This is a genomic window from Streptomyces sp. NPDC001663 (assembly GCF_042893105.1).
Lineage (GTDB): Bacteria > Actinomycetota > Actinomycetes > Streptomycetales > Streptomycetaceae > Streptomyces.
On sequence record NZ_JBIAUR010000021.1, the window covers coordinates 1 to 55,718 of the forward strand.

Annotated in this window: 52 protein-coding genes and 6 pseudogenes (1 of these 58 running past the window's edge); 26 read left to right on the top strand and 32 right to left on the bottom strand. The window is 68.4% G+C overall.

Going from position 1 to position 55,718, the window contains the following annotated elements; genetic code table 11:
* The first annotated feature begins 607 nt into the window (after window positions 1–607).
* Both ACFY1L_RS46160 and ACFY1L_RS46165 read left to right on the top strand, forming a co-directional pair.
* Window positions 608–1,114: a hypothetical protein gene (locus ACFY1L_RS46160; RefSeq protein WP_351329862.1), complete on the top strand. Its 507-nt coding sequence runs from the start codon at window positions 608–610 to the stop codon at window positions 1,112–1,114.
* A 957-nt stretch (window positions 1,115–2,071) separates the two neighbouring features.
* On the top strand, window positions 2,072–3,055 hold the full coding sequence (locus tag ACFY1L_RS46165; protein WP_351329863.1) for a replication-relaxation family protein: 984 nt from the start codon (window positions 2,072–2,074) through the stop codon (window positions 3,053–3,055).
* On the opposite strand, the gene ACFY1L_RS46170 is transcribed toward ACFY1L_RS46165, so the two are convergent.
* Window positions 3,005–3,736 (bottom strand): SRPBCC domain-containing protein, encoded by a 732-nt coding sequence (locus ACFY1L_RS46170; RefSeq protein ID WP_351329864.1) that lies wholly within the window; start codon window positions 3,734–3,736, stop codon window positions 3,005–3,007. The two genes, ACFY1L_RS46165 and ACFY1L_RS46170, sit on opposite strands and share 51 nt — an antisense overlap.
* Before the next feature lie 839 nt (window positions 3,737–4,575).
* Here ACFY1L_RS46170 and ACFY1L_RS46175 point away from each other — a divergent pair.
* Complete coding sequence (locus tag ACFY1L_RS46175) at window positions 4,576–7,080, top strand: Helicase associated domain protein (protein ID WP_388839597.1); 2,505 nt, start codon at window positions 4,576–4,578, stop codon at window positions 7,078–7,080.
* A 70-nt stretch (window positions 7,081–7,150) separates the two neighbouring features.
* Here ACFY1L_RS46175 and ACFY1L_RS46180 read toward each other — a convergent pair whose 3' ends face one another.
* Together ACFY1L_RS46180 and ACFY1L_RS46185 are read right to left on the bottom strand one after the other, a co-directional pair.
* Entirely contained in the window at window positions 7,151–8,092 is a 942-nt protein-coding gene (locus tag ACFY1L_RS46180) for a hypothetical protein (RefSeq protein WP_351329866.1), read from the bottom strand.
* 293 nt (window positions 8,093–8,385) lie between these two features.
* Window positions 8,386–10,506, bottom strand: a complete 2,121-nt coding sequence (locus ACFY1L_RS46185) for a hypothetical protein (RefSeq protein WP_351329867.1) — start codon at window positions 10,504–10,506, stop codon at window positions 8,386–8,388.
* 133 nt (window positions 10,507–10,639) lie between these two features.
* On the opposite strand from ACFY1L_RS46185, the gene ACFY1L_RS46190 reads away from it, so the two are divergent.
* The 9 genes and pseudogenes from ACFY1L_RS46190 to ACFY1L_RS46230 all read left to right on the top strand — a co-directional run.
* Complete coding sequence (locus ACFY1L_RS46190; protein WP_351329869.1) at window positions 10,640–11,008, top strand: hypothetical protein; 369 nt, start codon at window positions 10,640–10,642, stop codon at window positions 11,006–11,008.
* A 491-nt stretch (window positions 11,009–11,499) separates the two neighbouring features.
* Window positions 11,500–11,907, top strand: coding sequence for a divalent cation tolerance protein CutA (cutA, locus tag ACFY1L_RS46195; protein ID WP_351329870.1), 408 nt, complete (start codon window positions 11,500–11,502; stop codon window positions 11,905–11,907).
* Window positions 11,904–12,545, top strand: coding sequence for an HAD family hydrolase (locus tag ACFY1L_RS46200; protein ID WP_351329872.1), 642 nt, complete (start codon window positions 11,904–11,906; stop codon window positions 12,543–12,545). Before cutA ends, ACFY1L_RS46200 begins: the two co-directional genes overlap by 4 nt.
* Before the next feature lie 112 nt (window positions 12,546–12,657).
* Entirely contained in the window at window positions 12,658–13,842 is a 1,185-nt protein-coding gene (locus ACFY1L_RS46205; protein ID WP_351329873.1) for a helix-turn-helix transcriptional regulator, read from the top strand.
* Between the two features lie 314 nt (window positions 13,843–14,156).
* Window positions 14,157–14,654 carry a DUF6415 family natural product biosynthesis protein gene (locus ACFY1L_RS46210; protein ID WP_388839603.1) on the top strand — a complete coding sequence of 166 codons (498 nt, stop codon included), beginning with the start codon at window positions 14,157–14,159 and terminating at the stop codon, window positions 14,652–14,654.
* 265 nt (window positions 14,655–14,919) lie between these two features.
* On the top strand, window positions 14,920–15,486 hold the full coding sequence (locus ACFY1L_RS46215) for a hypothetical protein (protein WP_351329875.1): 567 nt from the start codon (window positions 14,920–14,922) through the stop codon (window positions 15,484–15,486).
* Window positions 15,487–16,122: 636 nt separating this feature from the next.
* Window positions 16,123–16,512 carry a hypothetical protein gene (locus ACFY1L_RS46220; RefSeq protein ID WP_351329876.1) on the top strand — a complete coding sequence of 130 codons (390 nt, stop codon included), beginning with the start codon at window positions 16,123–16,125 and terminating at the stop codon, window positions 16,510–16,512.
* Window positions 16,499–17,095 (top strand): annotated as a pseudogene (locus ACFY1L_RS46225) (caspase family protein); the annotation flags it as partial. The gene ACFY1L_RS46220 and the pseudogene ACFY1L_RS46225, both read left to right, overlap by 14 nt.
* 405 nt (window positions 17,096–17,500) lie before the next feature.
* A pseudogene (locus tag ACFY1L_RS46230) lies at window positions 17,501–18,913 on the top strand (Hsp70 family protein); the annotation flags it as partial.
* A 577-nt stretch (window positions 18,914–19,490) separates the two neighbouring features.
* Here ACFY1L_RS46230 and ACFY1L_RS46235 read toward each other — a convergent pair.
* The 4 genes from ACFY1L_RS46235 to ACFY1L_RS46250 form a co-directional block, all read right to left on the bottom strand.
* Window positions 19,491–19,892: a hypothetical protein gene (locus tag ACFY1L_RS46235; RefSeq protein WP_351329877.1), complete on the bottom strand. Its 402-nt coding sequence runs from the start codon at window positions 19,890–19,892 to the stop codon at window positions 19,491–19,493.
* A complete protein-coding gene (locus tag ACFY1L_RS46240; RefSeq protein ID WP_351329878.1) occupies window positions 19,889–20,350 on the bottom strand; it encodes a hypothetical protein in 462 nt (153 codons plus the stop codon). Before ACFY1L_RS46240 ends, ACFY1L_RS46235 begins: the two co-directional genes overlap by 4 nt.
* 87 nt (window positions 20,351–20,437) lie before the next feature.
* The gene (locus tag ACFY1L_RS46245; RefSeq protein WP_351329880.1) at window positions 20,438–21,283 is read right to left on the bottom strand and encodes a helix-turn-helix transcriptional regulator; all 846 of its coding nucleotides are present in this window, start codon (window positions 21,281–21,283) and stop codon (window positions 20,438–20,440) included.
* Entirely contained in the window at window positions 21,280–22,020 is a 741-nt protein-coding gene (locus ACFY1L_RS46250; RefSeq protein ID WP_351329881.1) for a DUF6879 family protein, read from the bottom strand. The genes ACFY1L_RS46245 and ACFY1L_RS46250 overlap by 4 nt, the downstream gene beginning before the upstream one ends.
* Before the next feature lie 381 nt (window positions 22,021–22,401).
* Between ACFY1L_RS46250 and ACFY1L_RS46255 the strand changes: the two genes are divergently transcribed.
* From ACFY1L_RS46255 to ACFY1L_RS46265, 3 genes are all read left to right on the top strand, one after another.
* Window positions 22,402–22,758 (top strand): trypco2 family protein, encoded by a 357-nt coding sequence (locus tag ACFY1L_RS46255; RefSeq protein ID WP_351329883.1) that lies wholly within the window; start codon window positions 22,402–22,404, stop codon window positions 22,756–22,758.
* Entirely contained in the window at window positions 22,755–25,229 is a 2,475-nt protein-coding gene (locus tag ACFY1L_RS46260; protein ID WP_351329884.1) for an NACHT domain-containing protein, read from the top strand. Before ACFY1L_RS46255 ends, ACFY1L_RS46260 begins: the two co-directional genes overlap by 4 nt.
* Window positions 25,230–25,510: 281 nt before the next feature.
* Window positions 25,511–26,362: a class I SAM-dependent methyltransferase gene (locus ACFY1L_RS46265; protein ID WP_351329885.1), complete on the top strand. Its 852-nt coding sequence runs from the start codon at window positions 25,511–25,513 to the stop codon at window positions 26,360–26,362.
* A gap of 177 nt (window positions 26,363–26,539) precedes the next feature.
* Here the strand turns inward: ACFY1L_RS46265 and ACFY1L_RS46270 are convergent, their stop codons facing one another.
* Window positions 26,540–28,975, bottom strand: a complete 2,436-nt coding sequence (locus tag ACFY1L_RS46270; protein WP_388839610.1) for a P-loop NTPase fold protein — start codon at window positions 28,973–28,975, stop codon at window positions 26,540–26,542.
* Between the two features lie 110 nt (window positions 28,976–29,085).
* Complete coding sequence (locus ACFY1L_RS46275) at window positions 29,086–29,409, bottom strand: hypothetical protein (protein WP_351329887.1); 324 nt, start codon at window positions 29,407–29,409, stop codon at window positions 29,086–29,088.
* A gap of 744 nt (window positions 29,410–30,153) precedes the next feature.
* On the opposite strand from ACFY1L_RS46275, the gene ACFY1L_RS46280 reads away from it, so the two are divergent.
* A complete protein-coding gene (locus ACFY1L_RS46280; RefSeq protein ID WP_351329888.1) occupies window positions 30,154–30,387 on the top strand; it encodes a hypothetical protein in 234 nt (77 codons plus the stop codon).
* 195 nt (window positions 30,388–30,582) lie between these two features.
* On the opposite strand, the gene ACFY1L_RS46285 is transcribed toward ACFY1L_RS46280, so the two are convergent.
* The 8 genes and pseudogenes from ACFY1L_RS46285 to ACFY1L_RS46320 form a co-directional block, all read right to left on the bottom strand.
* The gene (locus ACFY1L_RS46285) at window positions 30,583–31,125 is read right to left on the bottom strand and encodes a DUF6882 domain-containing protein (RefSeq protein WP_351329890.1); all 543 of its coding nucleotides are present in this window, start codon (window positions 31,123–31,125) and stop codon (window positions 30,583–30,585) included.
* A gap of 610 nt (window positions 31,126–31,735) precedes the next feature.
* Complete coding sequence (locus ACFY1L_RS46290; RefSeq protein WP_351329892.1) at window positions 31,736–32,491, bottom strand: response regulator transcription factor; 756 nt, start codon at window positions 32,489–32,491, stop codon at window positions 31,736–31,738.
* A gap of 139 nt (window positions 32,492–32,630) precedes the next feature.
* Entirely contained in the window at window positions 32,631–33,068 is a 438-nt protein-coding gene (locus ACFY1L_RS46295) for a hypothetical protein (RefSeq protein WP_351329893.1), read from the bottom strand.
* Between the two features lie 40 nt (window positions 33,069–33,108).
* The gene (locus ACFY1L_RS46300; protein WP_351329894.1) at window positions 33,109–33,447 is read right to left on the bottom strand and encodes a hypothetical protein; all 339 of its coding nucleotides are present in this window, start codon (window positions 33,445–33,447) and stop codon (window positions 33,109–33,111) included.
* 53 nt (window positions 33,448–33,500) lie between these two features.
* Entirely contained in the window at window positions 33,501–33,953 is a 453-nt protein-coding gene (locus tag ACFY1L_RS46305) for an esterase/lipase family protein (RefSeq protein ID WP_388839614.1), read from the bottom strand.
* Between the two features lie 450 nt (window positions 33,954–34,403).
* Window positions 34,404–35,708: a sensor histidine kinase gene (locus ACFY1L_RS46310; protein ID WP_388839617.1), complete on the bottom strand. Its 1,305-nt coding sequence runs from the start codon at window positions 35,706–35,708 to the stop codon at window positions 34,404–34,406.
* A 45-nt stretch (window positions 35,709–35,753) separates the two neighbouring features.
* Window positions 35,754–36,296 (bottom strand): hypothetical protein, encoded by a 543-nt coding sequence (locus ACFY1L_RS46315; RefSeq protein WP_388839620.1) that lies wholly within the window; start codon window positions 36,294–36,296, stop codon window positions 35,754–35,756.
* 568 nt (window positions 36,297–36,864) lie between these two features.
* A pseudogene (locus ACFY1L_RS46320) lies at window positions 36,865–37,248 on the bottom strand (sigma-70 family RNA polymerase sigma factor); the annotation flags it as partial.
* A gap of 1 nt (window position 37,249) precedes the next feature.
* Here ACFY1L_RS46320 and ACFY1L_RS46325 point away from each other — a divergent pair.
* Window positions 37,250–37,399: pseudogene (locus tag ACFY1L_RS46325) on the top strand (IS630 family transposase); the annotation flags it as partial.
* On the opposite strand, the gene ACFY1L_RS46330 reads toward ACFY1L_RS46325, so the two are convergent.
* The 6 genes from ACFY1L_RS46330 to ACFY1L_RS46355 all read right to left on the bottom strand — a co-directional run bounded on the left by ACFY1L_RS46330 (window position 37,327) and on the right by ACFY1L_RS46355 (window position 42,091).
* Window positions 37,327–37,728: a GNAT family N-acetyltransferase gene (locus ACFY1L_RS46330; RefSeq protein WP_388839623.1), complete on the bottom strand. Its 402-nt coding sequence runs from the start codon at window positions 37,726–37,728 to the stop codon at window positions 37,327–37,329. The pseudogene ACFY1L_RS46325 and the gene ACFY1L_RS46330 overlap by 73 nt on opposite strands.
* 416 nt (window positions 37,729–38,144) lie before the next feature.
* Window positions 38,145–38,669, bottom strand: a complete 525-nt coding sequence (locus ACFY1L_RS46335) for a hypothetical protein (protein ID WP_388839626.1) — start codon at window positions 38,667–38,669, stop codon at window positions 38,145–38,147.
* A 275-nt stretch (window positions 38,670–38,944) separates the two neighbouring features.
* Window positions 38,945–39,394 carry a hypothetical protein gene (locus ACFY1L_RS46340; RefSeq protein WP_388839629.1) on the bottom strand — a complete coding sequence of 150 codons (450 nt, stop codon included), beginning with the start codon at window positions 39,392–39,394 and terminating at the stop codon, window positions 38,945–38,947.
* 683 nt (window positions 39,395–40,077) lie between these two features.
* Complete coding sequence (locus tag ACFY1L_RS46345) at window positions 40,078–40,275, bottom strand: hypothetical protein (RefSeq protein ID WP_388839632.1); 198 nt, start codon at window positions 40,273–40,275, stop codon at window positions 40,078–40,080.
* 262 nt (window positions 40,276–40,537) lie between these two features.
* A complete protein-coding gene (locus tag ACFY1L_RS46350) occupies window positions 40,538–40,942 on the bottom strand; it encodes a hypothetical protein (RefSeq protein ID WP_388839635.1) in 405 nt (134 codons plus the stop codon).
* A gap of 597 nt (window positions 40,943–41,539) precedes the next feature.
* Complete coding sequence (locus tag ACFY1L_RS46355) at window positions 41,540–42,091, bottom strand: hypothetical protein (protein ID WP_388839638.1); 552 nt, start codon at window positions 42,089–42,091, stop codon at window positions 41,540–41,542.
* Between the two features lie 346 nt (window positions 42,092–42,437).
* Between ACFY1L_RS46355 and ACFY1L_RS46360 the strand changes: the two genes are divergently transcribed.
* The 3 genes from ACFY1L_RS46360 (at window position 42,438) to ACFY1L_RS46370 (ending at window position 43,806) form a co-directional block, all read left to right on the top strand.
* A complete protein-coding gene (locus ACFY1L_RS46360) occupies window positions 42,438–42,842 on the top strand; it encodes a transposase family protein (protein WP_388839640.1) in 405 nt (134 codons plus the stop codon).
* On the top strand, window positions 42,839–43,231 hold the full coding sequence (locus ACFY1L_RS46365; RefSeq protein ID WP_388839643.1) for a hypothetical protein: 393 nt from the start codon (window positions 42,839–42,841) through the stop codon (window positions 43,229–43,231). Before ACFY1L_RS46360 ends, ACFY1L_RS46365 begins: the two co-directional genes overlap by 4 nt.
* A gap of 80 nt (window positions 43,232–43,311) precedes the next feature.
* Window positions 43,312–43,806, top strand: coding sequence for a hypothetical protein (locus ACFY1L_RS46370; protein WP_388839646.1), 495 nt, complete (start codon window positions 43,312–43,314; stop codon window positions 43,804–43,806).
* A 134-nt stretch (window positions 43,807–43,940) separates the two neighbouring features.
* On the opposite strand, the pseudogene ACFY1L_RS46375 reads toward ACFY1L_RS46370, so the two are convergent.
* Together ACFY1L_RS46375 and ACFY1L_RS46380 are read right to left on the bottom strand one after the other, a co-directional pair.
* Window positions 43,941–44,096 (bottom strand): annotated as a pseudogene (locus tag ACFY1L_RS46375) (transposase); the annotation flags it as partial.
* A 28-nt stretch (window positions 44,097–44,124) separates the two neighbouring features.
* Window positions 44,125–44,706 carry a transposase gene (locus ACFY1L_RS46380; RefSeq protein ID WP_388839649.1) on the bottom strand — a complete coding sequence of 194 codons (582 nt, stop codon included), beginning with the start codon at window positions 44,704–44,706 and terminating at the stop codon, window positions 44,125–44,127.
* A gap of 180 nt (window positions 44,707–44,886) precedes the next feature.
* On the opposite strand from ACFY1L_RS46380, the gene ACFY1L_RS46385 reads away from it, so the two are divergent.
* Window positions 44,887–45,540 carry an HD family hydrolase gene (locus tag ACFY1L_RS46385; RefSeq protein WP_388839652.1) on the top strand — a complete coding sequence of 218 codons (654 nt, stop codon included), beginning with the start codon at window positions 44,887–44,889 and terminating at the stop codon, window positions 45,538–45,540.
* A gap of 60 nt (window positions 45,541–45,600) precedes the next feature.
* Here ACFY1L_RS46385 and istB read toward each other — a convergent pair whose 3' ends face one another.
* The 5 genes and pseudogenes from istB to ACFY1L_RS46410 all read right to left on the bottom strand — a co-directional run bounded on the left by istB (window position 45,601) and on the right by ACFY1L_RS46410 (window position 48,973).
* Window positions 45,601–46,398: an IS21-like element helper ATPase IstB gene (istB, locus tag ACFY1L_RS46390; RefSeq protein WP_388839655.1), complete on the bottom strand. Its 798-nt coding sequence runs from the start codon at window positions 46,396–46,398 to the stop codon at window positions 45,601–45,603.
* Window positions 46,395–46,922, bottom strand: coding sequence for a hypothetical protein (locus ACFY1L_RS46395; RefSeq protein WP_388839658.1), 528 nt, complete (start codon window positions 46,920–46,922; stop codon window positions 46,395–46,397). Before ACFY1L_RS46395 ends, istB begins: the two co-directional genes overlap by 4 nt.
* Entirely contained in the window at window positions 46,901–47,194 is a 294-nt protein-coding gene (locus tag ACFY1L_RS46400; protein WP_388840022.1) for a hypothetical protein, read from the bottom strand. Before ACFY1L_RS46400 ends, ACFY1L_RS46395 begins: the two co-directional genes overlap by 22 nt.
* Window positions 47,195–47,281: 87 nt before the next feature.
* Window positions 47,282–47,560: pseudogene (locus tag ACFY1L_RS46405) on the bottom strand (transposase); the annotation flags it as partial.
* 120 nt (window positions 47,561–47,680) lie between these two features.
* Entirely contained in the window at window positions 47,681–48,973 is a 1,293-nt protein-coding gene (locus tag ACFY1L_RS46410; RefSeq protein WP_388839661.1) for an alpha/beta hydrolase family protein, read from the bottom strand.
* A 358-nt stretch (window positions 48,974–49,331) separates the two neighbouring features.
* Between ACFY1L_RS46410 and ACFY1L_RS46415 the strand changes: the two genes are divergently transcribed.
* From ACFY1L_RS46415 to ACFY1L_RS46435, 5 genes are all read left to right on the top strand, one after another.
* Window positions 49,332–50,246 carry an ATP-binding cassette domain-containing protein gene (locus ACFY1L_RS46415; protein ID WP_388839664.1) on the top strand — a complete coding sequence of 305 codons (915 nt, stop codon included), beginning with the start codon at window positions 49,332–49,334 and terminating at the stop codon, window positions 50,244–50,246.
* Window positions 50,243–51,034, top strand: coding sequence for an ABC transporter permease (locus ACFY1L_RS46420; protein WP_388839667.1), 792 nt, complete (start codon window positions 50,243–50,245; stop codon window positions 51,032–51,034). Before ACFY1L_RS46415 ends, ACFY1L_RS46420 begins: the two co-directional genes overlap by 4 nt.
* Window positions 51,034–52,254, top strand: a complete 1,221-nt coding sequence (locus tag ACFY1L_RS46425) for a sensor histidine kinase (RefSeq protein WP_388839669.1) — start codon at window positions 51,034–51,036, stop codon at window positions 52,252–52,254. The genes ACFY1L_RS46420 and ACFY1L_RS46425 overlap by 1 nt, the downstream gene beginning before the upstream one ends.
* Window positions 52,251–52,913: a response regulator gene (locus tag ACFY1L_RS46430; protein WP_388839672.1), complete on the top strand. Its 663-nt coding sequence runs from the start codon at window positions 52,251–52,253 to the stop codon at window positions 52,911–52,913. The genes ACFY1L_RS46425 and ACFY1L_RS46430 overlap by 4 nt, the downstream gene beginning before the upstream one ends.
* 1,116 nt (window positions 52,914–54,029) lie before the next feature.
* Complete coding sequence (locus ACFY1L_RS46435; protein ID WP_388839675.1) at window positions 54,030–54,452, top strand: hypothetical protein; 423 nt, start codon at window positions 54,030–54,032, stop codon at window positions 54,450–54,452.
* Between the two features lie 98 nt (window positions 54,453–54,550).
* Here the strand turns inward: ACFY1L_RS46435 and ACFY1L_RS46440 are convergent, their stop codons facing one another.
* Together ACFY1L_RS46440 and ACFY1L_RS46445 are read right to left on the bottom strand one after the other, a co-directional pair.
* A complete protein-coding gene (locus ACFY1L_RS46440) occupies window positions 54,551–54,949 on the bottom strand; it encodes a hypothetical protein (RefSeq protein WP_388839678.1) in 399 nt (132 codons plus the stop codon).
* On the bottom strand, window positions 54,882–55,718 hold the 3' portion of the coding sequence (locus ACFY1L_RS46445) for an IS5 family transposase (RefSeq protein ID WP_388839681.1). It continues 24 nt past the right edge of the window; the window shows 837 of its 861 coding nt (coding positions 25–861); its start codon lies beyond the right edge, outside the window — the gene reads right to left on this strand; its stop codon occupies window positions 54,882–54,884. Before ACFY1L_RS46445 ends, ACFY1L_RS46440 begins: the two co-directional genes overlap by 68 nt.

Sequence of the window (55,718 nt, forward strand, 5' to 3'; positions counted from 1 at the left end):
GCGCGCGGTCTGCTCCGCAGACACGACGCGCCGCCGCTACGCGGCGGAGAATTCCGCGCTCCGCGCGGAAAAGGCGGAACTCCGTTCCGCCTCCGGATCACTCCGTGATCCGGCCGTACCGGCCTGCTCCGCAGGCCGGTACGGAATCTGACACACCCTTCGGGCGTGTCAGGGGGCAGCCAGCAGGGCGGTAGTGGTGTGACGGGTCGTCACCCGCCTTTGACTGTTCCCCTGTTCGGGTTGGTATTGCCTGTCGTCCGCCAACGCCCTTGCCTCGACTGAAGTGACGGACTGTCACATCACAGCCGAGGGTGATGTTTTTGGCCAACTTCGATGTGCGTCATTCTTAGACTCTGGATAGATTCTGGGCTGATGCCTTACTGCCGTATCGCCTTTCGTGGCCGACTGTAACGGATATGCTCGATTTCACAGAAGAACAGAAACTCTCTGTCCGCGTACCGTCCGGGGAAGCTGGCTTGTTTTTCGGGTATGGCCTCACGCCCCATTCCGTGACCGAGATCATCGGAATAGAATTAAGTTGCTCGATGAGGCGGCAACCTCATCGGCGGCAAAATCGCATCTCTCCACGGCGAAAAGGAATTCGACAATGGCGCAACTCAAGCCGGTTTCTCTCGACCGTTTCGCAGAAGCTCGCGAGGAGGCATATACGGTTTTGGCTCACCTGATGGCGCGGCTGGCGCCGGGTGAGCACGTGGTGCGACTGGGGGTCACGATGGATGGTCAGGAGCGACCGCTGACGGCCACTCTGCCGCTCACGGTCGAGGGTGAGGGCACTCCGGATGATCTGGTGGGTGCTGAGGAGAAGTACCTCCACAACATGGCGTTCCTGCTGGCTTGTGGGCTGGCGCAGCCTCTGTCGTACGGCGTGATGTATCTGCGTTCGGTGTCGGAGGAGGGCGGTCCGGCGTGCACGGTCCGGGCTTGGCACCTGTGCTACACGGTGCTCAACGAGTGCAGCGCGGCTGAGGCTGCCGAGCTGGTCGGGGATGGTGAACGGGCCGATTTCGTGGATGCGTTCAGCGTCCACTCCCAGCCTGAGGATGAGGACGGCGGCGAGGCGGTATATCCGCCTGTGGCCTACACGGTCCTCTAACGGCCACCATGGCGGGCCGGGATGGCGACCTGGTCCGCTCCTTGCCTCGCTGCCGCCGGGGGCGGGGCAAGGGATGAGCGGGGGTGCCGGTCATGATCCGGCGCCCCCGCTCAAGCGGCGCGGAGCGTCGTGGATACCGAGAGGGGCGACCCGCTGATGCGGGTTGCCCCTCTCGCGCATTGCGCAGCAATGCGAAGGCTGCTTTCGGGGCGCGGAGCGGCCTCGGGGTATTCCGCCGCGTAGCGGCGGCGCGTCGAGTCTGCGGAGCAGACCGCGCGCGGGAATTGGTGCGCGCTGCTGTTTTCTGCTGGCGGGGGATATGTAATCCCGGTAGGTCGGCAAACCTGGTCCGGGTATTCCCCGCCAGCTGGCCTCTCTCCAAGGCTTTTCTAGGGTACGGGATGCAGGACGTCGTGGGGCACCTGTGTGGTCGAAAACATCGGCGCCCGGTGTCGTGTGGGAGGGGTGAGCGGCAGTGCGTTGTGATCGGCCCACTCGGTGCAGGGCGGTCCGGCTGCTCCCTTTCTGTCGGCTTGCAGGGCGCCGGCGTCTGTCCGGCGCTCGAGCGCGGAGGCTCTGCCGACGCGCCCCGGCAACGGACGCGCCCCGATCCCCTGAGGCACGCCCACCGTCCCGCCCGCCCTTCCCTTCTTTCTTCTTGCTTGGGAGTGGTGCGGGGGTGTGCAGAGGGGGATGTCGGGCTGGCGACCACGCCGAAAGTGCCTGGTGAGCTGCTGATATGTCGTCACCTGCCTGTGATGCAGGGACCGTTGTGGGCGGGGATGTCGGTGGTGCATTCGTTAGGGATGTGGGCCTGGTCGGGGGCGGGGTTATCGCATCGTGACGCTGGTCGGGCCTGGGTGGTCGGGATCTTGGTCGGGGCTTGCTGCTGGCCTGGGTTGTACGCGCGGCGCCGTAACAAGTATCGGCGTTGCACTCGTTGTGGGAGGGCAGCGCATGCTGAATGTGGACACGGGTGGGGCGGATCGGCTGGCGCTGGCGGTGCTGGCGCAGTACCGGTTGGCAACGACGGAGCAGATGCATCTGGTCATCGCGCCGGGGGTGCGGGCCGAGCAGACCCGGCGCAGGCTGGCGAAGTTGCGCGATGAGGGGCTGGTCGATCGCATCACCTTGCCGCGGGCTGGGCGGAGTCGGGTGTGGTTTGCCACTCAGTACGGGGTGGACGTCGCTTCGGAGTGGCCGGAGTTCAGGGGGTGGCGGCCGCCGCGGCTGGTCGCCGACCGTACTGCCGCGCGGCTGCGGGTGGGGCATGCGCTTGCGGTGACGGAGACTGGCCTCGCTTTCCTGCAGGATGCGCGTTGCCGTGGGGATGTGTGCCGGCCGCTGGACTGGATCCCGGAGGTCTACCACTCCCTCGGCGGGGGTGAAGCCGTTATCCCGGACGCCCTGCTGTACTACTGCTGCGATGAGGAGGACGGCGAGGGTGGGGCGATGTTGCGAGCTTTCGTGGAAGTTGACCGGGCGACCATGGGGCCCGAACGCCTGGCCGCGAAGCTCACCGCCTACGCCCGCCTCCACAACTATGTGCCCTCTCCCGTCGGGCGGCCGCGGCCGGGCCCCAACCAGGAGCCGCCGCAGGAGGATTGGAGGCGCCGGTATGCCCTCTTTCCTCGACTGCTGTTTGTCTTGGATGGAACCGGTCCTGTCGGCATCGAGAGCCGCGTCCAGGCCCTGCGCGCCTCCGCCGAGTTTGGGGCGCTGCGGGGCTTCCTGCGGCATGTTCACGTCCTCGCGGCGCCCATGGCCGACATACTCCGCGACGGGCCGTCAGCGCCCGTTTGGCGGCCCATCCAGGATCCCGAGCAGAGAGTCAGCTGGATGCACACCCACCGCCCCCAAGTCGCCCCCACACGGCCCGACGCTCCCCGCTCAGCCGCTCCAGCGCCGCCCCGACCATGGTCTGAACAGCCAGGGTGGTGAGCCCGACCACGGCAGGTCACCGCCCACCGCCCCTTGACTGTATGCGTGAGGAAGAAGGCGTGGGCGTGGCGCGGTCCCGGGGCTCAGGGCTGTGAGAACGGCACATGGCTTCGGGAGCCGCCGGGCTTTCGAGTATCTCCATGAGGGTGCGATGCTGGGCTGTGGGGTGCCTGAGTCAGCCGGCCGCTTCGACGTACGACGCCAGGTTGGCCAGCGAGGAGGCGATCCCAGCCTCGTGGAGCGCTTGGTCGATGCGGGTGGTATGTCCGTGGCGGTGACGGTCACCTCGGTTCCTTCACTGGTGGTAGTGAGGTGCCAGGTCATCGTCATGGTGCCCGCGTACGAGGGGTCGTTGGCCTCGAACACCACTCGCTGCACTACCCGCTGCGGTGGCATCAGGTCGGCGAAGGTGACGTCGACGACATCCGACGCGTCTGATGTCTTGCCGGGCTGTCGGTGGGGTCGAGGTAGGTGAGGACCATCCGGAGGCCACCACCGGGCCGGGGGTCTCGCTGCTCGACCCGCCCGCGTATGTCGGCCGGCGGCAGCCAGGCTTCCCGGGACTCTCGGTCCAGGAGGGCGCCGTAGACGGTCGCACGTGGTGCCGCGATCACTCGGCTGGCGCGGTCGGTCCGTCCCATGGCCCGGTCTAGGCCTGAGGTTCCTGGGAGGGCGTGGCATTTGGGGTGTTCAGGAGGTGAGGGCCTGTGCTTCACCGATGGCGGTGGTTTGGGTGGTGGTGCGGGTCTCGGTCCACTCACCGCTGTCCTTGCTGGAGTCGCATGCGGCGAGAGTGACTGCGCATGCGCAAAGACCGAGTGTGCGCATTCTGGCTGCCGTTCGCATCGTTCCCCCTGTGCTCCTGCGGCGCGTTGATCGTCACCGTAGCCGCTTGCACAGCGCTGGTTACAGGCGATTCAGTGCCAACCCGTAGGCCCGACCATGGCCCCCACCGCCCCCGACCATGACGGTCTCCACCCCCGACCGTGGGCCCGACCACAGCAGGTCACAGCGTTGCGCAGAGTGTCTGGCCGGAATCTGCGCAATCGGTCGCCGATTGCGCATCAGTTGAAGTCAGCCTCCCGGCTCCAGTACGTAGGCCTGCGCACCGGCCCCGAGTGGCTGCGCACCGCGCGCGGGCTCTGCGCAGAAGGTTTGCGCAATGGTCACGGCAGCAGCGAATGCACAGCCGATCGCGCAGGCCTGCCACCGTGCGCAGGCGGCTCCACTCACCGCCGTGCGCGATGACCGGCTGGGCTTGGGTGCCGGTTGCCGGTGTTCGTCGTTAAGCCGGTGTGAGCGCGTTGTATGACGATGGGGACCGTGTGAGTCTGCGCCTGCGCAAACTCTGACGATCGGTTCCTTCCGGAACCAGTCCCCCACATCTCACCGCCCGCGGACACCCACACACGAGCGTGGCCGGAGCACAGCGTCTTCCCCAGCCTCAGAAGGCTCTGCCGGGCACAATGACGTACGGAAGTCGTCGCCCACCGTCTGTTCTCGAGGTTTTCATGGCCCCCATGACGCTGCGCCCGCATCAACTCGAGGCAGCGGACAGCGTGGTCAGACACCTCCAGGTACCCCCCGGCGGCCGTATCCCTCCGCAAGGGTTGAGAACGCAGGTCGTCGCCGCGACCGGGTCCGGGAAGACGCTGATCGCCGTTGAGTCCGTGCACCGGCTGGGCGCGCGGCGCCTGCTCGTTCTGGTGCCGACGCTGGATCTGCTGACACAGGCCGCCGCCGCGTGGCGCCAGGGCGGGCGGCACGGTGCGATGGTCGGGGTGTGCTCGCTGCGGGCCCAGGAGAGCGAGGGCATCCCGTGTACGACCGACGCGGACGAGCTGGTGGCGTGGACCGGGGATCTGGAGCAGGTGACGGTGTTCGCCACGTATGCAGCGGTGGGCCTGGGGATCCTGCAGCGAGCCCATGAAGCCGGGCTGGCGGTGTGGGACCTGATGGTGGTGGACGAGGCGCACCGCACGAGTGGGGATGCGGGCAAGCCGTGGGCGGCGGTGCACGATCAGGCGCGGATCCCGGCAGTACGGCGCCTGTACATGACCGCCACCGCCCGGGTGTGGGAGGCGGACGGTGCCGGGTCGCGGCTGGTGGCCAGCATGGACGAGCACAGCCCCGTCTTCGGGCCGGTCGCGTACAAGCTGAAGCTGTCGGAGGCGATCCGGCGCGGGATCGTGGCCCCGTATCAGGTGGTGTGTGTCGACATCCGTGACCCCCACCTGCACGCCGCCCTCGCAGCCGGCGAGGCGGGCTCCGACCGGGTGCGCGGGGCGCGTCTGGCCGCGATGCAGACCGGCCTGCTGACCGCGGCCGCCGGTGAACGGCTGCGGCGTGTTCTCGCTTTTCACAGCCGGGTCAGCGAGGCCGAGGCGATGGCCGCCGGGATTCGGGGCGTTGCGGTCCAGCTGCGGGAGCAGGACCCTGGGCGGTTCCCGCCGGCGCAGCGGGTGTGGGCGCAGTGGCTGTATGGGGAACACTCCCCCACCCACCGTCGGAAGGTACTGGACGACTTCGCCTGCGACTTCATCACCGGCGAGCACGCCGATATCCCGGCCGCACTGCGGGTGTTGAGCTCGGTGCGGGTGCTTGGAGAAGGAGTCGACACCGCACAGTGCGACGCCGTCTACTTCTGCGATGCCCGTGGCTCCATGGTGGACATCGTGCAGATGGTCGGACGGGCCCTGCGTATGCACCCCGGCGAGGGAAAGATCGCCTCCCTGGTCGTGCCGGTCTTCCTCGGTCCGGACGAGAGCCCGGACGAGATGCTGACCTCCAGCGCCTACGAGACCCTCGCGAAAATCCTCACCGCCCTGCGGGCACACGACACGGAGACCATCGAGGCGCTCGCCGATCCCCGCATCCGCAGCAGCCGCCCCGACCAAGCCGGTGGCAGCGAACAGGCCGGTGGAGCAGCGAGGTTCGAGGACGAGGGTGTCGTCGAGGGCAGCGCCGGCGGCGAGGCAGCGGTCAGTGCGGCGGCCGCGGGACTGCTGCGGTTCAGCGAAGAACGTGACCCCGCCACGCTCGCCCGGTTCGTGCGGCTGCGGGTCATCGACCCCGAAAACGCCTACTGGCGGCGCGGCATCGAAGCCGCCACCCACTGGTTGCGCGAGACCGGCAACAGCGAACTGCGCGTGCCCTACACCTACACCGTGCCGACCGACCGGCCGGGCGTCGGCGGGTATCCGCTCGGGGTATGGCTGGCCGACCAGCGTCGCTACTACAACGACGGGGCCCTTGAGGCTGAGCGTGTGCTTGAGCTCGAGAAGCTGGGCATGCTGTGGTCCGCCCACGACACGGCCTTCGACGAAGGCCTCGCCGCCGCCCGCGCCTACGCCACCGAACACGGACACCTCCTCGCCCCGGCCACCGCCGTCGGCAAGGACGGCTACCCGCTGGGCACGTGGCTGAAGAACCAGCGTGCTGCCGCGCGCAGGAGCTTGCAGAACGCCGAACGGCGCGCCGCCGGGCAGACAGTCGCCAGCAGCGGGGAGCTGGCACCAAGCCGCCTGGAAGCACTGGAGGCCATCGATCCGGGCTGGTGCCCCCTCGGCTGGGACATCGCCTGGCAGCGCTGCTTCCGCCTCGCCCTCACCCACGTCCAGACCGGCGGTGAACTACCCACCACAGCAGGCGCATTGACCGTGCAGGGTGAAGACCTCGGGGCATGGGTGATGGCGCAGCGACTGGACTGGGACAGGCTCCTGCCTGCACAGCAGTGGCTGGTGGAGAACACGCTCGGGCTCGAACCCGCCCAGGCGGAAGAACGGCCGACGAAACGCACCCAGGACGACAAGTGGGCACTCAACATGGCGGCGGCCGCACAGTTCCACGCCCGCGAAGGCCACCTGGCCGTTCCCCGCAAACACCTTGAGACACTCACCGCGAACGGCAACGGCCGGGAAATCGCCGTCAAGCTGGGAGCCTGGCTCGACAACACCCGCCGCCGAGCCGCCAAACTCACCCCCCAACGCCGCACCGACCTCGACCAACTCGGCATGCGCTGGTAGAACGCCCTGCAGGTGGTGACCGGGATTCCGAGCTCTAGGCCATCACCTGCTGTGCCTCAAGGTGAGTTCATCACGGGACCAGCGGAAGAGTCGCGCTGTCTGCTGCCGGACTCTTCCTGATCGCTTTCAGCTGGGGCCGGTCCAGCAGAAGAGTCAGAGTGCGGCCCGGAGGCGGATAGCCACCCGAACGCCGGGTAAGGAAGTCCGCCGCCTTGATCCGTCGAGACGAAGCCCCGCTCACCTGGGTGAGCACGCCCGATGCCACCAGTTCATCGGCGATCTCATCGAGGTGTGCTTCGTAGTCGGCGTAGACGGCCTTCGCCGCTAGCTGGACAGCTGCATGCGCTTCTGTGATGGCGCGCCCCAGCTGCCAGGGGCGGCGGCCGTCCTCATCTTCGGCTGGGAAGATCCGGTTTGCGATCTCACGACGGGTGAGAGCGTTCTTGGCGCAGCGGAACTCGGACAGCTCCTGGAGCTGAGCAGCCATAGCCTGTTCACGCGCCCGCTCCGCCTCGGGATCATAAGGTTCTTCCTCGACCGCCTCGGCCCCCTGCCGGTGCGCCAGACGCCAGGCCTCCAGCTCCTCGGCGAGTTCAGTGCGCCAGGGAGCGGTGGCCTGCCAGATGTGAGCCACACCGTTGCTGACGAAGCACAGGTCGGCACTCGCCGACCGACCTTGATACGAACGGGCCTTGGCCCACAGAGCATCAAGATCTGCATCGCACCCGCTCTCGGGGACTGCAGGTGGCTCCTCGAGGAGGTCATCCTCAATGACGGTGAACGCACCAGCGTCAAAGCGAGTGATGTCCTGGTAGAGGACGCGGGCCTCAAGCTGTACCGCCAGCTGGCAAAACGCTGCCGCGTCCATGTGCTGCGCGTCGAGATAGACGGCATGGGCATCCGTCTCCGGTACGGCAGGGACAAGGACGATGCGGTGGTCGTGCGCCCACTGCCGCAGCGCATCGGGCAGTTCATCCAGCCGGGGGTCAGGCAGGCTGTGCATGGTGATCATGTCCGTTCCGGGATCCCACACCGCCGAGCGCGGTGCGTTCGGTGGCGAACCTAGAAACCGGCACTGACACCCAGCGCAGGAACCGGCTCTGACTCCCCCACCCCCGCAAGACGCAACCCGGCCCTATCACCGCAGGCCAGAGCGGAGGTCATGTTCATGCTCGGACAGACTGCAGCGGACCTCGCCGTCAACCCAAGCGCAAAGGGATTCGCCCCAGAGGATGAAAAGACCGGCGCTACACGTCCCGACCGCCCCGATCGCATTGCCCTCCCCAGCATGCGCGGCATCAGGGATCAGTGTGAACTATGGGGTACCGCCCAGAAGCTGACGTGTTCGTCGCCGAGCCTCGTGGTGCTGCCGCTCTCTGCTGCCAGTGTGGTTCCGTCGGGGTTGAAGAGGAGGTCCGTGATTACCTGGTTGGCCTGGTTCATGGTCAGGGTTGCGGTCACCGTGCGGGTGGCGCTGTCCCACAGTTGGACCTGTGACGTGTCGGCGACGGCGAGGACACCCTTTGAGCTGTAGGCCACGGCGCGGGCGCCCGTGGTGAGGGCGGTGGGCTTGTGTGTGCGCATGTCCCATAGTTGCACTGAGCCAGCCGTGGGAGCGGAGCTGTTGACCGTTTGACTCGCGGTGGCCAGGGTCTCGCCGTCGGGGCTGAAGGCCAGCGAGTACACGAAGTTTCCCGTGGTGTGGAGGGTGGTGGTGATCGTTCCGGTGGTGGGGGTGAGCAGGTCGACGCGGCCGCTTCCCTTTCCGGTCACGCCGTCACCGCCGCCGACTGCCAGTGTGGTTCCGTCGGGGCTGAAGGCCACCTTGTAGACCGCCTCACCGGGAAAGGGGCGGGTGGCGACGGACGAGTGAGCTGTGGTGTCCCAGACCTCAACCGTGTCTTGCGTGTTGAGGTCGCCGCCTGAGGCGGACATCGCGAGAAGGCGTCCGTCGGGGCTGTAAACGACCGAGGATCCCTCATTGACGCCGCTAGTGCCGGTGATGGTGGTGATGGTGTCGGTGACCTGGCCGGTTGCTGTGTCACGTAGTACGAATACCAGGTTGCCGCCGTCGGAGCCCGCGCCGCTGGCCACGGTCCGGCCATCGGGGCTGAAGGCCATCGCGGACACGCCGTTGCCGGTCGTGGCGAGGGAGGTGCCGCGTTTGCCGGTGGCCGTGTTCCACAGCTGAAGGTCGTAGGCAACACCGTTGCCGTCCGGGCTGACGAGGGTGGCGAGGGTTTTGCCGTCGGGGCTGAAGGCCAGGGAGTTGTTGCCGACGAAGGAGTCGGTGAGGACCATCCGGGGCGCCACGGGCCCGCTCGCCGTGGTGTCCGGCTTTTCGGAGCGGGTCGTGGGGAGCCGGTGGTCTGCTGCGGGACGGTGCTGGTAGAGGACGACACCCAGGAGGAGCAGGAGAGGGATGGTCATGGCGAGTGGGAGACGCAGCCGCTCGCCGAGACGCCGGTCGGCCTGTCCCGATTGCAGGGTGTTGGCGGGCGGCGCTTGGGGGCGCGGTGGTATTCGGGGCATGGGCTCGGAGGGCAGTGCGCTACTGTCGCCGACCTGCCGGAGCGTGTCCTGGAACCTCTCGCGCAGTTCGCCTGCGAAGAGCAGCGGGAAGAGGACGGGGGCGTAGCGGGCGATCAGCTTGGCCTGCAGCGGCCCGCAGGTCGGGCACTTGCCGCAGTTGGGGCACGTGTCGAAGTGGCGGGTTATCTCCTCGCGGAGCCGCTGGGTGAACTCCTCGCCGTCCCGCTCCACTGCAGTGCGGATGATGGCGTCCAGGTCCTTGCAGCGCCCCCTGCCACTGGCGAACAAGGCGAAGGCGGTGAAACCCAAAGTGGCGACCGTGCGCACATGATGGGCGTTGTTCTTCGCCCGCTCGGGGCTCATCTGCAGGGCCACGGCGAGCGCCTCGCCGGTTAGGCGGCGCCGGATCGCGTGCTCGTAGATCACCTGGTGGCGTGGGTTGAGGGAGGGGACGACCTGGGTGTCCAGGAGCTGGCGTACCAGCTGTAACCCGAGATCGTCCTCTGCCTCAATCAGACCGGCATCCGCGTCCGCCGGTTCGGGAACGTCCCCCAGCACCAGTGGATCCAGCCCCGCTCGGTGGCCCTTGCCCGGCGTGCCGCCGCGCATGTACGGCATGCATCTGCGGCGCGCGATGGTGCGCAGGTAAGCGCCCAGGGCCTGAGGGTTGTTGAGGGTCCCGCCGCGGACGAAGTACTCGGTGAGCTCGGCAAAGGCATCATGGGCCGCGTCCAGCGCGTGGTCCTTCTCCTTCAACTCGCTCATGCATAACCGCAGGATGGGCTGCTCGTAGCGTTCGTAGATCGCGGCCAGCGCGTCACGCCGGCTCTGCTGTTGCTGGGCGAGTGCTACCAGTTCCCCGTCGGTGAGAGTGTCCAGTACGTCCTCAGACACCGGCACTCACCGTCCCGACCAGGGCAGTTCCCCTCAACAGTCGGCCAGGAAAAAATCTTGGATTTCGCTCGGACCTGAGCAGGTGCGCAGCCCCAACCCTCCACACGGCCTTCGACCGAAGGAGGAGGGGTCCATGAAGCGACCCTCGCTCAGCGCATTGGCAGGTGGCGCAGCGGGAGCCCCTGCGGCCGCCGTCCTTGCCACGCATGGAGCCGCCGGCACCATCATCATTGCGTGGACAGGCCTGGCGACGCTGATCGGCGCCCTGGTACCGGAGTTCTTCTGGCTGCTCGCGCTGGTACTCGCCGTGCGGCAGCGGCGATGGGAGCTCCGTAATCTGGCTGACGCCACACCCGTGCTGCGTGAGCGCATCCTCGCCCGTGACCCAGTGGCCGACATCGTCACGGCCCGCACGAACAGAGCCGACGGAATGCTCCCCGGTCGCCGGTCCGGGAACCGAAGGTCTGACATATCCGGCAACAAAAAGCGCCGACAGCGCTGAGCGTCTACCGCCCATGGTGTCCCCCCGACTTCACCCCGTGCGGCTGCGCGCGGGGTGAATGTCTCGCCATGGTGCAGCAGCAATCGTCTGTCTGTCTGCCTTTCGGTAGAAACTGGGCTGGAAAGGAAAAGTCTCCAGTTATGAGAAGAGTTGTGTGTGGCAGCCGCAGCGCCCGCGAAGGCAACGCCAGACCGGCCCCCCTCCCTAGTCCGAAGGCATCGCACCTCCTGGACTGACGCGGCCGCCTCGAACAGCGAGACCGGCTGCGTCAGTTCACCCGGACCTGATCCGCACAGACCGAGCAGCACGCGCGAAGCGGTCGTCAGGCCTGCCATACGACCGCAGCCAACGGACCTCCCCGTGCGGCCAGTTGCTCCATTTCCGAGACCTGAGACCGTCAGTTCGTGCGCGTCGCGTCTCACGCGCATGACTGACCGGTCTCCACGGCAACCGCGACCCGAGAACAGGCTGTCGAGCTGGCACGATCGGTGGTGAGCAAGCGGCTGGCCGCCGGGGCGCAGATCATCGGCCCCGTGATCTCGCCCTTCTGGCATGACGGCGAGTTCGACACCTGGGAGGAATGGCGGCTGCTGCTGAAGACCGCCCGTACCCGATATCCGCAAACTGGTAGCCCATCTGCTCGAGCAGCGTCCATGGCGGAGCCCGGAACTTGCGGCCGTGCTGATCGAGGCAGGGTGGAAGGGGTGCCTGGCGTGGATTGCCGCCGCCATGCAGCCCGCCGAGTAGGCAGCCAAGCCCTGGCATTGGCCTGGGCTGTCGAGCCGAACAAACCCCTCAGCCTCCGTGTGACCATCGGGAGAGCCCCGCCTCGAGCTGTTCTCGCCCACCGTTGGCGGGTTCTTGGTCATCTGCGTGCGCGCCGTAAGCTCCCAGGGTGATTGAGACGGTGGTGCTGGATGTCGGTGAGACGATCACGCGGGACGACCGCTACTGGGCTGCGTGGGCGGACTGGCTGAAGATCCCCCACCACACGGTGTCCGCTCTCGTGGGAGCTGTCGTGGCGCAGGGCCACGACAATGCCGAGGCGCTGCGGCTGATGCGTCCGGGAATCGATGTCGGCGCCGAGTACCGGGCGCGGGAGGCGGCCGGGCTGGGGGAACGTCTCGACGAGAGCGACCTGTACGACGATGTCCGCCCGGCCCTGGCGGAGCTGCGCGGCCGGGGCGTACGCGTTGTCATCGCCGGCAACCAGACCGTCCGGGCGGGTGAATTGCTGCGCGGCCTGGATCTTCCGGTGGATGCGATCGCGACGTCGGGAGAGTGGGGAGTGGCCAAACCGCAGCCGGAGTTTTTCCGGCGGGTGGTGGAGGCCGCTCAGGCGGCCCCGAGTGCGACGTTGTATGTCGGTGATCACCCGGCCAACGACATCTTCCCGGCGAAGGCCGCAGGCCTGCGCACCGCCCACCTGCGGCGCGGGCCGTGGGGGTATCTGTGGGCCGACGATGCTGAGGTGAACGCGGCCGCGGACTGGCGCATCGACAGCCTCACCCAACTGGCCGCCATCGTCGGCAGATGAAACCCCGCCGCCCCTCACCGGCCTAGCAGGGATGGGCTGTTCGCCGGTGCGCGGGGGTGGCCTGCGGGTACGGTTTCGACAAGAGGGGCCGAGCAGCGAACAGGGGGCTTGGATGCCCGCACAGGCAGGCGGCGTGGGAAGGAGGATCGCCTACTACCGCAGCGTCGTCCGGCCCAGGATGACGCAGCAGCAGCTCGCCGATGCCGCGTGTCTGTCGCTGGGGGCCATCCGCAAGATCGAGCGCGGGGAACGCGGCGTCAGCGAACTCACGCTCGAGTCCATTGCGCAGGCGCTGGGCATCGACCCCAGCCGGCTGCGCGCCGACCGCGGCGCCGCGCATACGCGGGTTCACGACGCACTGCCTCGGCTGTCGGCTGCTATCGCCGCCTACGACCTGCCCGAGGACGGTCCCACACGGGAACTGCCCGAGTTGCAGGCTGCCACCGCCGAGGCCGCCGACTGGCGGCTGTCCGCCCAGTACACGCGCATCGCGCGCACCCTGCCCGACCTGCTGGGCGAACTCGCCCGCGCCTTTCACACCGCCGCTGCGGCCCAACGCCCTCACCTTGCCGCCCTGTTGGTCACGGCATACCGCACCGCGGATGCCGTCGCCTTCAAGTACGGGGCCTTTGATCTGTCCGCGCGCCTGATCGACCTCATGCGCTGGGCCGCTCCTGCAGCCGAGGACCCGCTGCTGGCGATGTCCGTCGCCTACGTGCGCACGGAGACGTTCTTCGCCGCCCGCGCACACGCTGCCGGGCTGCGCGCCTTGGAACACGCCATGGATGCTGCCCCCGCTCCCGTCGGCATGCCCGCGATCGCCGCGCGGGGTGCGCTGCACATGCGGGCTGCGGTCATCGCCGGCCGCGCCCGCAACACCGCGGCTGCCACCGCCCACCTCGATCAAGCGGCCGCCCTCGCCGAGCGTGTGCCCGAGGGCGTGTACGCAGGCACGGCCTTCGGCCCGGACTCCGTGCGCATCCACCACGTGTCCGTCGCCGTCAGCCTCGGCAACGACCACGTCCACGGCGCCCTGGACATCGGCCGCGAGTGGACACCGCCCGCCGGTCTTCCGGCCGAACGCCGCAGCGGCTACTACATCGAACTCGCTCGCGCCCAGCTGTGGTCCGGGCGCACCGACGACGCCTTCACCTCCCTGAAAACCGCCCGCGCTATCGCCCCGCAGCACACCCGCGAACACCCATGGGTACGCGAGGACGCCGCCACCCTCCGCCGGCTAAAACGGGCCGACGCCGAAGCCCTGACCACCTTCGCCCAGTGGTGCGCCGCCACCTGAGACCACACACCCACTTCGCCTGATCACCCGTCAACTACCCCTCGCCGGGGTACTTGTGGCCCTCGCCCGGCCCCACCATCTGTGTCGCACGCGCCAAGCAACCGGCAGATGGGAACAGCAATGCCCGGCACACTCCTGCGCACGCCGACCGCCCCCAACACCAGCCCCAGTTGCCGGCCCCAACCCAGGTGCTGTTCGGCGTCTTCCCGCGCAAAACCGCGCCCTCCGTCCCGGCACACACCCCCTGAGCCAGCCCCGGTTCGCCCGGCGCTCCTGCGGCCCGGCGCTAAGCATCAGAGGGCAGGTGATGTGCAATGAACGCCACCGTGCACGCCAGTGCGCTGACGCAGCCGGTAGACATCGACACGATGCGCCACAGCATCAGCCAGCTGCTCGGACCGGACGCGCAGCCCCTCGCAGGCGACACGCTGACCACCCTCCAGCAACTGCTGCGCGGACACATGCAGCTGCTCATCCCCGAGGTCGAACAGGCCGCCCTGCAGCGGGATGCGGAGGATGTGCCCCGCTACTGCGCCCTCGCCTGCGTCGGCGAAGCCCGCACCAAGCTGCATATCCCCTCAAGACCGGACGAGTACGGGGCTCTCGCGCAGGCGCGCCAGCTCGCGCGGCGTCTGGCGGCCCTGTGTGATCACTACGAAGCCCTCACCGACGTAGCCATGTGCCTGGCCTGCGACCAGCCCCTGCGCGAGGGCGACGACACACTCCCCTACCACCACGTCACTCCCAGCGGCCCTGCCGCCCGGGTCGGCCGCATCCACGCCCGATGCGCCCACACCTACCGCCACGCATGACCACCACTCCCGCTCCATCGAACCGGAGTACTCCAGCGGCCGCCGTCCCGCCCTGGCCGTACCTCGAGCACCCGCCCTGAGCCCCGCACCTTGGACAGGTGAGCCTCAGGGCGGGCTCCCCACAACCGGCACTCCCCCAGAACCGCGCCCTGTACTGACGCCGACCCGTGTGCGGGCCTATCGCCCCACCAGATCCCCCACCACCACCTCAGGCGCCCCACGGGTGAACCGCCACGGCCCGACGCGCCTACCGGAGACCACACGCATGAACCCTCGCGCCCAGCACCCACCCACCGAACCCGCACACCTACCCCTGCGCAGCAACCGACCCGCGGACGCCTCCGAGGTCATCAGGCACTGGCTCGCCACCGCCCACCCCACCCCCAGCCGCGCCTACGCGGAATGGACCGAGCAAGGGGTCGCCCTACTCCCCCTCGGGCGTCGCTTCAACGCCATCCGCGTCCCCGGCCAGCTCATCCACGCCGCCGCCGGAAGCGACCAACCCGAACACGTCGCCCAGGTCGTGCGCGACGCGCTCGACGGACCAGTCATCCACGACCACCTCACCGCCGGGCCCACCTACTACGCCCTCGTGCCCTACGCACCCGCCATCCCCTGGCTCGGCGCCAACGACACCCCATTACTCGGGCCCGACACCTACCTCGGCATCCCCACCCTCGACCACACCGCCCCACCCGGCACCTACTGGGTCACCCCACCACGCCACCGCAACCACCTCTGCCCACACGACGCCGTCTTCGACCTCATCCTCACCGGCCGCCGCACACTCCACGAGTCCGCAAACAACACCCCGCCACCCGAACAGACTTGACCATCTATCAGGCGGAATCATCCCCAGCCACCGCGGAGCTTCTCCCCCACCGCCCCTTACAAGCCAAGCCCCCGTCCCTGCCGGACACAGCCCACCCGAGACACCCCCGACTCGGAAACGGCCCCGGCAGGGACGGGACTCCCGACCGCTCGTTCCGTGAGACAAACCGCCGGGGCAAGCCCGCATACGGCCCATCAGGCCCCGCCACTCCCTCACCTGCCCTCAGGCGATCCACCACCGGTGCACTCCCAAACCCCATCGCACGCACCGCTTTCTGGGGCTGCCACTCGCCGAAAGACCGAAAGGGGAGCGCTGTTCGCCTGTGCGCGGGGTGGGCATGCGGATACGGTGCGGGCAAGAGGGCCTACAGCGATCGGGGGTCTGGATGTCTGCACCGGCAGGCGGCGACGTGAGCCGACGGTATGTCCCCCACCCACGCCCTGCTGATGCCACACGCTACCGGCCAGCGCCCGCTGCGGCGATCGATGCAAGGAGCTCCCGCCCTGGCCGCCGATGAAGAGCCATCCCGCGTGGCATCGACCCGACGCCCGGCGGCAGTTGAGCAGGTTACGGCGCCAACGCGTAGGCACCAAGGGGAAGTCGCTGCATCATGAGGGGGAACGGGGGGCTATGACTATGGAATGCAGACTGATTGTTGCGGGCGCCAGTCCCGACGAAACCGCACGGCTGCTCACCTCCCTGGCCGCATGGCTACGGTACGAGGAGGATCTCAGAGGGCGGACCCGGCTGGTCCACGGCAAGATCACGACCGGGATGATGGGCGGGCTCCCGGAGGCGCTGGCCGTAGCGCTCTCCGCGAGCGGCGCAGCAAGCGTTCTCGCCCGCGCCGTCGTCGAGTGGGTCAAGCAGCGCAAGAGCGATGTAACGGTCAAAGCGGTGAGGCCCACGGGGGAGAGCTTCGAGTTCGATCTGCGGCGCGTTGAAGATCCAGAGAGTGTGATCACGCAGCTCCGTACGTTCCTCGACGCCGGGCAACCGGTCGCCGACCGCGATGAGACTGCCTGACGGCGATCGCTCCCGCGTCGTCCTGATCGGCACCTCAAGCCATCTGGTCGACCCGGAGCTTCCCGATCTGCCGTCCGTGCACAATAACCTGATCGACGTAGCTGCGGCCCTCGGTGAACCCGTCCACGGCTGGATCGCCCCGCACACCTGTACGGTCGTCGACAACCCTCGCACCCCGCAGGAGTTGGTGGGCCGGCTCGATGCCCTCACGCAAGAGGCCGAGGATCTGCTGCTGATCTATTTCGCCGGGCATGGGCTGCTCGACGATCAGGGAAGCCTGCATCTGGCCCTCGCAGAGACCCGGCGCGGTGCCCTGCTGCCGTATACGGCCATGCCGTACCGGGGTGTGCGGGAGCTCGTCGTCAGCAGCCCGGCACGCAACCGCGTCGTCATCCTCGACTGCTGCTTCTCCGGCCGCGCCCTGGGTCTGATGGCCGCGCCCGACCATCTCGTGAAGGGCCAGACCGCCATTTCCGGCAGCTACATTCTCACCGCCACCGCGGCGGACAAGGCCGCTCTTGCGCCGGACGGCGAACGCAACACCGCTTTCACCGGTGAACTGCTGCGCCTGCTCAAGGAGGGCGACCCGGAGGCATCTGCCGAACTGCTGACCCTGGACGACATGTATCGGTTTCTGCTCCAGAGCCTGCGCGGCCGTGGCCTTCCCAAGCCGCGGCGCCAGAGCGGAGACACCGCGGGAGATCTGGCGATTGCCCGGAACATCGGCTACCGGCCCCCGCCCATGGGCGGGGGCCGGACAGGCCAGGGCCCGTCACGGCTTCTCTTGGACGAGGAGGAGCGGGTCGGGCACGGCGGCGATCCCCTCGAGGCAGCCCGGCGGTATGCGGACATCGCCGCCGTCCTCGTACGGGTCTATGGGGCCGAATTCGCCGATGTGCAGGCCGCCGAGGCGAGCCGGGTGTACTGGGCGGAGTACGCGGCCACCGCCGCACCTTCTCGAACCACCGCAACTCGCACGGGACTTGGCATCGATCTGGGCACGGCCACCGCCGTCGTCAGCGTGATAGAGGGCGGCGAGCCCGTCGTCATCGCCAACTCGGAAGGATCCGAGGCGACTCCCTCCGTCGTTGCCTGGTCTGCTGAGGGCACGATTCTCGTGGGGTCCCGGGCAGCCCGGCAGGCCATCACCAACATCGACCGTACGGTGCGCTACCCCACCCGCCAACTGGGCGACGACTTGAACACCCGCATCGGAGGACACGCCTACACGTCCGCCGAGGTGACGGCCCACATCCTGCGCAAGCTCAAACGGGACGCCGAAGAGTATCTCGATGCCGCCGTGCAGGACGTCGTGATCACCGTGCCGGCCCTCCTGGACAACAACGGACGGCGAACGATCGAGAAGGCGGCCGAGATGGCTGGGCTGACCGTGACGTGTCTGCTCGCCGCACCCAGCGCGGCCGCGCTCGCCTACGGCCTCGACTGGGGCGAGGAGCAGACCGTGCTGGTCTTCGATCTCGGGGGCGGCACCCTGGGGGTGTGTGTTGCGGAGATCGGCGACGGCGTCGTCGAGATCAAGGCCGTCAACGGCGACAACCACCTCGGGGGCGACGACTGGGACCAGCGCATCGTCGAATACCTTGTGCAGCAGTTCCGCTCCCGCTACGGCGTTGACCTCTCCCGGGACAAGATGGTGGTGCAGCGTCTGCGCGAGGCCGCCGAGAACGCCAAGATCGAACTGTCCTCGTCCACCGAGACCTCGATCAATCTCCCCTACATCACCACCTCCGCCGAGGGCCCGCTGCACCTGGACGAGAAGCTCACCCGCGCCCAGTTCCAGCAGCTGACCGCAGACCTCCTGGAGCGCTGCAAAACGCCCTTCCACAACGTCATCAAGGACGCCGGCATCTCCATCGGCGGAATCGACCATGCCGTCCTCATCGGCCGTGCCACCCGTATGCCCGCCGTCGCCGAACTCGTCGAAGAGCTCACCGGCACAGCACCGCGCAGAATGCTCCACCCCGAGATGGCCCCCGCCCACGGCGCGGCACTCCGAGCCGGCATCACCACGGGCCAGGTCAAAGACGTCCTGCTCCTCGACGTCACCCCGCTGTCCCTCGGCATCGAGACCAAGGGCGGCATCATGACCAAACTCATCGAGCGCAACACCACGATCCCGACCAAGCGCTCCGAAATCTTCACCACAATCGAAGACAACCAGCCGTCGGCGCAGATTCCGATCTACCAGGGCGAACGTGAGATCGCCGCCTACAACAACAAACTCGGCATACTAGAGCTGACCGGCCTGCCGCCGGCGCCCCACGGCACCCCGCGGATCGAGGTCACCTTCGACATCGACTTCGCCGGCCGCATCCACGTCACGGCCAAGGACCTCGACACCGGCAAGACGCAACAGGCAGCCATGAATGGCAGCAACACGACCTGGCACACCCGCGACTTCCGCCCCACCAGACTCCTGCGGTACCCGCCCACTCCCGAACCAAAAACGGACAACACCGGCCAGGGAAAGTGACGTGAGGCACCGCCACCCGCCCCACGAGAAAAGAGTCCTGACTCGGGGAAGCAGCACCTTGACCGTCTCGTTCGACCTGACGGCGTGAAGCCGCTCAGGGAAGCCGGACGGATGGCGGCTCACGCACCTCAAGACGTGACCGAAACGGACAGGGCAAAGCATCCCAGGCCCCGCTCTCGCACTCACACCCACCGAATGGACCGCCTTCATCACCCGCACCAAGGCCCAGAAGCAATGGGCGAACCGATCACCCCGACGCCGGCTCCCCAGCAACCGAAGCAGCAAGAGCCCGCCCTTCCGTCCGTACAAGGGGCGGGCGCTCCTGCCCGACCGACAACAGCCTCACACCGCGGGGCCTGAGCATTTCGCGGACCTGTCCAAGCAACGCCGCCGGCGCATGAACGAGGCACCGCCCGTGCGGGGGACGACGAGGCGGCCGCCCATCCCGAGACCGGCCGGGGTAAGAGATTGCCGACCTCGAGGCTCAGATCTTGGTTCCGGTCGCGATCCGGTCGTTGCCTGCGAGGCGGACGATGGCGCGCTGCATGATGACCAGGCGGTGCTCGTCGAGTTCCTCGACAGCCGACAGCGGGATACTGCCGATGCCCACCATCGACAGCACCAGGCCGAGGAAGGCCCGCTGCGGTTCGTCGAGGCCGAGCGTGTACAGGCGGCCCATCAGCCCTTCCCAGCGGGCTGTCATGTGGCCGCTCTGCCTGACGACGAGGGCGGCGCGTACGCCGTCGTGGGCGAGGAGCGTCTCCTCCTCGAAGAGGGCCTGCGCCGCGGCGCGGTCCCGGTCGTTGCTCGCCGAGTCGACCAGCAGCTTGCCCAGGGTCGAGGCTTCGCTCTCATCGGTGTCGTCCACTCTGGTCTCGGTCGTCATACCGATGCCCCCGCGGAGTGTGGGTACCCGCCCGGCCCGAACGCCGCGGCAAGCAGTTCGGGATCCGTTAACCGCCCCGATCCGTCAGGCCGCTCGATCCACCACCGGCCCTCCAACGAGTGCACGACGGGTGGGCACTTGAGGACCCACCCGGCCGGATCCACCGTGAACACGCGGACGTGGTCGAGGTCATCCTCCATATCCAGCGGCAGCAACCACCAGGCGATGTCGCTGTAGACGTCGCCGAGGATGGGGCCGACGCGTTCGGGGCCGATGCGACGGATGGCGTGCACACTCTCGACGAGGGGTGCTTCGACGACGCGCCAGCACGGGCCGGCAGGGATCTCGGCGAACCGCCGCAGCTCCCAGACACGCGCCACTTCGGCGGGGTCAGGTGCGCAGGACATCAGCCAGTCCTGGCCTACCTGATAGATGGATCGTGCGGTCGGTGCGGCCATGACCGGCACGCTATGCAGGGCGGTTGCGGGTTGGAGCGGCGATTGCGCAGGATTGCGCGCGAGGGTGCGGGGGTTGTCTCCAGTTGCTCATGACAGGTTGAGAGCGGCACTCGCGCGGCCGATCAGCCGGTGCGCGGTGGCGTCGTAGACGGCGGAGTCGGCGAGCCAGTCCCAGGCCCGTTCGTACAGGGCGATGGACTCCTCGTCGTCCAGCCACATCTCGGTACTGAGGGTCTCGACGATGACGAGGCGCCGGTCGTAGATCCAGAACCCGTGTGACGGGCTGCGGCGCAGCTCGGCAGCGAAGGGGATGATGCCGAGCTGCACCGTGTCCATGCCGATCATCGAGCGGAGTCGGTCCAACTGTGCGGCCATGACCGGGCGCGGCGCGTTCAGGGCGTACAGGGCGCCTTCCCACAGCAGCACGCGGAAGCTGCGCTCGGGCTCGTACAGGGCCTGTTGGCGGCGCATGCGAGCGCGGACGGAGTCCTCGATGTCCTTTGTCGGCACCTCGCGGAAGGCGGCGTTGGCGGTGAAAACGGCGCGCGCGTACTCGGGGGTCTGGAAGAGTCCGGGAATGCGGATCACTTCGACAGCGCGCAGCAGCGTCGTCTGCTCGGTCTCCACCACGCCCTGTTCCTGGCGGGCGCGGTGGCCGTTGGAGTACTGCTTGCGCAGCGAGCGGTAGCGCGTCTCCAGCCCCGTTAGCCGCCCGGCCAGTTCGGTGACCACGTCGGGGCGGCCGGCGGCCTCGGCCCAGCCCCGGAGATCCTCGCGGCTCGGGGTCTGCTTCCCGTGTTCCAGGCGGCTGACCTTCGAGCGCTGCCAGCCGAGCCGTGCGGCGAAGTCCTTGCCGCTCAAACCGGCCTCGGTGCGCAGTTCGCGCATGCGCGCACCGAGGGCGACACGCCCGGTTTGGTAGTCGCTCGTCACATGGTGGAACGTACCCGCTCGGCGAAGTCGACGGCAGCCACGGCGTGGTGCCAGGCAGCATCGCGGGCCTGGCAGGCGGCCAGCACCTCGGCAGGATCCTCGCAGACGACCACGCCCAGCGTGGTGTCCTGCTCGTCGAAGACGAACCTGAGCAGGGTGCGGGAGTCGATGAGCCAGAAGTCGAAGTCGGGCAGGCCGAGCCGTTCGGCCTCCGCCCGCCACAGGTAGCGCACCTCGTCTCCCACGGCCACGTTGCTCGGCGCACGGGCCAGCAGGAACTGCTGGCCCTGCGTGAGCGGCTGGTCGACGAGCCGTACGCGGCCGAACGTCTTGCCCCGTGCGACCTGCTCGGCCACGTTACGGCGCCAGGCGTCCGGTTCGTCGTGGTCAACGTCCTCGCCGGCCTTCCAGCGAGCCCACGGCTCGCTGCACCGGTCGGTGGCGTAACCGCGGCGCGTCTCCAGCCGCCAGGCGGTGTGCCTGAAATCGGTGAAGACGTGGGCCACTTCACCGAACGGCATCAGCTGGGACGGCTCACTGCGCGGGGCGAAGCGGGCGAGCAGTTCGCGCGGAACACGGACGAACGCCTCGGTCGGCTTCACACCCCGCAGTTGGGCGAGGTGCTCGGGGTCGGTCTCGACGTCGCCCTGGACGAGGATCTCGTCGGTGCCTTCCACCGCGTAGAGGGTGGGACAGTCCCCGCCGTCGCTGGTCGTGCCGAGGAACCTGAGCGTCATGTCGCCCTCCATGACTCGGAGTTGGAATATCAGAATGCGCAGCATGGCCAGGAAGCCGCCCCGAGATTGCGACGGATTGCGCGCACCCACAGGCCAACGTTCGTTGCGCGCAATGACCCCAACCGTCGAGCCCGACCGCCCCGCACACCAATCGCGACAGCCTCAGGCCCCTCGACCCGTCGACGAGGGGGCGCAGCGGCCCGCGGGCGGTGCCACCAGCCGGCAGACAAGTCCATGGCCCGGCGAGGGAAAACCGCGGGCGGGAGGTGTCTTGCCGCGAGGCGCGAATGCCTGACGGTCCCACGAGTGAAGCGCTACGCTCGGCATCCAGCCGGTTGCGCTCCGCTCGCGCTTCCGTCTGAGGCTGAGTTCGGGGGAATGATGAGCGAAGATCTCGAGGGCGTAGAACTGGCGGCTGCGGTTCAGTCGTTGCGTGACGAACTGCTGGAGGCCGCCGGGCGGGGTGCCGGCCAATCAGTGCGTTTCGCGGTGGACAGTATTGAGCTGGAGTTCACGGTCCAGGTGCGCAGGGACATCACGGGCAAGGCGGGTGTCAAAGCGTGGGTGGTCACCGCCGGGGTCGACGTGACACGGGGCAGGGCCGACACCCAGCGCGTCAAGCTCAGCCTGAGTCCTAAAGACGCCGTAACAGGGCGCACGTTGGAGATCGGCAACCCCGACCATGGCGGCACCGCGGGCTTCACGCAGGTACCGCCATCTGCCGGTAGCGGGCAGTGAATCCGCACAGCTCCCGCGTCGCGGCCGTCTTCGGGAAGCGGCAGGGCAGTGGCTATCTCCTTGGCCCGCGACTGGTTTTGACCGCCGCTCACGTCGTGGGCCGGCAAGACAGTGTCGAAGCGATCGTGGTCGGCGGGGTTGGCAAAGTACGCTGCACGGTGGTCTGGCGGCGTAAAGACAGCGCCTGCGACGCGGCCTTGCTGGTGGCGCCGAACGACATTGTGTCCGCGGACGTGTTGACCAAGTTCGCCCCGCTGCGCTGGGGCGAACTGATTCGCCTCGACACGCAGGAGAACTGTCAGGCCATCGGCTTCCCACTGGTCCAGCGCGACGAGCGGGGCAATCTCGAGAGCGAGCAGCTGGTGGGCCGGGTCAAGCCGGGCTCCTCGCTCGTGCTCGGCCGGTACGTCCTGGAAAGCAGCGGCCCGCCGCCGCAGTCGGCTGGGGGCGGCTCGCCCTGGGCAGGTCTGTCCGGGGCCGGCCTGTTCTGTCAGGGCGCGCTGATCGGTGTGGTGACCGCTGCCCCGACCGGCTGGAGTCACGGGCGGGTGGAGGCGGTGCCGGTGCGGGTGATCGCCGACGATCCCGCATTCCAGCGGGCAGTGGAAGACCACGGCGGGCCAAAGGTCGCCGTCACGGCGCTGGATGAACTGTCCGGCCCGGAACGCAAGGACCGCGATTTCGAGGTGGGCTATCGGCGCTACGTCGCCAACCGCTTCGCGAAAATCGAGACACTGGGCCACGACTCCGACACCGGCAGGATCGTATGGCCCCTCGACACGGCCTTCCTGGCTCTCGAACTCGCCGCGACGACCCCCCGCAACGGCCGCCCCGCCGCAGAGGTCGCTCCCGGCAGACGCGTCCACGCCGCGCTGGAAGGCCACACCCGGATCCTCCTTCACGGAGCAGCCGGCTGCGGCAAGACCACGCTCATGCACTGGCTCGCAGTCCACGCAGCCCAGGGCGACCTGCCTCGCGAACTCGGCGCACTGCAGGGCAGAGTGCCCTTCGTCATCCCGCTGCGCGCCCTCACCTCCTCCAAGGGCGCCCCTCGCCTGGAGACCCTTCTGGAAGAACTGGAGTATCCAGCCGCCCTCGGCCAGCCCGAGCAGTGGCTGACCGGGCTGCTGGAACAGGGCCGCGGCCTGCTCCTGATCGACGGCATCGACGAGATCCGCCACGACCTGCGCCCCCGGGTGCGGTCCTGGCTCGAAAGGCTGCTCGACCTCTACCCCACCACCGCCGTGGTGGCGACCTCCCGTCCGTCCGCCGTCCACCACGACTGGCTCGCCGGATACCAATTCGCGGCCTTCAGCGTGCTGCCCATGAGCCCCGCAGACGTGGGCACGTTCATCGACCGCTGGTTCACCGCCCTGTCACAGAGTAACGATTGGTCCGACGCCTGGCACGACGTCGAGTACTACACCACGCCCCTGCGCTGGACAGTGGATGCCAACAGCTCCCTCATGGAGATGGCAGCAAGTCCCCGCCTGTGCGCCCTGATCTGCGCGCTGTGGCTGCAGCAGCAGCGAACCGGATCACGCGATCCCCTCCCCCACGATCCCCTGCAGTTGCACCACGCTGCCGCCTTCGACATGACGGTGCGCCGCAGGGCCATCGGCCTGCGGCTGTACAGCCGTGACGTGGCCCGCAGTGTGCATGCCACCGAGGGAATCGACCTGACTTTGGAACAGCAGACCGGCATGCTGCAGGCCCTTGCCGTATGGATGCTCCTCAACGGGGCATCCGACCTGTCACCGCTTCGCGCACAGCGCATCCTCGAACAGGACTGCCAAGCCCAGCTCCTCGAAATCTCGGCCAGCCAGAAGCTGCCGGGCAACCTGTCATACGTCGCCGACCGGGTCCTTCAACATCTGCTGATCCGCGCCGGCTCCCTGTACTGGACGCCTGCCAACAGCATCGCCTTCGAGCACAGCACCTTCCGCGACTACTTCGCCGCTGCAGCGATCGTGACCAAGGGCCACTTCGGTTTCCTGGTCAACCACGCGCACGACCCGCAGTACACCGACGTCGTGCACATGGCCCTCGGCCACTGCTCCCAAGCCGAAGCCGACGAACTGCTCCTGTCCCTGGCCAAACGCGGCGACCGCGAACCGGAACACCGCACCTGGCTCCATCTGCTGACGACCGCCTGTCTGCGATACGCAGAACACGTCGGCCCACACGTCCGCATGCAGGTACTGGACCGGACCCGGGCACTGACCCCACCCCACGACGACGCCGCAGCCGACCTCCTCGCCGAGGCAGGACCAGACATACTCAACCTGCTGCCAGGACCCGACGACCTCACCGTCGAAGAAGCCCGGGCCGTGGTCCTCACCGCCTGCAAAATCGGCGGCCCCGCCGCGGCAACGGTCCTGGAACGCTTCGCCACACACGCCGACCCCATCGTGCGCGAACGCGTCGACTGGGGACGCAGCCGCATCACACCCCTTTCGGCCGCCCTGTAGAGCCACCCCGTCCACGGTGTTCCGCCGACGCAGAGCGTGCGCTGGCTAGGTGTGCTGGCCGAGGACGTTGGTGACGGGCGACACACCTTGAGCGGTTGGCTATGTCTGTTTCCGCGGGCTCTGGTCCACTTCGTGTGGTCGCGTACACAGGGTGACTGTTGATCTTCGCCTATGGCGGTTTTAGTGGTCGTAGGCGGTCAGTGCGCGTATGACTGGCTGGCCGCGCATGAAGCTGGCTCCCCTCATCAGGCCCCTTGGGAATCGATCACTAGGCTGGCGCGATGACTGATGAGCAGGAGCGGGTGCAGCCGTCGGGAGTGTGGGCCACGGCGGTGGGGGTGGCCAGGGTGCGGGCGCTGGAGACCGAGCGGGAGAACGCGCTGTTCCGCGACCCGCTGGCACAGGCCTTCGCCACCGCCGGAGGCCTGTGGCCCTCCTCGCCGCCGCTGCCCGATGACGAGGCCGCGCGACGCCGTCGGCTGGCCGTGGCGTTCTCCATCGTCATCAGGACGAAGTTCCTCGACGAGCTGTTGCAGCAGGCCTCCGCGTCCGGGGTCCGGCAGGTCGTGCTGCTCGGCGCCGGCATGGACAGCCGGGCCTTCCGGATGGAGTGGCCCGAGGGCACCCGGCTGTTCGAGGTCGACACCGCCGCGCCACTGGATTTCAAGGCTTCGGTGCTGCGCCATGAGCGGGCCGTTGCACGCTGCGAGCGGATCGCCGTCGCGGTGGATCTGCGTGAGGACTGGCCAGGCGCGCTGGCCGCCGCAGGGCACGATCCGGCGATGCCGACCGCGTGGATCGCCGAAGGACTGCTGATCTATCTGCCCGAGGATGCGGTGGAGCTGCTGCTGGCCCGGATCAGCGCGCAGTCGGCGGCAGGCAGTTGGATGGGGCTGACGTTGGGCTCGCGCGGCGTGATCGAGCGCTTTGGCGCGGACGCCGTGCCGGGATCGGCGGCGTCCATGTGGGTCTCGGAGATGCCCGACGACCCAGTGGGCTGGCTGGCCGGGCACGGCTGGGAGGCCGACAGCCACACCCTGCGCGAGCGCGCTGCCGCCTACGGCCGCCCGATCAGCACCCCGCCACAGCGCGAGGAGCGGCCCGGCGGACTGATCTCGGCGGTCCGCCGGTAGAGCGCCTCCCGGTTCCCTAGATGATCGATTCCAAGGGGACCTGATGAGTGGAGCTAGCTTCATTCGCGGCCAGCCAGTCATGCGCCCAGTGACCGCCTACGACCACAGTGGACGGCCACCAGTTCTTCGCCGCCCGCCTTCGAGCCCCTGGCTACACCGACCGGATAGCAAATGACCTCAGAAAAGTCGTTGTGCAAGGTCGGCAAGCGCGGGTCCGTCACCGGTGGCGAGCAGCGTGCGGAGGTCTGCACAGGCGTCGCGATGAGCGGCGGAGTCCATCCCGAGCTTGCGCAGTGCTTTGGCCCAGCTGACATCGTCGCCGGTATGGGGGGTGAGCACTGCCAGGCCGGTTTGCCCCTCGGCTCGGGTGGTGAGTGCACCTTGCAGGGCGGGCCAACGTGCGGTGATCTCGGCAAGGGTGATGAGGTGCAGGGCGTCTTCGACAGAGAGGGCTTGTGTCGTGCCCTCTTTGTAGGCGAGGACGCGAAGGTAGAACTGCCATACGGTCAAAAGCCTCTTGGCCTCCCGCATGGACAGGTGGCGCTGTGCGCGCAGCCGATCCTGCAGGCGCTCACGTATGGCTGGGTGGGTTTCCAGGGCAAGTACTTGGGTTTCAAGCTCGGGCGGCGGGGCTGTCGTGGCCGATGGTGCCAGGTTCGCTGCCGGTCGGTCGCCTGCCGCGGCTGGGGGCTCGGTCGGCGCGGCGGGCGGGGTGTGGGGCTCGGACATGTGGTCAACGGGCCCCAGCAGGCTGCTCATGGCGGCAGTGAGGCTGTGGTGGGCGATGGGTGGCAGGGTGACGGGGAGTTGGATGAGTTTGCGCAGGAAGGTCCATCCCCAGGAGGGGTCTTGGTGGCCTGCCTGTCCCTGTGTTGAGGCGAGATCGGCGTAGGCGCGGTCGAGGTGGGCGGCGACCACGGAGGAGTCCAGCCCGAGTACGAAGCGGCAGGGCACAGCGTCCGGTTCGAGGCTGCGGTGCGGGGAGTGGAGTGCTCCGGACAGGAACAGGTTGATGGCCTCGAACACTTCGGCGGTGGCGCGTGCCGAGCAGCGGTCGAGATCGTCGATGAACACGATGAGCTCTCGCCCGCTGGACCAGATCGTTTCCAGGAGGTCGCTGATGTCGTGCTGGACGAGGTAGAGATAGCCGGAGCGGGCGTTGTAGTAGGGGTCGCGCAGGGCGCTGTCCGGTCCGGATCCCGTGGCGGCAAAGGCACCGCTGAGCACGGGGCCCTCGAGGATCTCACCCGGCAGGAACGACCGTGCCCGGCCCAGCAGGAATCGTAGGACCGTGTGCACAAGGCCCAGAAGCAGAAGAAGTAGCGGAAGCCCGATGGCCAGGAGTGCAGCATTTACGGTGTGCCCCGACCACGTGTAGTGCGTGTCTGCCTTGGCCAGTTGCGCAACGACGGGGATGACCAGGGCAAAGACGCCCACCCGCAGCAGCGGGGACAAAAGGCGCCGGCTTACGGTGCGGCGCAGGTGATGGCGCTCGAGACGTTCCGTGTTACGCCGCAGCCAGTACGCCTCGCGGGCGCGCCCGGGGGTGCCTTGCGCGGGGCGTGAGGCTTCCACGATCTCGCGGGAGAGTCCGGCCCAGATCTGGTCGCTGGTTTGATGCGCCCACGGGTTGAAGCGAACCGTCAGCGCCGTGCGGGGCACCGCCGGACGGGACGGTGTACGACGCAGCAGCGGCCACCGGTTGCGCCTGCCACCGGCATCCGGCCGGCGCTGGGCGAGCAGCAGCCAGATGGCGCAGCGCACGGGCAGGTCGCGGCGCCGCGGCAGCCATCTGTGGGCCTGATTCATCCAGCGCTGCCGGCGGCCGACGGCGGCCGGAATCACGTCCTGCTGGCGGGCAACGACCTCCTTCTCAATGAGTTGCATGATCGTGGATTTGCCCGACCCCCACGGACCCTCGATCGCCACGACGCAAGGACCGGTGCCGTCCTGGGCCATCAGTCCGTCCGAGGGCGAGGGGCTTGCCTCGGTGGGCGTGAGCAGGTCGGCCACCGCGGACACCAGAGCCCTGCGATCCAGCAGGTCGCTGCCGGCCGGCCGGTCGGAGAAGCCTCTGAAGTGCACGGCGCCCTTGGGCAGGGCCGTTTCGCTGGAGCCGGCCGGAGCGGCCTCACGCTCCAGCCGCTCGCGTTCGACGCTGGCCAGGAGATCGGCAGAAGGGTCGAGCAGGGCCGAGCGCAGCACATCGGGGTGTGCATCAAGCTGCTGATCGAGCCAGCTCGCACCCAACCATCCGCCGATGAACGGAAAACTCCCCCGCAGCTCGTCAAACCACCGCAGATCACCTGGCGTTGGATCCACCGCACACACCAGGTACCACTGGTCCGGAGGGTTCCTGGCCACCACCCTCTCCAGAGCCTGGCGGACCTGGCGACGGCGGCCGGTGGTCATGGCCCCGGCGAAGGCCTTGATCTCATAAGCCACCAGCTCGCCGGCCTCCGTCTCCACCACCACGTCAACGTCACCGGCATCGGAGCGGCCCATACCGCTGGAGGGCACGCGTGCGCGAGGCTCCACTTGCTGCAACAGCATGGTGACCAAGGCATGAAACTGCTGGTAGTTGGCCGTAAGCCGGTCCCACGGGTAACTCACCGGCCAACGATACGATCATGACGGAAACCCCCGCACCACTTCACCCAAACTCACCACCCACCAGGCTCCGGCGAACGCAGCCGTGGTTCGCCGGGAAGCGTGACGGCTTCTCAGCTTCGGGGACGGCCCATGACGATGGTGGCCGTGCTGAGGGCCGCGGAACCGATCACTGCCAGGACAATGCGCAGGGAGAGGGACGCGTGGACGCCGAGGATGGCGGGCGCGGCGACGAGGAAGGCTCCGAGGGCGCTGATGGTGACCCGTGAGATCAGTCGTACGCGGGAGTGTTTGATGATGACCGGGAAGCGTGCGACCGCGACGGGTGTGGTCACCGGTTCTCCGGGACCGAGCCGGATGGTGACGTGGGTGAGTGCGTCGAAGGAGGATGCGTCGGGCTGGAGCCAGAATTCGGTGGAGTCGTAACGCAGTGCCACGTCGTGGGAGGCGTCCGAGGAGACGCGCAGGAAGCTGCCGTCGGTGTCGCAGGTCAGGGTGATCTTCGGTGTTTCGGTGTAGCGCTGTGCGTAGAAGCTGACTGGCAGCCGGGCGGGCTGTAAGTCGCTCAGGCTCAGGCGGCCTTCTGGTTCGAAGGTGAAGCTCCTCCACCCGCACCCGGGCAGCCGCCTCCCGGGCCTCCAACTCCTCGAACAATGAGCCCATCAAGGTCGCCTCCTCCACCGCCACGGTAGAGACGGGAAGACCCGAACACACCCCGATCAGCCTTGCCTCGGCTCACGTTCCCTTCAAAGGAGCCGCACCCAACTCGGAAACGGCCCCGGCAGGGACGGGCCACAACCCTCCGGCCACCCGTTCCCCTGGCACAGCCGCTCCACCCGCACCATGCCCCCTGCACGGGCCCGACCATGGCCAGGAGAGCCAGCCACCGAGCGCGACCACAGCAGGTCAGCGCTGCGCATTGCGCACCCAACGGCTCGCCGTACGCGGGCAACGACCGCGCAGCCGCTGCCCCACGCCCACCACCGCGCGCACCGCCCGAGCATGGCCCCGACCGCAGCCACCTAAGCCCCCGACCACGAACCCGACCATCCAGGTCGCAGCGTTGCGCAGCCCATGCGCCCGACTGGCCGATTCGTGCGGCGGCCGCGCTGCCTCCGGCCCATCAGTCTCGCCTGCGCAACCCGCATACCGCCCGTGCGCGCACCACCGCCGCCGTAGCCGTGCCGACCACCCGCACACCGCCTCACCGCCTCACCGGCAGAGGCGACCACGGGCCCAACCACAGCAGCGCACACCGAGCACGCAGATGGTCCCCAAACATCCGCAACCAGGTCCTGGCCAAGAAGACCATCGGCCGCGTCCGCATCGTCGACGAACCGCCCACCGAAGGCCAGCTGGGCCGCCGCACCGCCACCTCAGACGACCTGCGCGCCTGGGACACCAGCTCATCATGAACGGCCCCAGCTACCGGCCCAAGAACCACCGGATGTCCTCGCCGGCCGTGGTGTTGCGGGGTGAGTCTGCGAGGAGGTCCCGTCGACAAGAACGGCGCAGCCTCATAGTCGATCGCCCAGCCGATTCGCCGCTCTCGGTGCCTGATCGCTCACCAGGCCAGGCACCGAGGCTTTCAACGCGGCAGTGCCTGTCCGCTAGTTGATATTGATGTTGACCGTGGACGTGCTGCCGTCTGCCATGGCCAAGGTGACCGGCCCGAAGGTAATCATCACCATGGAGTTGCCTCCAGCACCCCGATAAAAGCCGGTCGCCTCCGTGACCCTCACGGCCAAAGCCGTGAGCGTCGCCGCCGCTTGCTCATCGGCATCGATCTGCGGCTCTGCCAGAGCCTGGTGCCCATGGGCCTCGGCCCAGTCCCGAACGCTCCGGGCGTCGTGGCTCAGTTCGGGCAGGATGCTCTTGTTCGCCCATGCCCACACCCACGAGCCCGACGACGGGCTGAAACTGCCGAGGATCTGAGCAGGCGCCGTCGCTGTCTTGTCGGGGAAGGTCCAGGTGATGAGGCCCGTCGTCTGATCCAGTCCCCAGCGGTCCGCCGAGCCCAGCCCCCAGGACAGGTGAGCACGGGCGAGCTGATCAATCATGTCCTCCCCCTGCAGCAACAACGTGCTCAGATCAGTGCTATCCATGGCCTGACCAGCACCCTCGGACTTGTCGGCCCGCTTGAACAACCTCATGCCGCGAAGTTAACCAGAGGCCACTTCCACCCGCCGCGCCCCTCGATCGCGGGCGGCCTCACCCGTCAGCCGACCAGCTGGGGAATTACATGATCAGGGCCCTGGGGAATTCACGTGATCGTCCACAGGGACATCGCCCTCCCTCTCTCGGTGCAAGGCGTGCCGAGGGACTCTCGTTGCGTTCTGATCAATGACCACGCCGAGCAGATCACGAGCGCCGTCGGCGAGATCGAGCGGCTCCCGGGGGACACCACCGAACGCACGGGCCGCCGGGCCGACCTGCACCGGAGCGTGAGGTACACGCCGTCACCCCGAGACACCGTGCCCGAGAACCGGCCCCGGCAGCGACGGGCCACACTCACGGAAGCGGACGGCCACCCGTTCTACGCCGCCCGCCTCCGAGCCCCTGGCTACACCGCCGACCGGAGAGCACATGACCTCAGAAAAGTCGTTGTGCAAGATCGGCAAGTGCGGGTCCGTCACCGGTGGCGAGCAGCGTGCGGAGGTCTGCAGAGCGTGTCTGAAAAAGTCCCGCACACGCCCCCGGCTATCTGGTGGGCGCGCAAGGGCGCGGCACCCGCTCTGGTCCGGTGCCGCTGCTCGCTGCGCCTCATCCCGTCGGTGTCTCGCGTGCCGGCGGGGCGGTGCCGGGTTCGACCAGGCCGCTTTGGTAGGCGACGGCCACCAGTTGGGCCCGGTCCCGGGCGCCCAGCTTCATCAACAGGCGGCTCACGTGGGTCTTGACGGTGGCGTCGCCGATGGTCAGATGGTCGGCGATCTCCGGGTTGGTGAAGCCGTGGGCGATCAGGACGAGGACCTGGCGTTCCCGGTCGGTGAGTTCGGCCAGGCGCTGTGGGGCGGGCAGGCGGCCTTCGGGGCGGGCGGCGAACTCGCGGAGCAGGTTGGGCGTGACGACCGGGTCCAGCCAGGCGTCCCCGCGGGCCAGGGTGTGGACGGCGCGGACGAGTTCGGCCGGGGCGGCGTCCTTGAGCATGAAGCCCGAGGCGCCGGCGCGCAGGGCGGCGTAGACGGCTTCGTCGAGGTGGTAGGTGGTCAGGATGAGGACCTTGACCGGTCGGTCGGGGTCGGTGGAGAAGTGGTCCGCGGTGATGCGGCGGGTGGCCTCCACGCCGTCGGTGTGCGGCATGCGGACGTCCATGACGACGACGTCGGGCTGGAGTTCGCGCGCGGCGGCCACGGCGGCGGCGCCGTCTGCCACCTCGGCGACCACGTCGATGTCGCTTTCGGTGTTGAGCAGCATGGCGATGCCGCCGCGGACGAGCAGTTGGTCGTCCGCCAGAAGCACGCGGACGGGCACGGGTGCGGCGGGATCCGGGCCTGAGGGCGGGAGCGGGGTGTGGGACACGGCGGCATCCAAGGGTCGCGGGCGGCACGCGGATGGGGGTCTTGGCACCGGTCAGGATGCTCGCGGGCCGTGGGTGGGGTAAGGGGTGGGGCACCGGGACGGTCCCCCCGTGTACCGTCCCGGTGGGCTCATGGGTGCTTTAGACCGGGGTGGGTATGAAGACGCCCGGTGCGAACCAGCTCATGCTGATGTAGAGGCCCTGGCCGCGGTCGAGGGCGCGCAGTGCCTCGTGCGTGCCGGCCACGAAGAGGCCGATCAGGCGGATCCACGGCTGTGCGGGGCTGGGAATGCTGCCGCCGACGGCGACCACCAGTTCGTTGACCGTGTCCGCGGCGTCGAGGATCTGCCGCAGGGTGTCGTGGTCGATCTGCAGGTGAAAGCCCCACCAAAAGACCCGCACCGTCACGCCGGGCGCCCCGGCCGCGGCCGGGAGGGGGGCGGAGCGGTCCGCCACCGTGATGAGGGGTGTCGGGGTGGTGATCAGGGGGCCGTTGCCCGTGCTACCGCCCAGCGGGACCCGCTTGGCGAGTTCGAGGGATACCACGGGCCAGTTGTCGTACTCCGTCGCAGTGGCCATGTCGGTGTGCTCCTTTCTTGCTGGTCGAGGTGGTCTGGCCTCAGGCCACCACTTCGTAGACGAGGGTGTAGCCGGCTCCGTCGGCGTTGAACTCCGCGGTCTTCAGCCCGGCGCCGGCCTGGGAGGCGTTGACGTAGTGCACGCCCAGCAGGTCGTCGGGGTCCAGCCACCAGCCGAGGTCCTTGTCCCACACCTCGATGCGCAGCCGGGAGTTGCTGCCGAACGGGGCGTCGAGGTTGAGGTCCCAGGTCTGTCCGTTGTTCATGGGGCGGTAGGCCTCGCCGTAGCGGGTGCCGAAGACCTTGACGAGGACCTCGTCGTCCCCGGTCCAGTCCTCGGTGGCGTTGCAGGTGAGCGTCTGCAGTCGTGCGATGGGCATGGTCGTGTCCCCTTTTCTGGTTCGGTTGGTTCTCGGTTTGTGTGGGCTGGTCTCTAGGCGCAGGCCGGCACCGGCCGCCGCTGCGCTGCGGCGGCGGTGGGGTGCAGGCAGCGCAGGTGGCCGACGATCAGGTGCGGCAGGCAGGGGGCGGCCAGGACACCGAGGTGGCCGTAGCCGGGCAGGGTGATGAGGCGGTGCGGTGCGGTGTGTGCCACGGGGGCCGGGGGCGCCGGCAGATCGTCTCCGCCCTGGATCACCAACCAGCGGGGCTGGTGGGCCCTGTTCAGGGGCGGCAGCGCGGCCGGCAGCCCCGATCCGGGCTGTATCTGCCGGGCCGCGACGCCGGGCGCGAGCCGTGCGGCGGCCGTGCCCGCGTGCGGTGTGGCGATCGTGACGGCGCCCAGGGTGTGCTCCCAAAGCCCCAGGCGGTCCACGGCGTAGCGGACGATCAGGCCGCCGAGGCTGTAGCCGATCACGTGGACGGTCTGTGTTCCGGTGCGCCGCATGGCCTGCCCGGGCGGCCGTCACGACCGCCCGGGCCACCTGCGGTACTCCCGTGGTGAGGGCGTTGTAGTCGATGAAGCAGACGTCGGCGAAGCCTGCCTCGTGCAGGCGGCTCGGCAGGCGCCGCCAGCAGCGTTGCACCGACAGATACCCCGCGACGAGCAGGACGGGCGGGTGTGTGCGCCTGCTGATGCGGCCGCAGGTGGCCGCATCGGCGATCCTCACCCGCGGTGTGGGCGGCCGTGTGAGGGCCGTCGGCAGGCTGGACAGCGTCCCGGCTGCGCCCAGCAGGTCGCGCATCAGGGCCGCCGGCCGTGGCCTGCCCGGCTCGATTGTGTGCGTCACCGCTGCTCCCCCGGCTCGTCCTCGCCCGCCGCCCGTAGGTGTCTGCGGCGGCTGTGTGCGCGTCCAGAGTCGCGAGAACGGCCCCGGCAAAGCGTCAGCTTCTGTCCCTATTCGCCTCGTCCGCCTTCCGGCGGATCCCCGCCGGCCGCGTCGCTGCGCGGGCGGATGCCGCGCCCCGGCCCCGGGGGTGATGCGGCCTCCTCCTGCGGCGGCGCCGAACGGGCGGGTGGCTCGCTCGCGCGTGCCGGGGCCTGGGGCCTGGCCGCCTCGTTCGGGGGCGCGGCCGCGGCCGGCAGGGTGGCGGTGAGCCGGTAGCCCCCCTCGGGCAGGGCCTTGGTGACCAACTGGCCGCCGACCACGGTGATCCTCTCCCTGAGCCCGAGCAGTCCCAGTCCGCTCGACATGCCCTTCGCCGGGTGCGAGGGGGTGCCCGCCCCGTCGTCGCTCACCTCGATCTCCAGGGTGCGGCCGGCCCAGTGCAGCCCTACCCGGGCCGTCGACCCCGGCCCGCCGTGGCGGATCACATTCGTCAACGCCTCCTGGACGACGCGGTAGGCGGTGATGTCCACGCTCTGATCCAGCGGTGCGGGCCGCCCCGACTCCTCCACCCGCACCGCAACCCCGGCCGTCCTGACCTGTTCCACCAGCTGCGCCAGCGTCTCAAGGCCCGGTCCCCGCCCGGTGGCGGCCATCTCGGTGGCCGGCCGCAGGACGTTGAGCAGCCGGCGCAGCTCCGCCATGGTCCGCACCCCGACGTCCTCCACCGCCCGCAGGGCCGCACCCGCCTGCGCCGGATCGCTCACCATGATCCGCCGGGCGCCCGCGGACTGCAGCACCATGACCGTCACCGAGTGCGCCACGATGTCGTGCAACTCCCGGGCGATCCGCCGGCGTTCGGCGGTGATCGCCGCCTCCCGGGAGGCCTCCAGCCGCCGCTCGCGCACCCGGGCACCCGCCACCCACCGGCCCACCAGCACCGCCGCCGTGTCACAGGCGACCAGCACACCGCCGATGAGCAGCCCGTCCAACAGCCGCTCCCCCGCGGGCAGCGGATACACCTCATACGCCACCGCCACACCGTGCACCGCCCAGGTCGCGGCCAAAGCGCCCGCAGCAACCGGCAGCGTGCGGCGGCTGCTCACCGTGTACAGGGCGGCCATCGGCGCCAGCACCGGCCTGGTCCCCACCCCACACGTCAGCAGCAGATCCTGCACACTCAGCACCACCCACGCCGCCACCGCAGCACGCAGCCGCCACACCAACACAGCCACCGCCGGAACGCTGGCCAACGCAATGACCACCGGATCGACCGGCTGCGTCACCCACGACGTGTACTTCGGATCCTCACTGACCCGCGAAAACAGCACGACGTCGGCCGCGACCACCACCACGGCCAGCAACCAGGCACGCACCAGCCCCCCAACCCGGCCGGCCACCCCACACCGCCGCCGGCCCGGTCAATCCCAGTGCAACCAGTGACAGATCCCGTCGGCGACCGTGGCCCCGTCCGCGATGGTTTCTTTGACCGGCACGGCGGCCAGCCGTTGCGGCACGCCAGAAGCGAGTGAAGGCGCCGGCGACGGTGCCGCAGCCGCCAGCGTCCCGAACGCATCGGGAGCGAAATCGATCATCGTGGCCACAACACTCTGGGACTTCTCCAGCGCGGCCACCACCTGGGACCGGGGAGGATGAGGATCGGGGATCGGGCGACCGAGCAGGGCCGCGAAGGACACGACGGCGACCGACTCGGCGGACACAGCGCCCTGCAGCCGGAAAACCTCCACGGCCCCCGGCAGCAGCCACTCGCGCACCGCTCCATCCGCTGCCACCAACGCCACACCGAACGCAACATCCTTCGTCAGCGTGTCGGGCCAGGGAGCCACCACGCCCACGGGCGGATCGTTGTAGGGACTGACGACCACCCCCACCACCCCGGGCACCACACCCCTGCCGGTATACAGCCGCACCACCACATCCCTGGCGTCCCCAGCACCGCTCATCACAGGCCCCCCACAACGATATTGACCCCGCGCCACCACGGAATTCCGGGAGTATCGAGCCGGCCAAGCAGCTTGTCGAGACCGGACGAACACCATCCGGACACACCCCCCAGCCCCCCCCACCCCCCGCCCCATGGACGCACAGCGGCGTCCGACTCGGACGCAGACATGGATGGCCCGACACCCGATCGGCGCCGGTCTGTGAGGGCCGTTCCCTGCACGCTCTTCTTCGTGATGCTGCCGCGTGGAGAGGAACCCGACGATCCCCTGCTCGCTGTGGTCTTCGGGTTGGTCACAGGGCCTGTCTTCAGCCTCACGGCCATCTCGCAGCGGCCGCGGCAGCGCAGGCTCACGCGTCTGGGGACAGGGCACGGATCGTGAGAGAACCAGGCAGCGGGCGGCAGCGCAGCCTCACGCCGGCCTCGCCTGGCTTTGCGTGTCGGTGTGCCGGGCGATGGCAGTCGCCCGGCGCTGGGCGAGTGCGGCGAGGAAGGCGAACACAGTGGCCTCGCCCACCGCCACCTGTCGCGGACTGTGCGGCGGCCCGGCTGCTGCGCGGGCTCGGGGTTCATTCCTCCACCAGCAGCCTCTCGCGCAGCTGGGCCAGGGTGCGGGCCAGCAGCCGTGAGACGTGCATCTGGGAGATGCCGACCTCCTGCGCGATCTGCGACTGGGTCATGCCGGCAAAGAAGCGCAGCAGCAGGATCCGCTTCTCGCGCGGCGGGAGGTCTACCAGCAGCGGCTTGAGCGACTCGCGGTACTCGACGCCCTCCAACGCTTCCTGTTCTGCCCCCAGCGTGTCCGCGACCGCCGCCGGCTCGTGGTCGCTGTCGGGGACGTCCAGGGACAGCGTCGCGTACGCGTTCGCCGACTCCAGGCCCTCCAGCACCTCCTCCTGCGAGATCCCCAGCTTCTGGGCCAGCTCGTGGACCGTCCGCGAGCGGCCGTGCTGCTATTCGAACCACCGCAGCCATCCCGCGCAGACCCGGGCCCTGCACCGCTACCTGCGCCGGCGCAACGCCAACGCCCGTCACCCCGATGTGCTCGCCGCCCAGCGCAGGGAACGCGCCCGCATCCGCAGCGAGAAGGGCATCCGCTGGGGCGCCCACCGCTCGATCGCCTGGATCAGGTGGTCACCCACGCCCCTGCCCCGAGCCGCGGGGTTGACCCACATCGAGATCAACACCACGTTCCCCGCTCCCTCGCCCGGCACTCCGCCGGCCATGCCTACCGGGAGGCCGCCGAGGAGTACGACGAGGTCGTGCGCGCCAGGAATCGACAGACGAGCACGCCAGCGTTCCTCTCGGTCGCCGGAACCCTGCCACTGGGCCAGTGTCGATCCGAACGCGTAGGGCGCCTCAGCAAGCGCGGCCAGTCGCAACTCCCGCCACAGGGGCCAGTCGTCCGAAGTCAAGGCGCGTAGGTCAAGCATGATCCAGACCCTGCCCGCCCGCCGGGCTGGTCAGCAAATTGATTACAGCCATGCAAACGAGATCGTTCCGCCCTGCGACCAGCCCAAACCGCGGAGCAGCGGTCACTCGCGCACCCGCAGACCACGAGACCTCGCTGAACCTATCCGCTCACGGCACCAGCAAAGCCAGAGGTGCCACAACCGAGACAGGCCACAGCTTCGGGGTGTACCGGCCCTGAGGGAACCGACGCTTGCGACAGAGTGAGAAGACCACGTCTGTCGGCGTCAGCAGCATGGGGCCACATCGCCTCCCGTGACAGCGACTTGACGACAGAGACAGCCGGCTTACGCCAACGGACCTCGCGCCGGGTACGACGGTGGCGAGGGCTGCCGTTTCGCCAGCCAGACAGCACACGGGTGTGCCTCAGCTCGGGAAGCTAAGGGCGTTTACGGGAGGTTGCCGAACCGACCTGTGGCGATGCCCTGTCGGTGCCTGATGCTCCGCCGGCCTGCTCCCCGCTGTTCCCCGTGGTTCCCCGTCCGATCTGGCACGGGCTTGGCACGGCCGCTTCCTCAAGCAGCTCGGCAAGCACCCGTAGGTCGTTGGCGACCATGACTCGAGCGAGGCGTCCGGCGATGGTCACGACCTCCGGCCAGGCAGATGCCCGGAGACACTCCGCATCGCTATCGCGGGGCGCTTCGGCCGCCGCGGCGTTGAGCGCGGAACCGAGCTCTCTCATCAGGACGACTTCTTCGTCACTTCGGAGGCTGACGCCGAGGTACCGCTCCGGCTCGTCGGCGTCGCAGAAGTCGTCGAAAAGTGTGCGGAAGACATGGTCCAGGTCTTCGAACGCCGACGGGTCGAGCCACACGTCCCGCTGCCATGGCGGATCGGCCAGGGCCAGCACAACGGGTACGACGTGGACTCGGTGGTTCGCCATGAGTCGGGCGGCTTCGCTCACGAGGCCGAGCGTAGCGACCGCAGCTGCAGGAGACGTTGGCGCTCTCGGAGCACCGCTTTCGGAGCGAGGTGGGGCGGTCCTGGGCTGCCCTCGGGCTCCTTGCCGTGGGCAGAGTCCTGCATCAAGTACCGTCGCGCACCTTGCTTCCCCGTGAGTCCCCGCGTGTTCTGGCACGCCGGTGGCACGGCCACTCTTCGTCCTGGAACGACCGACCTGTGTTACTCCGCTGATTTCCTCCGATGGGCACGCGGGGGAACGGACCCGTTGCCGCCCTGTTACCGCGGATCGATACCCCAGATCTTGATGGGCTCGTACGTTCCATCGTGGAAGTCGAAGACAGTCACTTCGGTGTCGGATATGTGACGGAAGTATCCTCCGTAGCCGGGTTGCGCAATATGTGGGGCTATCAGGTCCAACAGGCTCCGGAGGTAAAGCATGGAGTCGTCGATCCAGCCGTTGCGCGCGAAAAGCTCCCATTCGTACCGCTTCCCGGATCTTGTGAACTCTTGCACCTCACGACGCAGAGACACGACGTCTCCACCGGGCATCCGGCGGTTGGCGTAGTCATCGGGGACGAGCAGTGGGTACAGATATTCACCATCGTCATCGAGACCTTCGGGAACCTCTGCATCCATGCCCAAGTGCCGCCGCAGGGCGGCCACGACCCATTCGGGGGTGTCGTCGCGCAAGTAGCAGGAAAGCACGACCTCATAGCGCTCACTCATGGACGGCATTGTGCACGGCAGGACTGACACCGCCACGAGGTCGTGCTTCCACGTGCCCCTCGATGCGAACTACGGGCACGACGGTCACTGAGGTCGGATCAGCTGGTTGGCCGGTCGCACGCGACTGCCGTCGGTTGGCTCCGGGCGCGACGGTTGCCGTTGCTGTATCGCGCTGCTGTACGGCAGGAAGGTTCTGCTTGGATCAGTCCATGATTTCTGTTGGCGCACCGGACGAGACACGAGAGAAAGCAGAGCTCGCGGTCTGGTTCGGCGGGGCCTCCTTGGCGTGCTGGCTCTGCTGCCCGTTGTGGATACTGGTCAGCTTCGTCTCGCTCCCCCTGGCATTCGTCGGCCTTGTGCGGGCCGGTATCGAGTACCACGCATCAAAATCGGGGCGAGCTCATAGGACACGAGCCGTGGTGGGGGCCGGGTTGTCCCTCCTGGGGGCAGCAACAGCGATCACCTACATGCTCTTTCTGGCCCACCATCCTGATCTCCCCGTCCAGGAGTAGCAGGCGAATAGCCACCGCTTCAGGAGCGAGGTTGGGCGATCACAGGCGTGACCTGCGGATTCCTTGCCATGGGGCGCGTGGGGCGGTACGTACCCGGCGAACCCCGATTCCCCGTGCCTCTCCGTCCGTTCCGGCACGGGAGTGACACGACCCGGGTCCGTGCCCAAGACGTCACAGCAGCTTCTCGTCCGTAGCGTCGATCGCGGCCGCCGGCGGCGATCCACCTGCCATCGCGGCAGCGAGAGCAAGAAGAGCCTCGACCTGCGCCATGGCGATGAGTTGACTCTCGGAGTAACGACGTTTCGTTTGCCTGTCCGCTTGCTCAAGCAGCTCCTGAGCCCTTTGAGCATGCCCGGCGTAGTCGGCCACGGCCCCTCCCCCTGCGGTGCCCGCACAAGAAAGATCCCATCCTGCCCGACATCCACCTTGCGGCGGTACCCGACGCACCGCGTCGGTGCAGGGGGACAAGCGGTCGGGGCCTGTCGTCGTCGGCGAGCGCCTGCGTGTTCACCGTCTCTGAGTAGAGGGAGGCGGTCGTCACAGATGCAGTACCGACCCGGCCTCATCGACGGCCTCATCGCCAAGACCGGCCTCGACTTTCAACCGCCGTAGCCTCAGCCATTGACGATCTCTAGAAGGCGCCAGGGGGCAGCAGGTGCGGGGCGCGGGCGCCGAGGATGCCGAAGACCTCGTCCTTCGCCGGACCCCGCAGCTCCGCCATGAAGGCCACATCCACCCGGCCGGTCCTGGCCCAGATCTCGCCGAGGGACTCCGCGGCATGCTGGGCCAGCACGCTCGTGAAGTCCTCGGCGCGGATGATGCGGGCCAGGCTCGATTCGACGAACGGGCCGGAGAACTCCTCCAGGTACGACGCCGCGTCGTACTTCTCGTCCTCGCGCGCCGCGGGGTCGTCGAGGATTCCGACGAGCAGAACCGCCCGTTCCTCGGGCAAGATCTCCGCCCGGCTCTCCAGCGGGGTCTCATCCGCGGTGCGAAGCCGCCCTTTTCCGAACAGCCCCTCCAGCCAGGTCCTCATCTGCAACCCATCCTCGATCCCGTCCACCATGCGCCCCTGCCGATGCTGCCGCCGACCACGCCACCGAGGACACCGCCCACCACGCCGCTGACCACTGGACCGACCGACTCGCCCACAAAGCCGGCTCCCGCCCGGTCTCGGTGCCCCAGCCCGCGCCGGCGAGGCCGCCCGTCAGGCCGGCAACGTCCTGGATGGCCGTCGGAGTTGTCTTGGAGCGGCCGCCACATCCTAGACGTCGCAGGCAACGGTGGCAGCGATCAGCAGCCTCACTGCCGGGCCCTCCCAATTGATGGCTTCGTGGTGTGGGACACCTTGAACACGCACGTCAGCCGCGCCATGCAGGACCTGATCGCCACCCGGTTATGGCTGACCGTCCGCCAGCTGCCGCCGTACGCACCTGAACTCAAACCCCGTCGAGGGCCTGTGGTCGCACCTGAAGAGGTCGCCGGCCAACCTCAAACACAGCCTCGACCAGCTCACCGCGTTGGTGAAGACGCGGCTGAAACAGATGCAGTACCGGCCCGGCCTCATCAAGGGCCTCATGGCCAAGACCGGGCCCGACCTCCAACCGCCGCAACTCCAGCCATTTAAGGATCTCTAGCCGGCCGGCGGGCGCGCCCGCCGTCTTTTCCGCCCCACCAAGTAGCCGACCGCGGTCGCGCCCAGTAGCACCAGCCCCATGGAAACCCCACTGAAGAGCCAACCGACCGGAGCCCCTTTGGCTCTTTCCACACCCCAGAAGACCACCGACAGTACGCCCCAGCCCGTACACAGGCCTGCAAGGGCCCGTCCGAGCCCGCCGGGACGCGGGCGGTACGTGGGCAGACGGGCGGCGGGGACGTAGCCGACGCGCTCGTAGTGCAGTTGAATCAGGCGCTCCAACCGCAGGCACAGTGCGAACAACAGCATCAGCCCAGCACCCAACAAGACCGCCTGCAAGAAACGCGTCCCCTCGGTGAATGCCCCGAAGGTCATGCCGCCCAGCGCCGCGAGCGGCACCGCCACAACAGCCGCGGAGCGCAGCGGGCGGCCGGCGACGCGAACCGCGATGGGCGCCGGAGGCCGGTACCTCGCGCCGCCGAGAAACAGATCCGCTCTCAGGACCGCCGTCAGCAGCAACATCGCCGCCTTCCGCAGCACCTGCAGCATCCCCTTCACAGGCCCCTCGCACGTCGACGATGCCCAATACACACAATGGACCATCGACAGGGCGGCAAGGTTGCCGTCGCTGCGCGATGCAGCCGGCAGCGGCCTCCACCGCCGCCCAGATCGGGGGCCGGTCAGCGTCCGCACGCCAGTGGCTTTGTCGATGTCGACTGGGCTCTGTCACAGATCTTGGGGACCGGTCGCGGAGGGTGACCTCAGTGTTCGATTGCGAAGGTCCAGGTTCGGGTGAGACGGCGTACGCCTCGCCATGCAATGGACGGGCGTGACGCTCCGTCAGGTCCGTCGTCGTCCCCGCCGGAGGTGGCCGTGGCCGGGGACGGTGCCGGTCATGCAGGCCGACACGACGTTCTGGGACTCGCTGGTGTTCGACGGGATCGACGACGTGGACGTCGACGAAGTGACCGCCGCCTTCGGCACGGTCGACATCGCGGCGAGAAGCCGGGCGACCGGCGCGATGTGTCCTGACTGCGGCGGTTGGTCGAACCGAGTGCACGGCTCCTACCAGCGCAGATTCAAGGATCTGCCGCTCGCCGGGCAGAGCGTCGTGATCCGTCTGACAGTCCGGCGTTTCATCTGCGACGCGGCTGACTGCCCGCGCCGCACGTTCGCCGAACCGTTCGCAAGGCTGACCACCCCGTACGCACGCCTCACCTCGCGACTCGGCCACGCCCTGGAACACGTTGGCCTCGCCCTCGCCGGACGGGCCGGCGCCCGGCGGACCCCGCGAAGTTGAGCGTGCTGAATCCGTACTGGGGTGACCTGGGTGCCAGGTTCGCATGGAACAACGCGTCGTATTCGCAGGGCGGTGCCGAGTCCTTCGGCGCCGACGGGTCCGAGGACGTGCGCGCGTTGCTCAATGAGTTACAGGCGGACACCGCCGTCGAGCCAAAGCAGGTGCTCACTGCGCTCGCGCGGGGCGTCCCATCCGATGCCGTGGACCTGCTGTGGTTGGTAGCTGCAGGCCGGGCTGGAGCCCAGGAAGCGGACGTACTCGCTGGGATGGGTGTCGAAGCTGCGGCACTCGCCGAACGAGCTGCGGCGGGCGTTCTGCGGCTGCGGGAGGCCCTCGGCCGGGTGACTGCAGCCGCCCCCCGGGAGGCTCCTCTGCCCTGCGGCGGGTAGTACGGCTGCCTGTGCACAGGGCAGGTACCAGGTTCCTCGGTGACGTTCTGGCCTACTTCAGGCAGCGCGAGGAGCAAGGGGTGGCGGCACCGATCGCCGAGCGGGTCGCCGACGCGCTCGAGGAGGGTGCGCGGCTGCGCACGTCGACCGATCCGTGGCTTGTGGTCGTCGCTCACAGCATGGGCGGGAACATCGTCTACGACCTGTTGTCCCATCTCCGCCCGGAGTTGGAGTGCGACATGCTGGTGACGGTGGGCTCGCAAGTCGGGCTGATCGCCGAGCTGGGCCTGTTCCCTGCGGTACTCCCGCCCGAGGATCCCGTTCGGGACCGGGCCCCGGTACCGGAGGGGGTGAGTCGGTGGATCAATGTCTTCGATCCCAATGACGCCCTGTCTTTCGTTATCGGCCCGGTCTTTGCCCGTGGTGAGGACTTCCAGTATTCGACTGGGCGTGGCATGTGGGGTGCCCACTCCGCCTACTTCGGGCTGCCGAGCTTTTACCGACGACTCGCGGAGCGCCTTACCCCAGCCCTTGCCACGGGGGCACCATGGCTGAGCGGGAGCCGTTCTACCTGAGTGACGTGGCACCTGCTGTCCACGCGCTCGTCATAGGGGTGGGTGGTTACCCATATCTGCCTGGCGGGCCTCGCTTCCGGGTCGGCGACGGCGCGCTGTGGGAGGGAATGACGCAGCTGACCTCAGCTTGTCCTTTAACCTCTGAGGCTGTCGCGCTCGATGACGCTCTCGGGTCGTCTGGTCGTCTTCCCGACGTCATAGCGGGGTGCGGGGCGGCGATTCTTGGACCCAAGCGGCCTTCCAGGTCCGGGTGTTGATGGTTTCGGTGCACGGGCCGGACAGGCCAGAGACTGTCGCACGGCTCCTGTCCTGTGAAGGTCAAGAGTGCTTCTTGGGCGTGTGATTGATGAGCTTGTTGAGGTTGTGCACCGTGCCGAGGAGCTTGATCTCGGCGTCCACCGCCTGGCGGCCGCGGTAGTTGAGCTGCCGTCCGAAGCGTTGGAAGATCTGGGCGAATCCCGGCTCCACCAGGGCACTGCGTTGACGGTACTGGGGCCGTCCTGTCGGGGTGGCGAGGCGGGCCGCCATGTCCCGCTGGCCGGCAGGGGCCTGCTGACGTTTCGCGGGGAAGCCTGCCTGATCGGCATCGCTGGTGACCGAGACCAGTAGCGGGAGGTCGGCGAGTGCCTCGAAGGACGCGGCGGAAGCGTACTCACTGTCGGCGAGCCAGAGTTGGACGTCGCCGGGGAGCCGTGCGGCCTGATGATTGTGCTGGGTCTTCTTCACCATCGGAACGAGGGCCGTCCTGTCCGAGGGATTGTCGTGCGCTTCGATGGCCAGCAGGAATTGACGGCGGGCGCACACGATCTGACCGGCCGGCACTCCGCCCAGCGTGGTCAGCGCGTGGCCATGCCCTTCGAAGAACGCCTGCTGACCGCAGTAGCGTGAGATGCGGTGCACGGCCTTGCCGGTGGCTTCGTTCGTCTCTAGGGACAGCGTTTGTCGGCGGGTTCCGGAGTCACTTGGTGCGCGACGGGCCAGCCAATGTCGATCAGAAATGACGGCGCTTCAGGTGGGCCGAGGGCGTCGGGCCCTGCTCTATCGTCTGTGAGCCGGGGCCGTGCGTGCCACGATGAGGGCATGAGCGATAAACGCCGGAGCCTACTCGCAGAGAAGACGCCCTTCCCCGACGATCTCGACGAAAGACTGCGTGCCCAACTCACCTTTCTCGTAGAGGTGGACCAGCTCAAGACCATCCTCCGTCAGTCACCCCTCGTCGCAGCAGACCGCCGCGAGAACGACGCAGAGCACTCATGGCACTTGGCGATGATGGTCGTGATCCTCGCCGAACACTCCGACCGGCCCATCGACGTGGGGCACACCATTCAGCTCGTCCTGCTGCACGATCTCGTGGAGATCTACGCTGGCGACACTCCTCTCTACGACCAGGCCGCGGGTATCGACCAACAGGAGCGGGAGGTCGTCGCGGCCGACGAACTCTTCAACCTGCTTCCCGCGGATCAAGCTCAGCGCATGCGGGCTCTTTGGGATGAATTCGAGGAGCGCCGCACCTCCGAAGCCAGGTTTGCCAAGGCTATGGACCGGCTGCAGCCCCTTCTTCTCAACTGGATGGCACGCGGTGGCACGTGGCGTACGCCAGGCATCACCGCCGACGATGTCCGAGCCCGCAAGGCAGTGATCGGGGACGCCTCCTCCTCGCTGTGGAAGGCCGGCCGATGTCTCATCGACGAGGGTGAGACGCGCGGCTGGTCGAGGAGCGCCGCACCTCAGTAATGCGAGATGGTCAGCTGCCCGTCGGGGCGGCTGACCGTCGATGCAGGTTAGCGGTAGATATCAGCCCGTCTTGGCAGGTTCCTCTGCTCGGGCTCGGGTGCTGGCGAGGCGGTAGGAGTCGGTGCCGGTCTCGATGATGGTGCCGTTGAAGGTAAGCCGGTCGACGATGGCCGCGCAGAGGCGAGGGTCGGTGAAGGTCTTCGTCCAGCCGCCGAACGACTCGTTGGAAGCGATGGCGACGCTGTTCTTTTCCTGGCGTTCGGTCAGGACCTGGAAGAGGAGTTCGGCGCCGTGGCGGTCGAGTTCCATGTAGCCGAGTTCGTCGATGCAGAGCAGGTCGACGCGGCCGTAGCGGGCGATCGTCTTGTTCAGCTGCTTCTCGTCCGCGGCCTCGACCAGCTCATTGACCAGCTTCGTGGCCAACGTGTAGCGGACGCGGTAGCCCTTCATCGCGGCCTCGGTGCCCAGCGCGATGAGCAGGTGAGACTTGCCCGTGCCGGAGTCGCCGATCAGGCAGAGCGGCTGGCTCTTCTTGATCCATTCGCAGCTGGCGAGGGTGTGGATGGTGGCCGGGTCGATGTTCGGGTTGGCGTCGAAGTCGAAGGATCGCAGGGACTTCTCCCGCGGGAAGCCAGCAGCCTTAATCCGCCTCTCCGACCTGCGGCGGGCCCGGTCGTCGCACTCGGCCATCAGCAGTTCGGCGAGGAAGCCGCGGTAGGTCATCTGGTCCTTCATCGCCCGGTCGGCGATGTCGGAGAACTCGTTGCGGATCGACGGCAGCCGCAGCAAGCGGCAGGCGGAGTCGATCGCGGCGTCGGCGGCCTGCTCGGTCAACCCTCGCTGGCGGGGCATGGTCACTGCGCTTCTCCCTCATGGTGGCCGCTGCCGCTGGTGCGGCGGCGTCGGAGCAACTGGTCGTAGTGAGACACCGAAGGCAGCGGCCTGGTGTCCGGCGGAAGATGCGCCAGGCGCCACTCGTGCAGGGACTTCACCGTCGCCGGCGGCTGGCCAAGGGTCCGGACATTCGGCGCGGGCTCGGTCTCGGCCTGGGCTGCCTTGCGGGCCTCCAGCGCGACCGCATCCGCGGTCATGGCCCCGGCCCGCAGAGCGGCGGCCAGGCCGGCGACGACGTGCTCGTGCGGCATGTGGCGTCCGAGCAGCAGCACCTCAATGAGCGCGCGGGTGCCATCCCGCTCGCCGTGGATCTTCATGGCCTGAGTCCACCAGGCGTCGTGTACCGGGGTGAACTTGCCTGCCGAACGGGCCTGTTCGAGAGCGGTCGATCCGGGGAAGGCACCGGGCTTACGGACCAGGACCTCCAGGTAGTGGTCCAGGTCCAGGCGGACGGCGCCTTTGGCGATCAGCCGTTCATGCCGGGCCATTCCACGTTCTGGTCGTAAACCACAAGGTGAGAGGCGTGAAGGATGACCCTCACCCGCTTGCCGATCAGCCGGATGGGGACCGAGTAGCGGTTCGTGCGGACCGGGATCTGGCCGTAGCGGTCGACCCGCGGGGTGAACAGCCGCCCGGTCTCGAACGGCTCCTCCGGCAACGGCAACAGCAGCGGCCGTTCGAGCGCGAAGTCCTCGGCGATGGTCCGGGATCTGGAGCCGATCCGGCGGGCGTCGTCCTGCCGGTCCCACTGCTCGACCATCTCGTTCAGCTCGGCGAGCGAGGAGACCTCGGGGACCGGGACGAAGTGGTTGCGGCGGAAGTAGCCGATCTGTCCCTCGACGCCGCCCACGGTCTTGGAGCGTTTGCCGTTGCGGGAGTTGCCGCCGTTCTTGCCGGCCGGGTCGTGCTTGTCATAGCCGAGATGGTCCGTGATCTCGCCTTCCAGGGCGGACTCCAGCAACCGCTTGGTCAACTGCTGCAGCAGACCGCCTTCACCGGTCAGCTGCAGCCCCTCCGCCTGGGCCCGGTGCACCAGCTCGTCGATCAACTGGTCGTCCACGGCCTTCGCCGACACCGCACTTGCGGACTCGGCACCCTCGGACTCGGACACGTTCTCACTGGTCATCGATGCATCTTCCATGATCGGGAGTTACACCGAACGTCTTACAGTCCCCCGAAGATCGATTTTCCGATCAGACCTTCTTGGCCGCAGCTTGTCCGTGTCGTCGTCACTGGGTCTCTTGTGTCAACGCAGGACCTCCACCTCGGGGTACCAGCCGCTGGGGTTGTCGAAGAGGGTGGTGGGCCGGTTCTTCAGATGGAGATCGAAGAAGGCCGCAATGGCAGAGCGTTGGGCCGCCAGGGATCGGTGGGGGTTGATGGTGCCGATGAGCTCGGAGGCTGCGGGGATCTTCATATGGGGAGTGAGCTGCGGAAATATGACCTGCAGGTCAGTGTACGAGCCGTGTTGGGCCTTCCGCAGGTGTAGTGCGTGCTTCCAGCCGGTCGAAGCAGTCCAGAAGGACTTCCAGCTCGCATTGTTGTCAAAGGAGTTCACGTCGGACGCCATCAGCAGGAACGGTTTGGTGACGCCGGTGCGGATGACCGGGCCGAAGAACTCGCCGTCGAGGTTTGCCGCCGCACTGATGCGCGGGTCGTCGTGGGCGAGCTGGGCGGCCACGGAACCGCCCAGGGACTGGCCGAGCGCGCCGGTGCGGGAAAGGTCCATCGCTGCGGGCAATCCGGCCGGGAGGGTCTTTCTCTCGGCGTCGGGGTTGCGCCCGTGCGCCAGAGCGTCGATCTGCCGGAGGACGAACTTCATGTCCGCGACGCGTGCGCGGGAGTGCTTCTCCAGGAGGGCCGCGATGACCTTCGGGGTGAGCTTCTTGGGCAGAGGGGCGGCTCGTTCGACCCGGCCGCTGGGGAATTCGACCTGGTCCACCTCGTAGGTGGGGTCGACGGTGACCACGATGTAGCCCTGGCTGGCCAGTTCCTCGACCAGGGTGGTGCCGAGCGCGCGGTCGCCGCCGTCCCCGGAGGAGAACAGCACCACCGGCAGTTTCCCGGCCGGCCGGGCGACCGGCGCGCCGGTCCGCGCGTGCGTCTGGATTCCCTGCCAGTCCACCGCTCCGGTTTTGATGGTCAACCCGGGTGCGGAGTGCTTGTCCCAGTCGGCCGCGGCCGCAGGGGTCAGCCACGGGGCGATCGGAAACTTCCCTCCCCGCTCCGCCGGGTACCACACGCTGACCATCAACTCTCGGAAGGGTTTCGACGGAACGAGGGGGTCGTGTCGCGTCCGGTCGACCAGGTGCAGGTCGATGGTGCCGATCGGCCAGTGCCCGGTGGGTGCGGGCAGGGACACCACGCGGCTCGTCGACGACGGGCTGGGGGTTGCGGTCGGCTTCGCGGCGGATCCCGTGGGGGGGCTGGTAGCCGAACAGGCGGTGCCCACCGAGGCGAGGACGGCGGCGGCTGCCGCGCACCTGAGGAATTCCCTCCGGGCGGGCCGTGAACGGGGGGCGGTCGGATCGGTCGGCATGGATCGGCTCCTCAAGTCGTCGTCCGGATGCGGCTGAAGAAGCCTTCCTGCTGCGGCGCGGCCCGGGATACGTGCCGGAGGACGATCTCGGCGTGCATTGGCGGAACGACATCCCGCGATCTTCCTCCGTGAGGAGGACTCAGCCGTCGCACCACGGTCGTACGGGGCTGCGGGCCAGTCACCCGCCCACCTGGGCGTATGTGCTGGGTGGGCGGAGCTGCATACAACCTCAGGAGGAGGGCGCTCCTTCTTGTGGTGTAGGGCCCGCGGTGAGGTTCATACGGCGGTCTCACTTTCCCGCCGGGGCCGAAACATAGCTTCGGGCAGCGTTACACCACCGTGTGTCAGGAGAACGACGATGATCGAAGCCAAGTCCTTGACCAAGCGCTACGGGGAGAAGACCGCCGTGGCCAGTCTCAGCTTCACCGTCCGGCCCGGAGTGGTCACCGGTTTCCTCGGTCCGAACGGGGCTGGGAAGTCCACCACGATGCGGATGATTCTCGGGCTCGATGCGCCTACCTCCGGGCAGGTCACCGTGGGTGGGAAGCGGTATGTGGACCATCGCGCACCGTTGCACCAGGTCGGGGCGATGCTGGAGGCCCGTTCCGTACACACCGGCCGATCGGCTTTCCACCACCTGCTGGCACTGGCGGCGACCACGGGCATCCCGCGCCGCCGGGTCGAGGAGGTCATCGGCCTCGTCGGCCTGCGGGATGTGGCCGGGAAGCGGGTCGGCGGATTCTCCCTCGGCATGTGTCAACGGCTCGGCATCGCAGGCGCGTTGCTCGGCGATCCGCACACGATCATCCTCGATGAGCCGGTCAACGGCCTCGATCCCGAGGGTATCCGCTGGATACGCAACCTCCTGAAATCGCTGGCCGCCGAGGGGCGCACCGTCCTTGTCTCCTCACATCTGATGAGCGAGATGGCGCTGACCGCGCAACACCTCATCGTGATCGGGCGGGGCCGGCTCATCGCCGACACCTCGGTCGAGGAGTTCACCGGGCGGGCCTCCCGGAAGACGGTGTCGGTGCGGACCGACGAGGCGTGGCGTCTCGGGCCGCTGCTGGCCGGTCCGGGCGTGAGTGTCACACCCGGCGCGGAGGGCGGGCTCGAGGTCACCGGCCTGAGCTGTGAGGGGATCGGCCGCATCGCGGCCGAGCACCGCATCGCCCTGAGCGAGCTGACGTCGCACCACGCCTCGTTGGAGGAGGCATTCATGGAGCTGACCGACGACGCCGTGGAGTACCGAACCACCAGGAGCAAGGCATGAACGTGGAAACCACCCCTCGTCCCCAGGTCGCACCCGGCCGGATCACCCAGGGCCGTGTCCTGCACTCCGAGTGGATCAAGATGCGCAGCGTCCGCTCGACCCGCCTCACCCTGGCCTTCGCGGTGGCGGCGCTGGTCGGCCTCGGCCCGCTGATCGCGTTGTTCGTCCCCGCGCAGGGCCTGGATCCGGTGGCGATCAGCACGACCGGCTACCTGTTCGCACAGCTCGCGGTCGGTGCCCTGGGCGTCCTGGTGGTGAGCGGGGAGTACAGCACCGGCATGATCCGCGCCTCGCTCACGGCGGTGCCACGGCGCCTGCCGGTCCTGTGGGCCAAGACCGCGGTGTACGCGGTGGTGACCTGGGTGTCGATGACCGCGGCGGCCGTGGCCGCTTTCCTGCTCAGCCAGGCGATCCTGGCGTCCCGGGGTCTGGCGACGGCGTCGTTGGGCGACCCCGGGGTGGGACGGACGGTACTGGGCAGCGCCGCGTACCTCACCGTCCTGGCGGTGCTGAGCGTGGCGATCGGGGCGCTGACCCGTGCGACGGCGGGCGGCGTCGCCGCCATCCTGGGGATCCTGCTGGTGCTGCCGGTACTCACCCGGGTCATGCCCTCAACCACGGCGGACACGGTGGCCCGCTACCTGCCGGGCAACGCCGGCCAAGCGATCTTCACGCTCCACCAATCGTCCGCTATGTTGTCGCCATGGGCAGGACTGGCGGTCTTGTCCCTGTATGCCGGAGTGGCCCTGGCGGGTGCCGCGGTGATGCTGCGACGACGGGACGTTTGATGGGCGCGGCGCCACCGACCGCAGACGAGCGGGATGCCGGCGGGGACCGGCTCGCCCCCGTGTGCTCGGCGGCGCGGGAGCTGTGGCGGTTGGCGTCCCGGCTGCCGCCCGCGATCCGGGACGGGCTTCTGGCGGCAGTCCTGTTCATGGCAGTTCTGGGGCCGAGCCGCCAGGAAGGCCCCCGGGGGCTGCTCATCCAGGCGGCCCTGTTGCTGCCGCTGGTGTGGCGCCGGCGGACACCCTTCACGGTCTTCTGCGTCATCACCGCCGTGGCGTTCGCGCAGTGGCTGGTCGGCGTCCAGTTGCCTGCCGACGTCGCGCTGCTCGTCGCCCTCTACACGGTCGCCGCGCACGCGGACTGGCGTCGTCTGCTGCCGGCCGGCGTCGTCATGGCGGTGGCCGTCCTGATGGCGGCGGCTCGCTGGGCGCCTCCTGGCCGGTTCCTCGCCTCGGCGGCTGCCATGAGCGCCATGGCCGTCGCCGCCGCCATCCTAGGTAACAACATGCGCACCAAGCGTGCGTACGTGGCGTCCCTGAAAGAACGGGCGGTGAATCTGCAGCATGCGAACGCTCAGGAGGCGCGGCTGGCAGCGGCGGAGGAGCGGGCCCGTATCGCCCGCGAGATGCACGACATCGTCACCCACAATCTGTCCGTCATCGTCGCGCTCGCCGACGCCGCGGTCTACACGCGGCGCGGTGGGCCGGACGAGACGGTCATGAGCCGGATCTCGGAGACCGGTCGGCAGGCCCTGACCGACATGCGGCGCTCCCTCGGTGTCCTCCAGGCCGACGAGCCCGATGCACAACGCCACCCCGTCCCCGGTATCGCCCAGTTGGAAGCCCTCGCCCAGCACATGCGCACCGCCGCGCTGCCTACCCGTCTGACCCTGGAGGGCGACCCCACCGGGGTGTCCACCGCCGCCCAGCTGACCGTCTACCGCCTGGTGCAAGAAGCCTTGACCAACACTCTCAAGCATTCACCCCGTGGCACCCGAGCCGAGGTCCGCGTGGTCTGCGCCGCACGGACTGTCACCGTCGACGTCACCGACGACGGCATCACCACGCAGCCTCCGGTCTCCCCGTCTGGTCACGGAATCGCCGGCATGCGTGCCCGCGCGACCGCGTACGGTGGCAGCCTTACTGCCGGTCCACTGCCCAGCGGGGGCTGGCGGGTCTTCGCCCGCCTCGACCTCGACCCGGCCGAGGACGGTGCGGCATGACGATCCGCGTCCTGCTCGCCGATGACGAGTCACTGCTGCGGCTGGCGTTCCGCATGGTCCTCGACGCCGAGCCCGACATGGACCCGGTCGGCGAGGCGGCGGACGGCTCCCAAGCCCTCCAACTGGCCCGCCAGCTGCGCCCCGACGTCGTCCTGATGGACATCCGCATGCCCGGCACCGATGGCATCGCGACGACCCGCCGGATCGCCCAGGAACTCCCGCACACGCGGGTGCTCATCCTGACCACCTTCGACCTCGACGAGTACGCCTTCGCCACACTTCGCGCCGGAGCATCCGGCTTCCTGTTGAAGAACTCCCGCCCCGAGGACCTGCTCGCCGGGATCCGCAGCGTGGCCGCAGGCGACGCCGTTGTCGCCCCGCGCATCACCCGCCGCCTACTGCAGACCTTCGCTCACCAACTCCCGCACAGCGCAAGCCCGGACGATGACGAGCGCGTGGGCCGCCTGACCGCACGCGAGCGCGAAGTACTCGTCCACGTTGCGCAGGGCCGGTCCAACGCCGAGATCGCCGGGGCTTTGCATCTGGCCGAGACCACCGTCAAGACGCACCTGAGCCGCATCTTGATGAAGCTGGAACTGCGCGACCGCGCCCAGGCCATCGTCTTCGCCTACGAAACCCGCCTCATCCAACCCCCGTAAGACACCGCCCGGACCAACTGCCGAGGGAACGGGCATCAACATGCGAATCGCTCCTGAACAGGCATTTCGCGGAGATCCATACGCCGTGCGCGGGGCCCGACCGGAAAGCGGTGGCTTTGTACGTGGGACTCGACACCGGATGCCGATAACGGCCGACACCACCCCGGTTGCGGCAGAACCTGTGTCGACGAGTTCCGGCACCACTCGCTCGCAGTGGCACGGCGCGGTGCGAATGCTCGATGGCCTGCAGAAACGGTGGCCTCCGACTGGTGCACGACGGCCCGGGTGGTGCTGGACCTCGTCGACATTCCGACCCGGTCATTGGCCCATACGGTGTCGGAACTCGCCTACAAGTGGTGTTGCTCATCTCGTACAGAGCCAAAGCGGGGCCAGCCCCGGGCGTCACCGGGCCTGCGGCCCGACCCGAGCCTCGCAGGGGGCTCCTCCGGACCTTGCCCTGCAATGGCAAGAGGCGTGGCCAGAACACCGGGCCTGACCAGGCATGACCACGCGAGCGAGGGGGCCGTCTTGAACCGCATAACGCGAATGCAGTCCCGAAGACCGTAGTGAGCCCCGGGACTCGGGCTCGGCGTCGGCTGCGGGCGCCTCACTCCGTCCGCTCCCTGCAGCGGTACGTACGCTCCGGCGTCGACGCGGTCGCCGAGCGCGAACCCGCCGCCTGCCGCCGTCGCTGCACATGCGGAACCTACCGGGAGGGTTACTTGCTTCCTGGTGTCCGAGTTGTGACTACAGGGCCTCGTCGGCAGATCCGGCGATCAGGACCCTGCTGATCATTTGCGCGGCCGATCAATTCATTGACAGCACGGATTTCCTCGGGAACTGCGAGATGACCCGCATCGTGACTCGAGCCCTGATCAACCGCAACTCGATGCACTTCTCCCGGAACTGGCCGTCCCTGTGTTTGCGCTCCCACGCGCGCGAGGGCGGCCCACCGTTCCCACCTCTCGCAACAGAACGTGCCCAACGTCCCTCACCCTCTAAGTGGGTGGTTTGTAGGTATTTAGTGGACGTCGGGCGACGCTTGGGCCTCGCGGACCTTCATCGGCGACCACTCGCACCACGCTGCACGAGACAGCGCTACGCGATACTCGTCCTGTGGACTGGTTCGAGCAGGCCCGGGCGGCGGAACAGCTCCGGGATTGGGACGCGGCCATCACGTTGGTGAGCGCCCACGCCGAGTGCTACTCCTCCGATCACTACATGCACGGCAACCATCTGTGGCACATGGAATTGCTCGCCCGCGCGGAGCGGTTCACGGAGCTCACGGAGCTCGCTCTCACGGATGTCCATGCACGTCGGAGACTCAACAGATCGCTCCGCGATCAGGGGATGGAGGCGGCTCTGCGCAGCCGCGCCAAAGATCGTGACCGTGACGCTCTGTACGTCCTTGTTCGGTTGCTGTGCGAGGCAAATCGGGTCCAGGAGGCTCATCAAGTGGTCCAGGACTTCGGCCCGGAAGATCAGTACGCACACCGGATCGTGGCCCGCTTTCGAACGCCGCGAAGCGGTGCGCAGTAACGCTCGACACTTGCCTTGTCCGACCTATCAGGAGGCGGTTCGTGGAGTGTGTCGTTCACGAGTGAGACAGCGTCAGGACCATTGATCGCGGTGCTCGGTTACCGCTTCATGGTGAAGCTGCCGACGTCGACCTCGGTGAGGATGTCGAGCTTGACTAGGCGTTTCAGCTTGGCGCGGGTGCCTTCGATGTTCTTCGGGAGTGGTTCGAGGTCGAGAGCTGCGCAGACATCACGGGCCCGCAAGGGTCCAGTCGCCTCGTTGAAGACAACGAGGATGCGTGGGTAGTCCGGGTGCTCGGGCAGCTCCGGCGGCGATGCGGGGAGCCGGCCGGCAAGGCCAGTGACGGTCTTGCGGGTGATTGCGAGGTGCTCGAGGTGTGTCCCGGCCTCCCGCAACCGGGTCTGCAGGTCTTCGATCTGCGCGCGGAGATCATCGGTCAGGGCCCGGGCGGCGTCTTGCTGGAGGTCCAGGGCGTCGAGCAGGGGCTGGATGTTCACGCTGCCACCGCCTGCGCCGCGCGCCGGTGGGGGCATTCGCGCCGGTGAGGCGTCGGGTCATGACGTGGGTCATTGCCCAGTAGACGCGGGAGGCGGAGGAGGAGGGACGGTGCTCGTAGTCACGGACCAGGCGCCGGTGCAGTATCAGGATCCCGTAGGTCTGCTCGACCCTCCACCGCTTCGGCTGCGGCACGAAACCCTTGTCCTGCGGGTTGCGCCCGACGATCTCGACGTCAATCCCCGGGCCGGCGCCGTGCATGACGACTTGGTTCTTGAAGCCCTGGTCGACCAGGGCTTTGCGGACGGTTCCGCCGGTGTGCTCGGCGACCTGGTCCAGCAGGATGCTGCCCGCGGCGTTGTCATGGGTGTTCGCGGCGAGGACGACGACTGCGATGACTAGGCCGAGGACGTCCACGGCCAGTCCGCGTTTGCGGCCCGGCACCCGCTTGGCAGGATCGTGACCGGTCGTTGAGGCGGGGACCCCGGCGGCCGCGTGGACACTCTGGGTGTCCAGGACCACCAGGGTCGGGTCCTCTAATCGTCGGGCGCGTTCGCGGACCTGGCAGCGCAGGAGCTCGTGGATGACCTGGTCGGTCCCGTCGTCTCGCCAGGCGGCGAAGTAGTAGTAGGTTGCGCTCCTCTGCGGCAGGTCGTGCGGGAGGTAGGCCCACTGGCAGCCGGTCCGACCCTGGTAGAGGATCGCGTTCACGATCTCCCGCATGTCGTAGGCGCCCTGGTGGCCGCTGACTGAGCGGTGCCGGTCCTTCCA

What these genes read in the sequence shown, in the direction of transcription:
- ACFY1L_RS46160 (WP_351329862.1), top strand. Translation starts at nt 608, where the DNA reads ATGGCGCAACTCAAGCCGGTTTCTCTCGACCGTTTCGCAGAAGCTCGC.
- ACFY1L_RS46165 (WP_351329863.1), top strand. Translation starts at nt 2,072, where the DNA reads ATGCTGAATGTGGACACGGGTGGGGCGGATCGGCTGGCGCTGGCGGTG.
- ACFY1L_RS46170 (WP_351329864.1), bottom strand. Translation starts at nt 3,736, where the DNA reads ATGCCACGCCCTCCCAGGAACCTCAGGCCTAGACCGGGCCATGGGACG.
- ACFY1L_RS46175 (WP_388839597.1), top strand. Translation starts at nt 4,576, where the DNA reads ATGACGCTGCGCCCGCATCAACTCGAGGCAGCGGACAGCGTGGTCAGA.
- ACFY1L_RS46180 (WP_351329866.1), bottom strand. Translation starts at nt 8,092, where the DNA reads ATGATCACCATGCACAGCCTGCCTGACCCCCGGCTGGATGAACTGCCC.
- ACFY1L_RS46190 (WP_351329869.1), top strand. Translation starts at nt 10,640, where the DNA reads ATGAAGCGACCCTCGCTCAGCGCATTGGCAGGTGGCGCAGCGGGAGCC.
- ACFY1L_RS46205 (WP_351329873.1), top strand. Translation starts at nt 12,658, where the DNA reads ATGCCCGCACAGGCAGGCGGCGTGGGAAGGAGGATCGCCTACTACCGC.
- ACFY1L_RS46210 (WP_388839603.1), top strand. Translation starts at nt 14,157, where the DNA reads ATGAACGCCACCGTGCACGCCAGTGCGCTGACGCAGCCGGTAGACATC.
- ACFY1L_RS46215 (WP_351329875.1), top strand. Translation starts at nt 14,920, where the DNA reads ATGAACCCTCGCGCCCAGCACCCACCCACCGAACCCGCACACCTACCC.
- ACFY1L_RS46220 (WP_351329876.1), top strand. Translation starts at nt 16,123, where the DNA reads ATGGAATGCAGACTGATTGTTGCGGGCGCCAGTCCCGACGAAACCGCA.
- ACFY1L_RS46235 (WP_351329877.1), bottom strand. Translation starts at nt 19,892, where the DNA reads ATGACGACCGAGACCAGAGTGGACGACACCGATGAGAGCGAAGCCTCG.
- ACFY1L_RS46240 (WP_351329878.1), bottom strand. Translation starts at nt 20,350, where the DNA reads ATGGCCGCACCGACCGCACGATCCATCTATCAGGTAGGCCAGGACTGG.
- ACFY1L_RS46250 (WP_351329881.1), bottom strand. Translation starts at nt 22,020, where the DNA reads ATGACGCTCAGGTTCCTCGGCACGACCAGCGACGGCGGGGACTGTCCC.
- ACFY1L_RS46255 (WP_351329883.1), top strand. Translation starts at nt 22,402, where the DNA reads ATGAGCGAAGATCTCGAGGGCGTAGAACTGGCGGCTGCGGTTCAGTCG.
- ACFY1L_RS46265 (WP_351329885.1), top strand. Translation starts at nt 25,511, where the DNA reads ATGACTGATGAGCAGGAGCGGGTGCAGCCGTCGGGAGTGTGGGCCACG.
- ACFY1L_RS46285 (WP_351329890.1), bottom strand. Translation starts at nt 31,125, where the DNA reads ATGAGGTTGTTCAAGCGGGCCGACAAGTCCGAGGGTGCTGGTCAGGCC.
- ACFY1L_RS46295 (WP_351329893.1), bottom strand. Translation starts at nt 33,068, where the DNA reads ATGGCCACTGCGACGGAGTACGACAACTGGCCCGTGGTATCCCTCGAA.
- ACFY1L_RS46300 (WP_351329894.1), bottom strand. Translation starts at nt 33,447, where the DNA reads ATGCCCATCGCACGACTGCAGACGCTCACCTGCAACGCCACCGAGGAC.
- ACFY1L_RS46305 (WP_388839614.1), bottom strand. Translation starts at nt 33,953, where the DNA reads ATGCGGCGCACCGGAACACAGACCGTCCACGTGATCGGCTACAGCCTC.
- ACFY1L_RS46315 (WP_388839620.1), bottom strand. Translation starts at nt 36,296, where the DNA reads ATGAGCGGTGCTGGGGACGCCAGGGATGTGGTGGTGCGGCTGTATACC.
- ACFY1L_RS46330 (WP_388839623.1), bottom strand. Translation starts at nt 37,728, where the DNA reads ATGCTTGACCTACGCGCCTTGACTTCGGACGACTGGCCCCTGTGGCGG.
- ACFY1L_RS46340 (WP_388839629.1), bottom strand. Translation starts at nt 39,394, where the DNA reads ATGAGTGAGCGCTATGAGGTCGTGCTTTCCTGCTACTTGCGCGACGAC.
- ACFY1L_RS46350 (WP_388839635.1), bottom strand. Translation starts at nt 40,942, where the DNA reads ATGAGGACCTGGCTGGAGGGGCTGTTCGGAAAAGGGCGGCTTCGCACC.
- ACFY1L_RS46355 (WP_388839638.1), bottom strand. Translation starts at nt 42,091, where the DNA reads ATGCTGCAGGTGCTGCGGAAGGCGGCGATGTTGCTGCTGACGGCGGTC.
- ACFY1L_RS46360 (WP_388839640.1), top strand. Translation starts at nt 42,438, where the DNA reads ATGCAGGCCGACACGACGTTCTGGGACTCGCTGGTGTTCGACGGGATC.
- ACFY1L_RS46385 (WP_388839652.1), top strand. Translation starts at nt 44,887, where the DNA reads ATGAGCGATAAACGCCGGAGCCTACTCGCAGAGAAGACGCCCTTCCCC.
- ACFY1L_RS46395 (WP_388839658.1), bottom strand. Translation starts at nt 46,922, where the DNA reads ATGGCCCGGCATGAACGGCTGATCGCCAAAGGCGCCGTCCGCCTGGAC.
- ACFY1L_RS46400 (WP_388840022.1), bottom strand. Translation starts at nt 47,194, where the DNA reads ATGGTCGAGCAGTGGGACCGGCAGGACGACGCCCGCCGGATCGGCTCC.
- ACFY1L_RS46410 (WP_388839661.1), bottom strand. Translation starts at nt 48,973, where the DNA reads ATGCCGACCGATCCGACCGCCCCCCGTTCACGGCCCGCCCGGAGGGAA.
- ACFY1L_RS46415 (WP_388839664.1), top strand. Translation starts at nt 49,332, where the DNA reads ATGATCGAAGCCAAGTCCTTGACCAAGCGCTACGGGGAGAAGACCGCC.
- ACFY1L_RS46420 (WP_388839667.1), top strand. Translation starts at nt 50,243, where the DNA reads ATGAACGTGGAAACCACCCCTCGTCCCCAGGTCGCACCCGGCCGGATC.
- ACFY1L_RS46425 (WP_388839669.1), top strand. Translation starts at nt 51,034, where the DNA reads ATGGGCGCGGCGCCACCGACCGCAGACGAGCGGGATGCCGGCGGGGAC.
- ACFY1L_RS46430 (WP_388839672.1), top strand. Translation starts at nt 52,251, where the DNA reads ATGACGATCCGCGTCCTGCTCGCCGATGACGAGTCACTGCTGCGGCTG.